At 71.6% G+C, this 56,900-nt stretch carries 53 protein-coding genes (1 of these 53 running past the window's edge); 24 read left to right on the forward strand and 29 right to left on the reverse strand.

Translation table 11 applies throughout. The features are described from left to right. Positions 1 to 139 precede the first annotated feature (139 nt). Complete coding sequence (locus ACWF62_RS17070; protein ID WP_452630701.1) at positions 140 to 475, forward strand: hypothetical protein; 336 nt, start codon at positions 140 to 142, stop codon at positions 473 to 475. A gap of 31 nt (positions 476 to 506) precedes the next feature. Here ACWF62_RS17070 and ACWF62_RS17075 read toward each other — a convergent pair whose 3' ends face one another. Continuing rightward, positions 507 to 1,700, reverse strand: coding sequence for an MFS transporter (locus ACWF62_RS17075; RefSeq protein ID WP_452630702.1), 1,194 nt, complete (start codon positions 1,698 to 1,700; stop codon positions 507 to 509). Positions 1,701 to 1,843: 143 nt separating this feature from the next. Between ACWF62_RS17075 and ACWF62_RS17080 the strand changes: the two genes are divergently transcribed. Then, positions 1,844 to 3,250 (forward strand): aminotransferase-like domain-containing protein, encoded by a 1,407-nt coding sequence (locus tag ACWF62_RS17080; RefSeq protein WP_452630703.1) that lies wholly within the window; start codon positions 1,844 to 1,846, stop codon positions 3,248 to 3,250. Positions 3,251 to 3,299: 49 nt separating this feature from the next. Then, positions 3,300 to 4,274 carry a DMT family transporter gene (locus tag ACWF62_RS17085; RefSeq protein WP_452630704.1) on the forward strand — a complete coding sequence of 325 codons (975 nt, stop codon included), beginning with the start codon at positions 3,300 to 3,302 and terminating at the stop codon, positions 4,272 to 4,274. 170 nt (positions 4,275 to 4,444) lie between these two features. On the opposite strand, the gene ACWF62_RS17090 is transcribed toward ACWF62_RS17085, so the two are convergent. The 4 genes from ACWF62_RS17090 to ACWF62_RS17105 all read right to left on the reverse strand — a co-directional run bounded on the left by ACWF62_RS17090 (position 4,445) and on the right by ACWF62_RS17105 (position 9,135). Beyond that, positions 4,445 to 5,572, reverse strand: coding sequence for a dihydrolipoamide acetyltransferase family protein (locus tag ACWF62_RS17090; RefSeq protein ID WP_452630705.1), 1,128 nt, complete (start codon positions 5,570 to 5,572; stop codon positions 4,445 to 4,447). A gap of 9 nt (positions 5,573 to 5,581) precedes the next feature. After that, positions 5,582 to 6,562 carry an alpha-ketoacid dehydrogenase subunit beta gene (locus ACWF62_RS17095; protein ID WP_452630706.1) on the reverse strand — a complete coding sequence of 327 codons (981 nt, stop codon included), beginning with the start codon at positions 6,560 to 6,562 and terminating at the stop codon, positions 5,582 to 5,584. After that, positions 6,559 to 7,644, reverse strand: coding sequence for a pyruvate dehydrogenase (acetyl-transferring) E1 component subunit alpha (pdhA, locus tag ACWF62_RS17100; protein ID WP_452630707.1), 1,086 nt, complete (start codon positions 7,642 to 7,644; stop codon positions 6,559 to 6,561). Before pdhA ends, ACWF62_RS17095 begins: the two co-directional genes overlap by 4 nt. Positions 7,645 to 7,749: 105 nt before the next feature. Continuing rightward, a complete protein-coding gene (locus ACWF62_RS17105) occupies positions 7,750 to 9,135 on the reverse strand; it encodes a cytochrome P450 (protein ID WP_452630708.1) in 1,386 nt (461 codons plus the stop codon). A 236-nt stretch (positions 9,136 to 9,371) separates the two neighbouring features. Between ACWF62_RS17105 and ACWF62_RS17110 the strand changes: the two genes are divergently transcribed. Further along, a complete protein-coding gene (locus ACWF62_RS17110; protein WP_452630709.1) occupies positions 9,372 to 10,403 on the forward strand; it encodes a phosphotransferase family protein in 1,032 nt (343 codons plus the stop codon). Between the two features lie 346 nt (positions 10,404 to 10,749). Here the strand turns inward: ACWF62_RS17110 and ACWF62_RS17115 are convergent, their stop codons facing one another. Next, positions 10,750 to 11,583 (reverse strand): shikimate 5-dehydrogenase, encoded by an 834-nt coding sequence (locus tag ACWF62_RS17115; protein WP_452630710.1) that lies wholly within the window; start codon positions 11,581 to 11,583, stop codon positions 10,750 to 10,752. Positions 11,584 to 11,941: 358 nt separating this feature from the next. Here ACWF62_RS17115 and ACWF62_RS17120 point away from each other — a divergent pair, with 358 nt between their 5' ends. The 8 genes from ACWF62_RS17120 (at position 11,942) to yhjD (ending at position 20,302) form a co-directional block, all read left to right on the forward strand. Continuing rightward, entirely contained in the window at positions 11,942 to 13,165 is a 1,224-nt protein-coding gene (locus tag ACWF62_RS17120) for an NADP-dependent isocitrate dehydrogenase (protein WP_378506845.1), read from the forward strand. A 107-nt stretch (positions 13,166 to 13,272) separates the two neighbouring features. Beyond that, positions 13,273 to 15,036: a molybdopterin-dependent oxidoreductase gene (locus ACWF62_RS17125; protein WP_378506846.1), complete on the forward strand. Its 1,764-nt coding sequence runs from the start codon at positions 13,273 to 13,275 to the stop codon at positions 15,034 to 15,036. Between the two features lie 143 nt (positions 15,037 to 15,179). Continuing rightward, positions 15,180 to 16,322, forward strand: a complete 1,143-nt coding sequence (locus ACWF62_RS17130; RefSeq protein WP_378507035.1) for an MFS transporter — start codon at positions 15,180 to 15,182, stop codon at positions 16,320 to 16,322. 34 nt (positions 16,323 to 16,356) lie between these two features. Beyond that, on the forward strand, positions 16,357 to 17,160 hold the full coding sequence (locus ACWF62_RS17135) for an exodeoxyribonuclease III (protein ID WP_378506847.1): 804 nt from the start codon (positions 16,357 to 16,359) through the stop codon (positions 17,158 to 17,160). Continuing rightward, positions 17,157 to 17,672: a ribonuclease domain-containing protein gene (locus ACWF62_RS17140; protein WP_378506848.1), complete on the forward strand. Its 516-nt coding sequence runs from the start codon at positions 17,157 to 17,159 to the stop codon at positions 17,670 to 17,672. The genes ACWF62_RS17135 and ACWF62_RS17140 overlap by 4 nt, the downstream gene beginning before the upstream one ends. Continuing rightward, a complete protein-coding gene (locus ACWF62_RS17145; protein ID WP_452630711.1) occupies positions 17,672 to 18,127 on the forward strand; it encodes a barstar family protein in 456 nt (151 codons plus the stop codon). Before ACWF62_RS17140 ends, ACWF62_RS17145 begins: the two co-directional genes overlap by 1 nt. Positions 18,128 to 18,201: 74 nt before the next feature. Then, entirely contained in the window at positions 18,202 to 19,233 is a 1,032-nt protein-coding gene (gene trpS, locus ACWF62_RS17150; RefSeq protein ID WP_378506850.1) for a tryptophan--tRNA ligase, read from the forward strand. 37 nt (positions 19,234 to 19,270) lie between these two features. Further along, positions 19,271 to 20,302 (forward strand): inner membrane protein YhjD, encoded by a 1,032-nt coding sequence (gene yhjD, locus ACWF62_RS17155; RefSeq protein WP_452630712.1) that lies wholly within the window; start codon positions 19,271 to 19,273, stop codon positions 20,300 to 20,302. A gap of 10 nt (positions 20,303 to 20,312) precedes the next feature. Here the strand turns inward: yhjD and ACWF62_RS17160 are convergent, their stop codons facing one another. The 9 genes from ACWF62_RS17160 to sdhC form a co-directional block, all read right to left on the reverse strand. Further along, positions 20,313 to 21,647, reverse strand: a complete 1,335-nt coding sequence (locus tag ACWF62_RS17160) for a D-alanyl-D-alanine carboxypeptidase family protein (RefSeq protein WP_452630736.1) — start codon at positions 21,645 to 21,647, stop codon at positions 20,313 to 20,315. Positions 21,648 to 21,700: 53 nt separating this feature from the next. After that, on the reverse strand, positions 21,701 to 22,687 hold the full coding sequence (locus ACWF62_RS17165) for a hypothetical protein (protein ID WP_452630713.1): 987 nt from the start codon (positions 22,685 to 22,687) through the stop codon (positions 21,701 to 21,703). After that, the gene (locus ACWF62_RS17170) at positions 22,684 to 23,202 is read right to left on the reverse strand and encodes a M48 family metalloprotease (RefSeq protein WP_378570043.1); all 519 of its coding nucleotides are present in this window, start codon (positions 23,200 to 23,202) and stop codon (positions 22,684 to 22,686) included. The genes ACWF62_RS17165 and ACWF62_RS17170 overlap by 4 nt, the downstream gene beginning before the upstream one ends. Before the next feature lie 14 nt (positions 23,203 to 23,216). Next, the gene (locus tag ACWF62_RS17175) at positions 23,217 to 24,221 is read right to left on the reverse strand and encodes a hypothetical protein (RefSeq protein ID WP_452630714.1); all 1,005 of its coding nucleotides are present in this window, start codon (positions 24,219 to 24,221) and stop codon (positions 23,217 to 23,219) included. 58 nt (positions 24,222 to 24,279) lie between these two features. After that, on the reverse strand, positions 24,280 to 24,699 hold the full coding sequence (locus ACWF62_RS17180; protein ID WP_452630715.1) for a helix-turn-helix domain-containing protein: 420 nt from the start codon (positions 24,697 to 24,699) through the stop codon (positions 24,280 to 24,282). 210 nt (positions 24,700 to 24,909) lie between these two features. Beyond that, on the reverse strand, positions 24,910 to 25,683 hold the full coding sequence (locus ACWF62_RS17185) for a succinate dehydrogenase iron-sulfur subunit (protein WP_378506855.1): 774 nt from the start codon (positions 25,681 to 25,683) through the stop codon (positions 24,910 to 24,912). After that, positions 25,683 to 27,434, reverse strand: coding sequence for a succinate dehydrogenase flavoprotein subunit (sdhA, locus tag ACWF62_RS17190; RefSeq protein ID WP_378506856.1), 1,752 nt, complete (start codon positions 27,432 to 27,434; stop codon positions 25,683 to 25,685). Before sdhA ends, ACWF62_RS17185 begins: the two co-directional genes overlap by 1 nt. A 6-nt stretch (positions 27,435 to 27,440) precedes the next feature. Beyond that, the gene (locus ACWF62_RS17195; protein WP_378506857.1) at positions 27,441 to 27,884 is read right to left on the reverse strand and encodes a succinate dehydrogenase hydrophobic membrane anchor subunit; all 444 of its coding nucleotides are present in this window, start codon (positions 27,882 to 27,884) and stop codon (positions 27,441 to 27,443) included. A 63-nt stretch (positions 27,885 to 27,947) separates the two neighbouring features. Beyond that, positions 27,948 to 28,352: a succinate dehydrogenase, cytochrome b556 subunit gene (gene sdhC, locus ACWF62_RS17200; RefSeq protein ID WP_378506858.1), complete on the reverse strand. Its 405-nt coding sequence runs from the start codon at positions 28,350 to 28,352 to the stop codon at positions 27,948 to 27,950. Between the two features lie 269 nt (positions 28,353 to 28,621). Here sdhC and ACWF62_RS17205 point away from each other — a divergent pair, with 269 nt between their 5' ends. Genes ACWF62_RS17205 through ACWF62_RS17215 form a run of 3 tightly spaced genes read left to right on the forward strand, consistent with a single transcriptional unit; the run spans position 28,622 to position 31,494 of the window. After that, positions 28,622 to 29,041 carry a cytidine deaminase gene (locus ACWF62_RS17205; protein ID WP_452630716.1) on the forward strand — a complete coding sequence of 140 codons (420 nt, stop codon included), beginning with the start codon at positions 28,622 to 28,624 and terminating at the stop codon, positions 29,039 to 29,041. Between the two features lie 14 nt (positions 29,042 to 29,055). Continuing rightward, positions 29,056 to 30,369, forward strand: a complete 1,314-nt coding sequence (locus ACWF62_RS17210) for a thymidine phosphorylase (protein ID WP_452630737.1) — start codon at positions 29,056 to 29,058, stop codon at positions 30,367 to 30,369. A 9-nt stretch (positions 30,370 to 30,378) separates the two neighbouring features. Next, on the forward strand, positions 30,379 to 31,494 hold the full coding sequence (locus ACWF62_RS17215) for an adenosine deaminase (RefSeq protein WP_452630717.1): 1,116 nt from the start codon (positions 30,379 to 30,381) through the stop codon (positions 31,492 to 31,494). Between the two features lie 18 nt (positions 31,495 to 31,512). On the opposite strand, the gene ACWF62_RS17220 is transcribed toward ACWF62_RS17215, so the two are convergent. From ACWF62_RS17220 to ACWF62_RS17240, 5 genes are read right to left on the reverse strand one after another with little or no spacing between them, the layout of a single operon-like run. Beyond that, the gene (locus tag ACWF62_RS17220; RefSeq protein ID WP_452630718.1) at positions 31,513 to 32,781 is read right to left on the reverse strand and encodes a primosomal protein; all 1,269 of its coding nucleotides are present in this window, start codon (positions 32,779 to 32,781) and stop codon (positions 31,513 to 31,515) included. Positions 32,782 to 32,791: 10 nt separating this feature from the next. After that, complete coding sequence (locus tag ACWF62_RS17225) at positions 32,792 to 33,103, reverse strand: hypothetical protein (RefSeq protein ID WP_452630719.1); 312 nt, start codon at positions 33,101 to 33,103, stop codon at positions 32,792 to 32,794. Beyond that, a complete protein-coding gene (locus tag ACWF62_RS17230) occupies positions 33,100 to 33,540 on the reverse strand; it encodes a hypothetical protein (RefSeq protein ID WP_452630720.1) in 441 nt (146 codons plus the stop codon). The genes ACWF62_RS17225 and ACWF62_RS17230 overlap by 4 nt, the downstream gene beginning before the upstream one ends. Further along, the gene (locus tag ACWF62_RS17235) at positions 33,537 to 34,700 is read right to left on the reverse strand and encodes a C40 family peptidase (protein WP_452630721.1); all 1,164 of its coding nucleotides are present in this window, start codon (positions 34,698 to 34,700) and stop codon (positions 33,537 to 33,539) included. The genes ACWF62_RS17230 and ACWF62_RS17235 overlap by 4 nt, the downstream gene beginning before the upstream one ends. Positions 34,701 to 34,702: 2 nt before the next feature. Beyond that, positions 34,703 to 35,026: a type VII secretion target gene (locus ACWF62_RS17240; RefSeq protein WP_452630722.1), complete on the reverse strand. Its 324-nt coding sequence runs from the start codon at positions 35,024 to 35,026 to the stop codon at positions 34,703 to 34,705. Positions 35,027 to 35,195: 169 nt separating this feature from the next. Here ACWF62_RS17240 and upp point away from each other — a divergent pair, with 169 nt between their 5' ends. Next, complete coding sequence (upp, locus tag ACWF62_RS17245) at positions 35,196 to 35,825, forward strand: uracil phosphoribosyltransferase (protein ID WP_452630723.1); 630 nt, start codon at positions 35,196 to 35,198, stop codon at positions 35,823 to 35,825. A 27-nt stretch (positions 35,826 to 35,852) separates the two neighbouring features. On the opposite strand, the gene ACWF62_RS17250 is transcribed toward upp, so the two are convergent. After that, positions 35,853 to 37,463 (reverse strand): phospho-sugar mutase, encoded by a 1,611-nt coding sequence (locus tag ACWF62_RS17250; protein ID WP_452630724.1) that lies wholly within the window; start codon positions 37,461 to 37,463, stop codon positions 35,853 to 35,855. Next, positions 37,460 to 38,245: a purine-nucleoside phosphorylase gene (locus ACWF62_RS17255; protein ID WP_452630726.1), complete on the reverse strand. Its 786-nt coding sequence runs from the start codon at positions 38,243 to 38,245 to the stop codon at positions 37,460 to 37,462. Before ACWF62_RS17255 ends, ACWF62_RS17250 begins: the two co-directional genes overlap by 4 nt. Before the next feature lie 54 nt (positions 38,246 to 38,299). Between ACWF62_RS17255 and ACWF62_RS17260 the strand changes: the two genes are divergently transcribed. The 3 genes from ACWF62_RS17260 to ACWF62_RS17270 all read left to right on the forward strand — a co-directional run bounded on the left by ACWF62_RS17260 (position 38,300) and on the right by ACWF62_RS17270 (position 41,436). Beyond that, entirely contained in the window at positions 38,300 to 38,998 is a 699-nt protein-coding gene (locus ACWF62_RS17260; protein WP_378506870.1) for an enoyl-CoA hydratase/isomerase family protein, read from the forward strand. A gap of 93 nt (positions 38,999 to 39,091) precedes the next feature. Next, a complete protein-coding gene (locus ACWF62_RS17265; protein WP_452630727.1) occupies positions 39,092 to 40,270 on the forward strand; it encodes a M20 family metallopeptidase in 1,179 nt (392 codons plus the stop codon). Next, positions 40,267 to 41,436: a M20 family metallopeptidase gene (locus tag ACWF62_RS17270; RefSeq protein WP_378506872.1), complete on the forward strand. Its 1,170-nt coding sequence runs from the start codon at positions 40,267 to 40,269 to the stop codon at positions 41,434 to 41,436. The genes ACWF62_RS17265 and ACWF62_RS17270 overlap by 4 nt, the downstream gene beginning before the upstream one ends. A 161-nt stretch (positions 41,437 to 41,597) precedes the next feature. On the opposite strand, the gene ACWF62_RS17275 is transcribed toward ACWF62_RS17270, so the two are convergent. Next, positions 41,598 to 42,074 carry a gamma-glutamylcyclotransferase gene (locus tag ACWF62_RS17275; RefSeq protein ID WP_378506873.1) on the reverse strand — a complete coding sequence of 159 codons (477 nt, stop codon included), beginning with the start codon at positions 42,072 to 42,074 and terminating at the stop codon, positions 41,598 to 41,600. A 161-nt stretch (positions 42,075 to 42,235) separates the two neighbouring features. On the opposite strand from ACWF62_RS17275, the gene ACWF62_RS17280 reads away from it, so the two are divergent. Both ACWF62_RS17280 and ACWF62_RS17285 read left to right on the forward strand, forming a co-directional pair. Then, complete coding sequence (locus ACWF62_RS17280) at positions 42,236 to 43,639, forward strand: NAD(P)H-quinone dehydrogenase (protein WP_378506874.1); 1,404 nt, start codon at positions 42,236 to 42,238, stop codon at positions 43,637 to 43,639. A gap of 188 nt (positions 43,640 to 43,827) precedes the next feature. Then, entirely contained in the window at positions 43,828 to 44,967 is a 1,140-nt protein-coding gene (locus ACWF62_RS17285) for an aminotransferase-like domain-containing protein (RefSeq protein ID WP_378507039.1), read from the forward strand. 79 nt (positions 44,968 to 45,046) lie between these two features. Here ACWF62_RS17285 and glpK read toward each other — a convergent pair whose 3' ends face one another. Then, positions 45,047 to 46,498 (reverse strand): glycerol kinase GlpK, encoded by a 1,452-nt coding sequence (glpK, locus tag ACWF62_RS17290; RefSeq protein WP_452630738.1) that lies wholly within the window; start codon positions 46,496 to 46,498, stop codon positions 45,047 to 45,049. 95 nt (positions 46,499 to 46,593) lie between these two features. Between glpK and ACWF62_RS17295 the strand changes: the two genes are divergently transcribed. Then, positions 46,594 to 48,360 carry a glycerol-3-phosphate dehydrogenase/oxidase gene (locus ACWF62_RS17295; protein WP_378570031.1) on the forward strand — a complete coding sequence of 589 codons (1,767 nt, stop codon included), beginning with the start codon at positions 46,594 to 46,596 and terminating at the stop codon, positions 48,358 to 48,360. Between the two features lie 3 nt (positions 48,361 to 48,363). On the opposite strand, the gene ACWF62_RS17300 is transcribed toward ACWF62_RS17295, so the two are convergent. Together ACWF62_RS17300 and ACWF62_RS17305 are read right to left on the reverse strand one after the other, a co-directional pair. After that, on the reverse strand, positions 48,364 to 48,858 hold the full coding sequence (locus tag ACWF62_RS17300) for a hypothetical protein (protein WP_378506876.1): 495 nt from the start codon (positions 48,856 to 48,858) through the stop codon (positions 48,364 to 48,366). A gap of 28 nt (positions 48,859 to 48,886) precedes the next feature. Next, entirely contained in the window at positions 48,887 to 49,519 is a 633-nt protein-coding gene (locus ACWF62_RS17305) for a TetR/AcrR family transcriptional regulator (RefSeq protein WP_452630728.1), read from the reverse strand. A 90-nt stretch (positions 49,520 to 49,609) separates the two neighbouring features. Here ACWF62_RS17305 and ACWF62_RS17310 point away from each other — a divergent pair, with 90 nt between their 5' ends. Then, positions 49,610 to 50,377, forward strand: a complete 768-nt coding sequence (locus ACWF62_RS17310) for an SDR family NAD(P)-dependent oxidoreductase (protein ID WP_378506878.1) — start codon at positions 49,610 to 49,612, stop codon at positions 50,375 to 50,377. A gap of 29 nt (positions 50,378 to 50,406) precedes the next feature. Here the strand turns inward: ACWF62_RS17310 and ACWF62_RS17315 are convergent, their stop codons facing one another. Then, the gene (locus ACWF62_RS17315; RefSeq protein WP_452630729.1) at positions 50,407 to 51,057 is read right to left on the reverse strand and encodes a hypothetical protein; all 651 of its coding nucleotides are present in this window, start codon (positions 51,055 to 51,057) and stop codon (positions 50,407 to 50,409) included. 112 nt (positions 51,058 to 51,169) lie between these two features. Between ACWF62_RS17315 and ACWF62_RS17320 the strand changes: the two genes are divergently transcribed. Further along, positions 51,170 to 51,610 (forward strand): iron chaperone, encoded by a 441-nt coding sequence (locus tag ACWF62_RS17320; RefSeq protein WP_378570033.1) that lies wholly within the window; start codon positions 51,170 to 51,172, stop codon positions 51,608 to 51,610. Between the two features lie 74 nt (positions 51,611 to 51,684). Here the strand turns inward: ACWF62_RS17320 and ACWF62_RS17325 are convergent, their stop codons facing one another. Then, entirely contained in the window at positions 51,685 to 56,334 is a 4,650-nt protein-coding gene (locus ACWF62_RS17325) for an ATP-dependent helicase (RefSeq protein ID WP_452630730.1), read from the reverse strand. A gap of 63 nt (positions 56,335 to 56,397) precedes the next feature. Continuing rightward, positions 56,398 to 56,900, reverse strand: the 3' portion of a protein-coding gene (locus tag ACWF62_RS17330; RefSeq protein ID WP_378506882.1) for a VOC family protein. The gene runs 289 nt beyond the window's last position; the window shows 503 of its 792 coding nt (coding positions 290–792); its start codon lies off the right edge, out of view; it ends in the stop codon at positions 56,398 to 56,400.

Here is a 56,900-nt window from a genome sequence, read left to right on the forward strand (position 1 = left end):
GAATGAGGGCTTCTTGGGCCAGCGCCGATGTTCGGGGGGTTTGGAGCGGGCCGCCGGGCAGGGAGGTTCGTCGATGTGGCACCGTCACCGTCTACGCCGAGCATCGATCGTCGCCGGAGCTGGCGCTGCGCTGCTCCTGGTGGCACACCCCGCGGCCGCCGCACCGACCGACACGGTCTTCGCCATTCCCGGTTCCGGTTTCGGCGTCGGTGTGACCGGACTCCCGAGCGCGGGCACCTACTACCTGACTGCCACTACCGACACGGACGCTCCGGGAGTGACCCGATTTGGGCCGTACACCGATGTCTTCGTCCATTGGTGGAACATCTCCACCGGTGCAGCGGGCGTCGCATACCTCCGTGACGGCGCAGAGGTCGAGACCGGTTCCGGGACGGTGGTCGCCCTGGCCACCCTGCCCGATGGATATGGGCTACTCGCGAGCACGCCCGGCGCCGGCGCCTGGACGGTCCCCTGACCGCGCCAACACCGTCACCTAGCGCCGCGAGTCACAGCTCGTCAGCTGCTGCGGTCGGTCGGACCTGGTCCGCGAACCGGCACGCGACCAGGACGAACACCAGGGGGACGCAGAGGGTCAACGTCAGCGGGATCGCCTCGGTGAGCCAGCCGAGCAGCGCCGGCCCGGCCAGCAGGCCCAGGTAGCCCATGCCGACGACCCGCGACATGTTCACCCCCGGCGCCCCCGCGTGCAGATTGCCCGCCGCGGTGAAGATCTGCGGAATGCACCCCGACAGGCCGAGGCCGAACACCGCCCAGCCGGCCAGCGTCAGCCACACCCAACCCGAGCCGATCACCGCCGTCAGCCCGACCGCCGCGATCAGGGTGCCGTACCGGACCACGGCGACCGGGCCGAGGGCGGCGGCAACCCGATCCGCGGTGAGCCTGCCGACGGTCATCATTACCGCGAACGCGCCGAACGCGAGCGCCGCGGTCGCGTCCGACGTGCCGAGATGCTCCTTCACCTGCAGGGTGCTCCAGTCGTTGGCCGCCCCCTCGGCGAGGAACAGCGCGAACGCGATGGTGCCGAGGGCGAGGACGCGCCGGGTCGCGGCCCGGGTCGGCGGCCGCCGCCCGGTGCCGGTCTCCGGAGCTTCGGGCGGGTGCGGTTCGTGGGGGAGCAGCGCGGGCAGGCAGCCGAGGATCGTCGCGGCGCCGAGCGCCCCGGCACCGGCCAGCGCGGTCGGCGGGGCCAGGCCCGCGGCAAGGGTCGCGGCGCCCAGCACCGACCCGACCACCCCACCGAGCGAGAACAACGCGTGGAACGCCGACATGATCGGCCTGCCGTAGGCCCGTTCGACGTGCACGGCCTGCGAGTTCATCGACACGTCCAGCGCGCCGTTGCCGAGCCCGAACACGGCCAACGCCACCGCAAGGCCCGTCGCGTCCGACGCCAGCCCCGGCCCGATCGCGCCGACGGACAGCAGCAGTCCGGCCGCGCCGATCATCCGGCGGCTGCCCCACCGGTCGGCGAGCGGTCCCGCGATCTGCATGCCGACCAGCGCGCCCCCGGCCAGCACCAGCAGCAGCCAGCCCAGCGTCGCGTGGCTGACGCCGGTGCGGTCGGAGATCGGCGGGATGTGCACGACCCAGGCGGCGAGCAGGAAGCCGTTGACGGCGAACACGCCGAACACGGCGGCGCGGGCGGAACGGAGCCGGGCGGGGTCGAGCGTCGCGAGGGTCATCGGCACCCATTGTGGCTGGCCGCGGCGATCACCGGATCGGAGAACGGTGCTCACGCGTCGGTGCCGTCCCGGTCCCGACCGGGTCGACCCGCAGCTGCGCGTTGCTGCCTGCCCCCTACCGCTATCGACGTAGAGTCGGGTTTGTGAGTAGCGCTGATCGGATCGTGACGGATCTCCGTGCCTGGATCGCGTCCGCCGCGCCCGGCGCGCAGCTGCCGTCCAGTCGGGAGCTGGCCGGCCGGTACGGCGCCAGCCCGGTGACGGTGCAGAAGGCGATGCGGACCCTGATCGGGCTGGGGCTGGTCGAGAGCCGCCCCGGGGCGGGCAGCTTCGTCCTGGGGCACCGCACGCCGCGGGCCCTGGATTTCGGCTGGCAGACCAGCGCCCTGCGTTCGGCCGCGGCGAGCGTGCCCAGCCTCGCCGCGCCGCTGCGCGAGCCGGCGATCGACGCGATCGAGCTGCATTCGGGCTATCCGGCTCGCGAGCTCCTTCCGGAGCGGATCGTCCGATCGGCGCTCGCGCGCGCGGCCCGGGGGGAGACGGCGGTGACGCGGTCGCCCGCGCAGGGCCTGCCCGAACTGCAGGCCTGGTTCGCCAGCGAGTTGGCGTCCCGGACCCCGGCCGGGGTGACGGCGGTTGCGCCCCGCGACGTGCTCGTGGTTCCCGGCACCCAGAGCGGGCTGACCTCGGTGTTCCGGTCGGTCGCCGGGCCCGGACTGCCGGTGCTGATGGAGTCCCCGACCTACTGGGGGGCGATCCTCGCCGCGGCGCAGGCCGGGGTCCAGATCGTCCCGGTCGCTGGCGATGCCGACGGTCCGGACCCCGACGACGTCGCCCGCGCGTTCGCCGAGACCGGCGCTCGCCTGTTCTACGCGCAGCCGACCTTCGCCAATCCGACGGGCGCGCAGTGGTCGTCGACCAGGCGCGAACGGGTGCTGGCGGTGGTGCGCGAGCACGGCGCGTTCCTGGTCGAGGACGACTGGGCGTGTGACTTCGCGATCGACGGGGAGACCGTGCCGATGGCCGCCTACGACGACACCGGCCACGTCGTCTACATCCGGTCCCTGACCAAGAGCGTCTCCCCGGCGGTGCGGGTCGGCGCGGTAATCGCGCGCGGGCCGGTCCGGGAGCGGATGGTGGCGGACCGGGGCGCCGAGTCGATGTACGTCAGCGGTGTCCTGCAGTCCGCGGCGCTGGAAGTCGTGCTGGCGCCCGCCTGGCGAACGCACCTGCGGAGCCTGCGGGGGCAGCTGCGCGAGCGGCGCGACCTCCTTGCCCGAAGCGTGGCCGAGCACCTGCCGCAGGCGACCCTGGACCGCCTGCCGCGCGGCGGGCTGAACCTGTGGCTGCGGCTGCCCGACGAGGTCGACGCGGAGCGCCTGGTGCGGGACTGCGAGCAGGACGGCGTGCTCATCGCGGCGGGCGCCGAGTGGTTTCCCGCGGATCCGTCGGGTCCGTTCGTCCGGCTGAACTTCGCCGGTCCGGATCCGTCGCGGTTCCCGGACGCGGCCCGGATCATCGGGCGCGCGGTGGGGACGCAGCTGCGCTGACCGGACGCGGGCGCGGCGCCAGCAGGCAACCGCGGTGCTATCGTCAAACATGAATGACCTAAGTAGCGCTATCGGTCGGGCGCGAGCACTGGTATCGAGTGGTTCCGGGCTTGGCTGGGGCCTGCTCGGGGTGACGGCGTTCTCCTTCACGGTGCCGCTGACCCGGGTCGCCGTCGACAGCGGTCACCTGTCGCCGATGTTCGTCGGCGCGGGCCGCGCGGTGATCGCCGCGACGCTGGCGGCCCTGGCGCTGTGGTTCACGCGGCAGCGGTGGCCCAGCGGGAGGCAGTGGCTGCAGGTGGGTGTGGTGGCGGGCGGCACGGTCGTCGGGTTCCCGCTGCTGACCTCCTATGCGCTCACCGAGGTACCGGCCAGCCACGGCGCGGTCGTGATCGCGCTGCTGCCCGCGGCGACGGCGGTGGTTGCCGTGGTGCGGACCCGCGAACGGCCCGGCCGCGGCTTCTGGCTTGCCGCCGCGGCCGGCGCGGTCGCGGCCGTCGGCTTCGCCGCGGCGCAGGGCGGCGGCCGCACCGGACTCCGCTGGCCGGACCTGCTGCTGTTCGCCGCGGTGATCGTCTGCGCGATCGGCTACGCGGAGGGCGGCGTGCTCGCCCGCACCCTCGGCTCGTGGCAGACGATCTCCTGGGCGCTGGTGCTCGCCTCGCCGCTGATGGTCGTCCTCGCGGGTGTCGCCGTCGCCGAGCAGCCGCAGGCCGGCACCCCGATCGAGTGGGCGGCGTTCGCCTACCTCGCGGCCGTCAGCGCGTTTCTCGGCTTCTTCGCCTGGTATCGAGGGCTCGCGATCGGGCCGATGGCCCAGGTCAGCCAGGTGCAGCTGGCCCAGCCGGTGATGAGCATCTGCTGGGCGGGGCTCCTACTCGGCGAGCAGGTCACCGGGGGCACCGTCCTCGGCGGCCTCGCCGTCATCGCCTGCGCCCTCCTCGCGGTGCGTACCCGCGGCGCGCGCACCCCCGCCCACGTCCCGCGCGCCCGGGCGTCCGCACCCAAGGAGATGTCCCGATGATCGGGCTAGGGCATGTCTCCCAATCCCCATTTCGGCGCCCCTGGCGTCCAATCGCCGCCCGGCGGCGTTGTCGTCGGGCGGCGATACAACAGCGGTATCGGCTTCTCCTCCGCCTACCCGGACGACGATTGTCCGGCCAGGTGCATCCGAGAGGGATTAGGAGACACGCACTAGGCGCGGGCGAGGAGGGTCAGGGGATCGGTGAGGAGGGCGGCCACGTCGGCGAGGAACCGGGACCCCTGCGCCCCGTCGACGACGCGGTGGTCGATCGACAACCCGAGCGTCGTCACCCACCGGGGGACCACATCGTCGTCGACCACCCACGGCCTGCGTGCGATCGCGCCGAGGCACAGGATCGCCGCCTCTCCGGGCGTCAGGATCGGGGTGCCCGCGTCGACGCCGAACACGCCGACGTTGGTGATCGTGATCGTGCCGCCGGTCAGGTCGGCGGGCGTCGCGGTGCCCGCGCGGGCGACGGCAACCCGGTCGTCGATCGCGCGGGTCAACTCGACCAGACTCATCGCCTGCGCATCGCGGACCGTCGGAACCAGCAGACCCCGCTCGGTGTCCGTCGCGATCCCGAGGTGCACCCGGCTGTCGACGACGATCTCCTGCCGCTCCTCGTCCCAACTCGAGTTCAGGTCCGGGTGGGTGCGCAGCGACACCAGCATCGCCCTCGCCACCAGCGGGAGCGGGGTCGGGGTGAGGTCGGCAAACTGCGGCAGCACGCGGAGCCGATCCAGCAGCTGCACCGTCGCGGTCACGTCGCACGTCGCGAACACCGTCACGTGCGGCGCGGTGAACGCGCTGCGCACCATCGCGGCGGCGGTCCGCTTCCGGATGCCGCGGATCGGCACCCGCGTCTGCGTCCCCGGTGCCTGGTTCCCTAATGTCACATCGGGGGTCGTGACGTGAGCCGATGTGACATTAGGGAACCTCGGGGTGGGCGCGCGGCGGGCCCGCCGCCTGCTCGGCGCGGGCGCGCTGGGGCCGTACCCGACGAGGACCGAATCACGCTGGGCCGCGGCGGCATCGGTGGTGGTTGCCGGGTCGTGGCCGATCGTCTCGATCCGGATCAGCGGGGCCCCCACCGGAACGGTGTCCCCTGGCGCCGCGAGCAGCGCGCGGACGGTGCCCGCAAACGGGGAGGGCAGCTCGACGGCCGCCTTCGCGGTCTCCACCTCGGCGAGCACCTGATTCAGTGCAACGGTGTCCCCGACGGACACCGACCAGGACAGCAGGTCCGCCTCGGTCAGGCCCTCCCCGAGGTCGGGCAGTCGGAACTCGTTCTCGGTCACGGCGGCACCTCACGCGGCGAGGACGCGGTCGACGGCGTCGAGAATGCGGTCGGGGTCGGGCAGGAAATGCGTCTCCAGGCGCGCGGGCGGGTACGGCGTCGCGAACCCGCCGACCCGCAGGACCGGCGACTCCAGCCGGTGGAAGCAGCGTTCGCTGATCCGCGCGGCGATCTCGGCGCCGAGACCGGCGAACACCGGGGCCTCGTGCACGACCACCAGTCGCCCGGTGCGCCGGACCGACGCCTCGACGGTGTCGAAGTCGATCGGCGACAGCGAGCGCAGGTCGACCACCTCCAGCGAATTCCCTTCCCGCTCGGCCACATCCGCGGCGGCGATGGCGGTCGCGACCATCGGCCCGTACGCGACGAGGGTGGCGTCGGTGCCCGATCGGGCGACCCGCGCCCGATACAGGTCGGTGGCCGCCGCCGCGTCGGGGTCCACCTCGCCGCGATCCCAGTACCGGCGTTTCGGTTCGAAGAACACCACCGGGTCGTCGTCGGCGACGGCCTGCTGGATCATCGTGAACGCATCGGCCGGGGTGGCGGGGCTGACGACGCGCAGGCCCGCGGTGTGTGCGAAGTACACCTCCGGTGACTCCGAATGATGTTCCACCGCACCGATACCGCCGCCGAACGGGATCCGGATCGTGAGCGGTGCCCGGACCAGGCCCTCGGTGCGGTAGTGGATCTTCGCGACCTGCGAGACGATCTGGTCGAAGGCGGGGTACACGAACCCGTCGAACTGGATCTCGCACACCGGCCGGTAGCCGCGCAGGGCGAGACCGAATGCGGTGCCGATGATGCCGGACTCGGCGAGCGGGGTGTCGATGACGCGGGCGTCACCGAAGTCCTTCTGCAGGGTGTCGGTGACGCGGAAGACGCCGCCGAGCGCGCCGATGTCCTCGCCGAGCAGCACCACCTTCGGGTCGTGTTCGAGGGCCCGCCGCAGACCGGCGTTGATCGCGCCTGCCAGGGTCATCGTGGCGGTCATGACGGCACCTCCTCCAGCGTCCGCAGGTAGTCGGCGTACCGGCCGCGTTCCTCCTCGAGCAGGGGATGGGGGCCGGTGTAGACGTGGTCGAACAGGGTCATCGGGTCGGGGTCGGCCAGCGCGAGTGCACCGGCCCGGAAGGCCGCGGCCACCTCGTCCGCCTTCGCCCGGACCCGGGTGTCGAGCGCGTCGTCCCAGGCGTCCTCGCGGTCGAGGAGTCGGCGGACGCGGTCGATCGGGTCGCGGGCCTGCCAGGGGGCGAGGTCGGCCGCGCCGCGGTAGCGGGTCGGGTCGTCGGAGGTGGTGTGCGGGCCGAGCCGGCACGTCAACGCCTCGACGAAGCTCGGGCCGCTGCCCTCCCTGGCCCGTGCCGCGGCGGTTCGGGTGACGGCCAGCACCGCGAGCACGTCGTTGCCGTCCACCCGGACCGACGGAATGCCGTACCCGGTTGCCCGCTGCGCCAGCGGGACCGGGCTCTGCAGGGTCACCGGTTCGCTGATCGCCCACTGGTTGTTCTGGCAGAAGAACACCACCCCGGCGTGGTAGGACGACGCAAACCCGAGCGCCTCCGCCAGGTCGCCCTGGCTGGTGGCGCCGTCCCCGAAGTAGGCGACGGTCGCGATCTCGGCGCCGTCGAGGTGCGCCCCGATCGCGTAGCCGGTGGCGTGCAGCCCCTGCGCGCCGACGACGATCGCCGGGTTCGTCAGCGCCAACTCGTTCGGATCCCAACAGGACAGCGCGACCCCGCGCCACAGCCGCGGCCACTGGGCCGGGTCGACGCCGCGGCAGTAGGCCACCCCGTGCTCGCGGTAGCTGGTGAACACATAGTCGTCGGCGGCGAGCGCGTGCGCGGACCCGACCTGCGCGGCCTCCTGTCCGAGGCACGGCGCCCAGATCCCCAGCTGCCCCTGACGCTGCAGCGCGGTGGCCTCGGTATCGACGCGCCGCACCACCACCATGTCCTCGTACAGTGCGCGCAGCCGTTGCGCGTCGACGTCGGCGACGACGTCCGCGTACCGGGCGCCGTGCACCCGCCTGCCGTCCGGTTGGACGAGCTGGACCGGGTAATCCCTGTCGGTCACCGGGACCTCCTCGTGCCAGCGCCGAAGAGGTCCTCGTGAGACCACGTCCGGCGCGCTGAGCCCTCACCTCCCAGCATCCCCCTTTGCCCGCCGGACGCAACCAGGTCAGCGGCGGCGCAGCCCGAGGCGCAGGTTCGCGGGCTTGAGGGTGAACTCCTCGGCGACCTGGAGCCGGTATCCGGGGTCGGGTTCGAGGCCGAAGCGGTGCAGGATCATCGCCAGCGTGAGCACCGTCTCGTGCAGCGCCAGCTGCCGTCCGATGCACTGCCGCAGGCCGGTCCCGAACGGCTTGTAGACGCCGGGCGGGCGGGTGCGGGCCCGTTCGGGGAGGAAGCGGTCCGGGTCGAACGCGAGGGGGTCGCCGCCCCACAGCGGGTCGCGGTGCACCGCAAGGGTCAGGGCGACCATCGGCTGCCCGGCCCGGACCAGGTAGCGGCCGCCGAGCAGGGTGTCGTGCAGCGGTTCGCGGAGGAACCCCGGCCCGATCGGCCACAGCCGCAGCGTCTCGTCGACGACGCGACGCAGGTAGCGGAGCTTGTGGACGTCGGCGAAGGCCGGGTCCGGTTCGGTGCCCGCGGGCCACAGCGCCTCGATCTCGGTGCGGACCCGGTCGGCGACGTCGGGGTGGGTGGCCAGCAGGTGCAGCGCGAACGACATCGTGCCGGAGGTGGTCTCGTGCCCGGCGGCGAGGAACGTGAAGACCTGGTTGCGAATGTTCTCGTCGTCGAGGTACTCGCCGGTCTCCGGGTCGGCGGTGGTCAGCATCAGGGCCAGCAGGTCGTCGTCGGGTGCGGCGTCCGGGTGCGCCCGCCGGTCCCGGATGACGTCGTCGACGACCTCCTGGGTGTACGCCACGTCGGCATCGACCCGCGCGATCGCGCGGTGGTGGACGAGCTGGTCGAGCCAGCGCACCGGGATCCGGTACCCGGCCCGCCCCATGTAGGCGAACACCCGCAGCGTCGCGGCGGCGTACGGGTCCGGCTCGGCGGAGTCGAAGCAGTGGAAGTCGCGACCGAACCCGATCCGGCCGATCGTCTGCAGCGTCAGCTTGCTGGTGTCGGTGTGCACGTCCACCGGCCCGGACCGGGACACCCTGTCCCAGTGGGTGATCAGGCCGCGGCTGGTCTCGACCATGGTGTCGTGGTAGTTCTTCATCGCCGACAGTGAGAATGCGGGCTGCAGGATGTTGTGCGCGCGCGACCAGTTCGGCTCGGTGGTGTACGCGGAGAACAGGGCGTCGCCGGTGATCTCGCGGGCGAAGGCGGTGCTGAACGCGATCCGTTTGCCGAACCGCGCGTCGTCGCACAGGTCCGCGTACAGGTCGGGACCGGACACCACGGTGAGATGCTCGCGGAACACCTGGACGTCGAAGATCGGCCCCAGCGTCGCGGCCTGCTCGGCCATGTGCTGGACGGGGCGGTGCGGGTCGGCCGTCAGCATGTCGCCGAGCAGCGGCAGCCGTCGCGGCGGGTGCGGAAGGGTGGTGGTCATCGGGATGCCCTCGCTTCCATCCCCCCGAGGGTGGAATGTGCCGCCGCCATTCTCCCGCATCCGGGCGGCACTGTCTGCTGCCGTTTCGTGATGTGCCGGTTCCACTTCGGCGAACCGGGCGTCGTCGCCGAGGTCGCTCCCGAACGGCGCGACGGCACTAGCATCGTGTCGGATGGGCAGCACCCGTCGATCCGCCCCGACCGGGGCGGGCGGGCGATCAGTGAGGGGAGCGGTCGATGGGCGACGTCGTTGGCTTGGACGAGCGGGCGGTCTCCGCCTGGATCGCGGATCTCGGGGTCGGCGCGCTGGCGCCGCTGACGTTCACCCGGATCGGCAACGGGCAGTCCAACCTCACCTACCGGGTGACCGACTCGGGCGGCTCGAGTTGGGTGCTGCGCAGGCCCCCGCTCGGGCACCTGCTGGCGTCCGCGCACGACGTCGCCCGCGAGTACCGCATCCTCTCGGCGCTGCAGGGTACCGGCGTTCCGGTGCCGAAAGCGCTTGCCCTGACCGAAGATCCGGCGGTCACCGACGCGCCGCTGATGCTGATGAGTCACGTCGACGGGATCGTCGTCGACAGCATCGGGGTGGCCAAGGAGCTCACCCCGGAGCGCCGCCGAGCCACCGGGCTGTCGATGCCGAGCGCGTTGGCGAGCATCCACCGGGTCGACCTGGAATTGGCCGGGCTCGACGATCTGGCGAGCCGGTCACCGTTCGCGGAGCGGCAGATTCGGCGGTGGTCCGGGCAGTGGGACAAGTCCCGGACCAGGGACGTGCCCGCCGTCGACGACCTGACCGCGCTGCTTGCCCGGACCGCGCCGGAGCAAACCGAAACCACCCTCGTGCACGGCGATTTCCACCTGAGCAACGTCATCACCGCCCGGGACGACGGCCGGGTCGTCGCGGTGCTGGACTGGGAACTGTGCACGCTCGGCGACCCGCTCGCGGACGTCGGGGCGCTGCTGGCGTACTGGTCAGAGGCGGGCGACCACGTGCAGGGTCCGTTCGTCGCGTCCTCCGCGGAGGGCTTCCCGACCCGCGACGAACTCGCGGACGCGTACTTCGCGGACACCGGCCGGGACCGGTCCGCGGTCGGCTACTGGCACGCGCTGGCGCTGTGGAAGCTGGCGATCATCGCGGAGGGGGTGCTGCGCCGAACCCTCGACGACCCGCGCAATGCCGCGGCGACCGGCGGGCCGTCGACCCGGATCATCGACGACATCGTCGCGCGGGCACAGGAGGTTGCCGCGGCGGCTGGCCTGCGCTGACTCCCCGGCGGGGCAATGGTTGTCCGATCGTGATCGCACATGTCTTGAAAAATTCACTTTCGAAACCTGGGACAGCGGGGCGCCGGCCGTGCACACTGGGTCGCGGCCGGATCCGGCCGACACGACACCGAAGGGGTACATCATGGAGAAGATCCTCGAACTGCTCACCGGCCTGCTCGGCAGCTTCTCGGCCGACGCCGAGACCCCCACCACGCCCGAGGTCCCCGCCGACCCGGCCGTCTAGGTTTCGACCCGCGGTCCCGAGGGGTCGCCCCCATCTCGACTTCCGTCCGCCCCGCTCATCCGAGCCGGGCGGACGGCGTCGTTCCGGCCCCGCCCCGCTCGATCACGTTCGTCGGGAGAACTCCGACGCCCGGCGGATCTGGTCGGGGGTCGGGGTCACGCCGGTGTACAGCACGAACTGGGCGGCGGCCTGCAGCGCGCTCACCTCGTCCCCGGTGATGACCGCCGTGCCCGCGGCCCTGGCCGCCCGGACCAGCGGCGTGTCCGCGGGCATCGCCACGACGTCGAACACGGTGTCGGCGGCCCGCACGGCGTCCAGGTCGAAGGGGCAGGCCTCCGCGCCGGGACCGCCCGCCATGCCGATCGGGGTGGCATTGACCAGCAGTCCCGCCCGTTGCCCGTCCGGTGCGGGGTGCCATTCGAACCCGTACTGCCGGGCAAGCGCCCGCCCGGTGGTCTCGTTCCTGGCCAGCACCGTCACCGCCCGGAACCCGCAGGCGCGCAGGGCCGCGACGACGGCCTTGGCCATGCCGCCGCTGCCCGCGACGACGGCCGGGGTCGCGGGGTCGACCCCACGGTCGGTGAGCAGGGTGACCACCGCCTCGTAGTCGGTGTTGTGGGCGTGCAGTACGCCGGACTCGTTGACGATCGTGTTCACCGACGCGATCGCCGCCGCGGACGGGTGCAGCACGTCGACGTGCTCGAGGCAGGCCTCCTTGAACGGCATCGACACCCCGCAGCCGCGGATCCCGAGCGCCCGGATCCCGGCGATCGCGGACGGCAGGTCGGTGGTGGTGAACGCCTTGTACAGGTAGTCGAGGCCGAGCTCCTCGTAGAGGTGATTGTGGAACCGGGTCCCGAGGTTCGACGGCCGTCCGGACAGCGACATGCACAGCGTCGTATCCCTGGTGATGGTGTCCCTGCTGATCCGGCGCACCCGACCACGGTATCCGGGGCGGCGACCGCAGGCACGGAGGTGACTCGCCTCACATCCGGACGTAGAGTCTGGGGGCGTCGTCGTCGACGCCGGTGCGGCGTCGGGCGCGGTGGGGTCGCGGGCCGCGCCGCTGGTGGGGGTCTGAACTGGGAGAAGTTACCGATTGGTAGGGGGTGGGCCCGTGGGGTCGGCCGTTGTGCGAAACGCCGCTAGCAGTACGCTTGTCTTGTTTGGTGCGGCAGCCCGGTGCTCGCGCGCCACGTATAGGTTTATCGATTGAGTCGTTCGCCGACCGCTCACGAAGCGGTCGACAGACCGTGTGACCAGGGGAAACTTCCTAGGAGGACGCGAAGTACACATGTCCAAGATCAAGGTTGAGGGCACCGTCGTCGAACTCGACGGCGACGAGATGACCCGCATTATCTGGCAGTTCATCAAAGACAAGCTGGTTCATCCGTACCTGGATGTGAACCTCGAGTACTACGACCTCGGCATCGAGTACCGCGACAAGACCGACGACCAGGTCACCATCGACGCCGCGAACGCCATCAAGAAGCACGGCGTCGGCGTCAAGTGCGCGACCATCACCCCGGACGAGGCCCGGGTCGAGGAGTTCGGCCTCAAGAAGATGTGGCGTTCGCCGAACGGCACCATCCGCAACATCCTCGGCGGCACCATCTTCCGCGCGCCGATCCTGATCTCCAACGTGCCGCGCCTGGTTCCGGGCTGGACCAAGCCGGTCATCGTTGGACGTCACGCGTTCGGCGACCAGTACCGCGCCACCGACTTCAAGGCGCCCGGCGCGGGCACCGTCACCATCACGTACACCCCGGACGACGGCTCCGAGCCGATCCAGCACGAGGTGTGCAAGCTGCCCGAGGACGGCGGCGTCGTGATGGGCATGTACAACTACAAGAAGTCCATCCAGGACTTCGCGCGGGCGTCGCTGGCCTACGGCCTGCAGCAGAACTACCCGGTCTACCTGTCGACCAAGAACACGATCCTCAAGGCCTACGACGGCATGTTCAAGGACGAGTTCCAGCGGATCTACGAGGAAGAGTTCAAGGCCGAGTTTGACGCCGCGGGCCTGACCTACGAGCACCGCCTGATCGACGACATGGTCGCCTCCTCGCTGAAGTGGGAGGGCGGCTACGTCTGGGCCTGCAAGAACTACGACGGCGACGTCCAGTCCGACACCGTCGCGCAGGGCTACGGCTCGCTGGGCCTGATGACCTCGGTGCTGATGACCCCGGACGGCAAGACCGTCGAGGCGGAGGCCGCGCACGGCACCGTCACCCGGCACTACCGCCAGCACCAGCAGGGCAAGCCGACGTCGACCAACCCGATCGCGTCGATCTTCGCCTGGACCCGGGGCCTCGAGCACCGCGGCAAGCTGGACGGCACCCCCGACGTCATCGGCTTCGCGCAGCAGCTTGAGGACGTCGTCATCAAGACCGTCGAGGGCGGCCAGATGACCAAGGACCTCGCGCTGCTCGTCGGCGGGGACCAGGGCTACCTGACCACCGAGGAGTTCCTCGGCGCGCTGGACGAGAACCTGCAGAAGGCGTACGCGGCCAAGTAGTCCGCGCGCCCGTTCGTCACGAAGGGCCACCCCCGCGATCGTCGATCGCTGGGGTGGCCCTTCGGCGTACCCTGCGGGGCCGACTGCGCGGTGTTACCTTGCGACGCATGACACTTCACGGTGCGGAAGGTCGGGACGGGGACAACGGAACCGGTCCGGACCTGCGCCGAGGAGTGCGGCGCAGCGGCGAGGACCGGGTCGACATCGCCACCTGGTCGGGATCCGTCCCACCCTCGCCCGCGCTGGCGCCCCGGGTGCGGATCGGACGGGACCGGTGGCTGAACCTGCTGTGGCTCATCCCGATCGGCTTCGTCCTGCTCATCGCCGCCGTCGCCGCCGCGCAGGGCCTGCGCGGCAACCCCTCGGTCCAGGCGTTCATGGAACGCAACCCCGGTGTGGTGGATCCCGGGGTCGGTCCGGGGATTCCCGCGTGGGTCGGCTGGCAGCACTTCTTCAACCTGTTCCTGATGACGTTCATCATCCGGTCGGGCATTCAGATCATCACCGACCATCCGCGGCTGTACTGGACCCGGCACTGCACGCCGGGCCGGGAGTGGTTCCGGATCCAGAAGCCCGTCCCGGACGATCCGCTGTGGACGGCGAAGCAGGACTCGGTGTCGCTGCCCGGCCAGGTCGGGCTGCCCGGGGTTCGGCATTCCATCGGCTTCGCCCGCTGGTGGCATCTCGGGATCGACGTCCTGTGGCTGGTCAACGGCCTGGTGTTCTACATTCTGCTGTTCGCCACCGGCCACTGGCGTCGTCTCGTCCCGACCAGCTGGGACGTCTTCCCCAACTCCGTGACCGTGCTCATCGAGTACCTGTCCCTCGACTGGCCGACCGAGAACGGCTGGGTCGCCTACAACAGCCTGCAACAGCTGACCTACTTCGTGACCGTCTTCGTGGTCGGGCCCGCGGCGCTGCTCACCGGCCTGGGCATGTCGCCCGCCCTGTCCACCCGGTTCCGTGCGCTCAGCCGGGTGCTGAGCATCCAGGTCGCGCGGTCGCTGCACTTCCTGGTGCTGGTGTGGTTCCTGCTGTTCATCGTCATCCACGTCGCCCTCGTATTCACCACCGGCCTGTTGCGGAACCTCAACCACATGTACGCCGGACGGGACGCGAACACCTGGGTCGGCTTCGCGGTGTTCGCGGCGTCGATGGTCGTGGTGATCGTCGGCTGGGTGGCCGCGACCCCGGTGACCTTCCGGTATCCGCGGCTGATCCAGCGGGTCGGTGCGGCGCTGCTCGGCCCCGCCGAGCGGCTGTTCGAACACGTCGACACGAAGCCCGGCGAGTACACCGAGGCGGACATCTCGCCGTACCTGTGGCACAACGGGCGCTACCCCGAGAACGACACCTACCGTGCCCTGCAGGACAGCGACTTCGCCGACTACCGGTTGCGGATCGGCGGCGAGGTGGACAACCCGGTGGACCTGAGCCTGACCGAGGTGCGCGCCCTGCCGCACCACGAGCAGATCACCCAGCACTTCTGCATCCAGGGCTGGTCCGGTGTCGCGAAATGGGGCGGGGTGTCGATGACGACGGTGATGGAGCTGGTCAAGCCGAGCCCGGAGGTCCGGTGGGTGGTCTTCTACTCGCTCGGGGAGGGCGCAGACGGCGGCACCTACTACGACGCGCACCCGATCGAGCAGATGGGCTACCACCTGACGATGCTCGCCTACGACATGAACGACGCGCCGCTCAGCTACGGGCACGGCGCCCCGATCCGGCTGCGCAACGAGGTGCAGCTCGGGTTCAAGCACGTCAAGTGGATCGGGGCGATCGAGTTCGTCTCCGACTTCGAGTCGATCGGTCGCGGCTTCGGCGGCTACAACGAGGACCACGAATTCTTCGGGTACCGGCAGTCCCTGTGACGGCCCGGTGAGCGAACTCACCCGCCCTCGGTTGGGGTCCGCGCGGCCCCCACGCGGACAATCGGTCGGTGGTTTCGACACTCACCCCTTCCGGACCGTCCCGCGCCGGCGGTGCGCCCCGTGACCGCCGTCGGCTCCTCGCGATGCTCGCGTTGGCGCTGGGCGGATTCGGGATCGGCACGACCGAGTTCGTCGCGATGGGCCTGCTGCCGGAGATGTCGACCGGGCTGGGCATCAGCGAACCGACCGCCGGGCACGTCATCTCCGCGTACGCGCTCGGGGTGGTCGTCGGCGCCCCGACGATCGCGGCGCTGACCGCGCGGATGCCGCGCCGCACCCTGCTGATCGTGCTGATGGTCGCGTTCACGGTCGGCAACGCGGCATCGGTGTTCGCGCCGAGCTACGCGACGCTGATGGCGGCGCGGTTCGTCGCGGGCCTGCCGCACGGCGCGTACTTCGGCGTCGCGGCGCTGGTCGCCGCGCATCTCGCCGAACCGGGGCGCCGCGCGAAGGCGGTCGCGACGGTGATGCTCGGCCTGTCGGTCGCCAACGTCGTCGGGGTTCCCGCCGCCGCCTGGCTCGGCCAGCACCTCGGGTGGCGCTCCGCGTTCGCGCTCGTCGCGGTGATCGGGGTGATCACCGTCGGGTCGCTGCTGCGCTGGATCCCCCGGCTCGGGGACATGCCGACCACGAACCCGGTCACCGAACTCGGTGCGCTCGGCCGGGTGCAGGTGTGGCTGACGCTGATCATGGGCATGGTCGGTTTCGGCGGCATGTTCGCCGTCTACTCCTACATCAGCACCACGCTGACCGACGTGTCCGGGATGGCCCGCTCCCTGGTGCCGCTGGCGCTGATGCTGTACGGCCTGGGCATGGTTGCGGGCAACCTGCTCGGCGGGTATCTCGCCGATCGGGCACTGATGACCGGGCTGGCCGCGACGATGGTCGCGCTGGCGGTGATCCTCGCGGTGTTCGTCGCCGCCGCGCACACCCCGGTGACCGCGCTGCTGTTCGTGTTCCTGATCGGGCTGGCCGGCTCCGCGATGGTGCCCGCGCTGCAGACCCGGCTGATGGACGTCGCCGCCGACGCGCAGACCCTCGCCGCCGCGCTGAACCATGCCGCGCTCAACGTCGCGAACGCGTTCGGCGCCTGGATTGGTGGCGTGGTGATCGCCGCGGGCTTCGGGTACACCGCGCCGGCGGCGGTCGGCGCACTGCTCGCCGTCGCGGGGTTGCTGGTGCTCGCCTGCGCGGTCCTGCTCGAGCGCAGGCGCGGCCACGCCTGATCGCCGCGGACCCCATCCGATACGGTTTCCCCTCGTGCCGCACATCATTTCCACCGTCAACGTCAACGGCGTCCGGGCCGCCGCGAAGAAGGGTCTGCTGGAGTGGCTCGCCGCCACCGACGCGGACGTGGTCTGCCTGCAGGAGACCCGCGCCGACGACACGCAGCTGCGCGCCACCCTCGCCCCGGCACTCGACGCGGGCTGGCACCTGGCGACGGCGGAGTCCGCGATCAAGGGCCGCAACGGCGTCGCGGTGCTCTCCCGCAGGCAGGCGGACGCCGTCCGGATCGGGCACGGCGACGACGAGTTCACCGCGGCAGGCCGCTATCTGGAGGCCGACTTCGACGAGCTGACCGTCGCCAGCCTGTACCTGCCGTCCGGGGAGGTCGGCACCGAGCGGCAGGACGAGAAGGAACGGTTCCTCGCCTCGTTCGGCGCGCACCTGGCCGCGACCGCCGCGTCGGCCGCCGGGGCGGGCCGGGACGTCGTCGTGTGCGGCGACTGGAACATCGCGCACACCGAACTGGACCTGAAGAACCACAAGGGCAACGTCAAGAACTCCGGGTTCCTGCCGCACGAGCGGGAGTGGATGAGCACGGTGTTCGGCGAGCACGGCTGGGTGGACGTGGTGCGCGGGCTGCACCCCGACCTCGCCGGGCCGTACAGCTGGTGGTCGTACCGCGGCAAGGCGTTCGACAACGACTCCGGCTGGCGGATCGACTACCAGGCCGCGACCGCTGGCCTCGCCGAGCGGGCGAAGGAGGCCGTCGTCGAACGCGCCGCGTCCTACGACCAGCGCTGGTCCGACCACGCGCCGGTCACGGTGCGGTACCGGTGACCCGGTTCGGGGCGCGGGCCCGCGCCGTCCTTGGCACCGTCGTCGCGATCGTCGCGGTGGTGGCCGGGTTCCTGCTCACCGGCCCCGCCGACGACCCGGGATCCGGACCGGCGACCGGATCGTCGACCACGACAACGACCGCGACCGCACCGCGGCCGCCGGACCCGACGGGCCCGTCCCGGGCCTCCGCGGCCCCGGTGACCGCGGGCCCGCGCGGCGTCGTCCCGGTCCCGGTGCCCGACGCGGCGTGGGTGACGCTCGCCGAGATCGACGCGGGCCGCTGGCCCGGGTCGGCGGACGCGCCGGGCACGAAGGGCGGCGACCCGTGGCGGAACCGGGACGCGACGCTGCCCCGCACCGAGCCCGGCGGCGCGTCGATTCGGTACCGGGAATGGGACGTGAACCCGAAACGCCGCGGGGAAACGCGCGACGCGGAGCGGATCGTCACCGGGAGCGACACCAGCGCCTGGTACACCGGTGACCACTACACGTCGTTCGTAAGGATGCGCTAGTGACCACCCTGCACCAGTTCGTGACCGCCCAGCCGCCGATCGTCGGGCTGCTTCCCGGGGCGCCGCGCGACGCCGACAACGCCGCCTACGCGCTCACCGAGAGCGGGTACGCGGTCCGGCTGGTCCGCGGACCCAAGATGCCGACCGTCGCCGCCGTGTTCGACGAGGTCGCCGCGGCCCTGCAGTTCCCGTACTACTTCGGCGGCAACCGGGACGCCTTCGACGAATGCCTCCGGGACTGGCGGGACTGGCTCGGGGACGCGCCCGAACTGGTCGTCGTGGTGCGCGACGCGGACGCGCTGCTCGGCGAGGAGCCGCAGGAGATCGGCTGGCTGCTGTCGGCGTTCGCGGACGCGTCGATCCGGGTGGTGGCCCAGGCCGGGCCGACGCGCTCGGCGGCGGTGACGCGGCGATGGGCGGCGGCCGGGGCGCCGGTGCAGCGCATCGACGACTGACCGGCCGTGGTCGTCGGCCCGGCGGCCGCAGGGCGGACGCCGGGGCCCGGCCTCGGGCATGAAAAGATCGGGGCATGTCGAGTTCCGCATCGTCCGCCCCCACCGCACAGCCGCGGGTGCTCTCCGGCATCCAGCCGACCGCCGACTCCTTCCACCTCGGCAATTACCTTGGTGCGCTGGCCCAGTGGGTGCCGCTGCAGGACGACTTCGACGCCTTCTACTTCATCCCCGACCTGCACGCGATCACCGTGCCGCAGGACCCGAAGGAACTGCGCAAGCGGACCAAGATCGCGGCCGCGCAGCTGCTGGCGCTGGGCATCGACCCGGACCGGGCCACCCTGTTCGTGCAGAGCCAGGTGCCCGAGCACGCGCAGCTGGCGTGGGTGCTCAACTGCATCACCGGTTTCGGTGAGGCCAGCCGGATGACCCAGTTCAAGGACAAGTCCGCCAAGCAGGGCACCGAGGCCGCGACGGTCGGCCTGTTCACCTACCCGGTGCTGATGGCGGCGGACATCCTGCTGTACCGCCCGCAGCGGGTGCCGGTCGGCGAGGACCAGCGTCAGCACCTGGAGATGGCCCGCGACCTCGCGCAGCGGTTCAACACCCGTTACGGCAAGACGTTCGTGGTGCCCGAGGCGCAGATGATCAAGGGCACCTCCAAGATCTACGACCTGCAGGACCCGACGTCGAAGATGAGCAAGTCCGCGGCGTCCGAGGCGGGGCTGATCAACCTGCTCGACGACCCCAAGGTTTCCGCGAAGAAGATCAGGTCCGCGGTCACCGACAACGAGCGGGAGATCCGCTTCGACCGGGACACCAAGCCCGGCGTGTCGAACCTGCTGACCATCCAGTCCGCCCTGTCCGGCACCGGCATCGACGATCTGGTCGCCGGGTACCAGGGCAAGGGCTACGGCGACCTGAAGGCCGACACCGCCGACGTGCTGGTGGACTTCGTGACGCCGCTGCGCGCCAAGGTCGACGAGTTCCTCGCCGATCCGGCCGAGCTGGACCGCATCCTCGATGCGGGCGCCCAGCGGGCACGGGAAGTGTCGGCCCGGGTTTTGGCCACCGTGTATGACAAGGTGGGGTTCCTGCCGCAGCGGTGATCCGGTGGCGGCGAGTCAGCGACAGGGGTGAACGCCGGTGCCGGACTTCAAGGGCATGCTCGAGCGCCGACGCGCCGCCTGGCCCTGGCTCGATCACGCCCTCCGCGCCGGCGGCCGGTACCAGGAGAACCGGGGCGACTACTTCGCCGCGGGCATCACCTATTTCAGTGTCTTCGCGCTGTTCCCGATCCTCATGGTGGCGTTCGCGGTCTCCGGGTTCGTCCTTGTGCAGAACCCGGAGGTCCTCGACTCGATCCACGACGCCGTCACCAAGGCGATGCCCGGCGATCTCGGGGACCAGATCAACGCGCTGATCGACTCCGCGATCGCCGCCCGCGCCACCGTCGGTGTCCTCGGCCTGCTCACCGCCGCGTACTCGGGTCTGGGGTGGATGGCGAACGTCCGCGAGGCCCTGTCCGCGATGTGGGCGCAGCGGCACCCGTCGTCGGGTTTCGTCGCGACCAAGCTGCGGGACCTGTCGAAGCTGCTCGGCCTGTTCCTTGCGCTGGTGTTGTCGGTCGGGTTGTCGATCCTCGCGGAGGGCGGGGTGACGCGGACGGTCCTCGAGTTCCTCGGCATCGACGACATCGGCTGGGTGCAGACCCTGGTGCAGGTCGGCACGTCGCTGCTCGCGGTCCTGATGACCTGGATCCTGTTCACCTGGGTGATCGCCCGGCTGCCGAGGGAGCCGGTCACCCTGCGCAGCGCGGCGCGGGCCGCGTTGATCGCGGCGGTCGGGTTCGAGGTGTTCAAACGGGTCGGCGTGATCTATCTGCAGTCGGTGACCGGCGGCCCGGCGGGGTCGACGTTCGGCCCGATCATCGGTCTGCTGGTGTTCATCTACTTCACCGCGCGGCTGCTGCTGCTGTCCACGGCCTGGGCCGCCACCGCGCACGAGAACGAGCGGCGGGCGTTCGTGCCGCCACCGGACCCGGTCGTGATCGAGGTCGCGGCCCCGCCGGCCCCGCGGCGGGCGACCCTCACCGGGGCGGCGGTGCTGCTCGGGACCGGGGCGGCGGCCGCGCTGGGGGTCGGGGGGTGGCTGCGGCGCAGGCGCGGGGAGCGCTGACGCGGGACCGTCAGCGGCGGCGACGCTGCAGCAGGGCCGCGCCGATCAGCAGCGCCGCGATCACCACGCCGCCGCCGACGAGCACCGGGACGCGCGACGGGGCGGCGCCCGGCTCGTCGTGGTCGTCCGCGGCGGGCGGCGGCGGGGTCGCGAGCAGGATCGACGGGGCGGGGGCCGCGTCGGCGCTGCCCGGGTCGACGAGCGTGCCGACCGACGTCGACGCCGGGAGCGCGAAACCGTGGTCGAGCAGTCGGGCCGCCTGCTCCCACGGCCGGATCGGTCGCACGTCCGCGGCGAGCAGCGTCACCACCAGGCGTCGCCCGTCCCGCTCGGCGCCAGCGACGAACGTCTGCCGCGCGTCGTCGGTGTACCCGGTCTTGCCGCCGAGCGCGCCCGGGTAGTTGTAGAGCAGGCTGTTGTCGTTCGCGAGGGTGAACGGGGGATGGTCGGTCGGCACCGGGGTACTCGACGCGGGATCGCCCGCGGCGGCGGGGTCGGTGGTGGGGAGCGGGTCGTTCGGGTCCCGTGGGAAGCCGGGGAACTCGACGGACTCGGTGCGGATCAGCTCCGCGAACGTCGGATTCCGCATCGCCTCCCGATAGAGCAGCGCGAGATCATATGCGGACGTGGACATTCCCGGGCCGTCCAGGCCGGACGGGGTGGCCGCCCGGGTGTCGAACGCGCCGAGACCCTGGGCGGTCTCGTTCATCTTCCGGACCGTCTCGTCCACCCCGCCGAGCTGGCTGGCCAGCGCGTGCGCGGCGTCGTTCCCGGACGCCATCACCAGGCCCTGCATCAACTGCCGGATCGTGTAGGTGCCGCCCTTGCCGAGCCCGACGGCGCTGCCCTCGATGTTCGCGTCCTCCTCGGTGGCCGTCACGACAGTGTCGAGGTCCAGTTCGTTCAACGCGACGATTGCCAGCAGGATCTTGATCGTGCTGGCGGGCCGGTACCGGCCGTGCGGATCCTTCGCGGCGAGCACCGCACCGGAGTCGAGGTCGGCCAGCACCCACCCGGTCGCCGAGATCTCCGCGGGCAGCGGGGGAGTGCCGTCGGCGGTGACGATCCCGCAGCGGTCGAGGTCGCCGCCGCCGATCGGTCGCTGCGGCACCGGCAGCGGCGTCGGGGTCGGGTCGCCAGGGGCGGGCACCTCGGACAGGTCGATCGCGGGCGGCGGCGCCACCCGGTGCGGGCAACGGTCGGTGTCCGGGGTGGCGAACGGGGTACTGGTGACGGTCGGCGGTGGGGGCTGCGCCGCCGCGGGCGGGGGTTGCGCCGCCGCGGGCGCCCCGATCAATCCGATCGCGGTCGCGAGGACCGCGCAGCGTCGTGCCGTGGCGAGCATGTCCATCGTGCTGGCAGGGTAGCAGTCGGGTCGGAAAGCGCAGGTCGCGCGGGTCAGGCGACGGTGGCCGTCGCGCGCCGCCGGGGACGGTCGTATGCGGCGCTGACGGACAGAATCCACTGCCGGTCGGTGAGGCCGTCGGGGGTGCCGAGCCATCCCGGGTCGATCGGCTCGACCTCGACGGCGGTCCGGTGCAGCCACCGCGCGACGGACTCCGCGTGCTCCGCCGGGTCGGCCGGGGGCGGGGTGCCGCCGGGACCGAGCAGCCCGGCGCCGTCGTGCAGGTACAGGCCGTCGAGGATCTGAGAGATCCGGTCGCCCGCGGTCAGCGTCGCCGTCATCGACCGGTAGTCGCTGTCGAGCAGTTCCGGGTGGGCGGCCGTCAGCGCCGTCCACAGCCCGCGGGTACGGCGCAGATCCAGCTGGGCGCGGGCCCACGCCTCGATCATCACCGACGAGCAGCCGCCGCACACCAGGATCACCGCCAGCGACCACCATCCCGACGCGGGCGACAGGTGCTCACGCGGCTGCGCGACCAGACCGGCCACGCACACCGCGGCGACCACGACGAGGCCCGCGCAGTACAGCCCGATGGCCCGGCCGAGCACGTTCCAGCGGACGTGTCGTGCCGCGACGGCGGTGGCGATCAGCGACGCCGCAACCAGGTACGCCGACGTGCTCGGCGCGTGCTGGGCCGCCGTCAGCTCCGTCCCGGCCACCAGCACCGCGACCGCGGCACTGACGACCGCGAGCGGCCACTGCTGGCGCGTGCTCAGCGCCGTCAGCGACGCCGCCGCGATCAGCGCGGTCGTCGCGGCGAACGCGATCAAGCACAGTTCGAACACGGTCGCGGCGAGCTGCTCGCGGTGGCCGTCGAGCAGCTCCGACACCGTCGCGGTGCGCACCGTCGCCGCGGCGGTCAGTGCGATCGCCGCGATCGCGATCGACACCCGCGCCAGCGACGGGGGACGCACCGTCAGCCGCCCGATCCGCGCCCCCACCGCGGTCGAGCAGAGCAACGCGACGATCCAGGTGATCACCCGAGCGCCTCGTCGAAGCAGAGCAGCGGGCGCCAGTTGTCGTCGCGCTCGAACTGCCCGAGCCGCTGCAGCAGGCGGACCGCGAACGCCTCCGCCTCCCACTCGTGCAGCGCCTCCTGCGACAGGTCCGCGGAGCCCGCCGACCGCTGGCTGAGCATGTAGGCGATCAGATCGTCGTCCGCCGCGAGTGTCGTCTCGGCGACCGCCGCACCCGGATGGCGGAAGACGATGTGCCCGATCTCGTGGGCGAGCGTTCTGGTCACACTGGGCAGGCTACGCGCGAGCACGATCCGGTCGTGATCCGGGAACTCGCGACGCTGCCCCCAGATCCCCGGACCCAGATCCTCGAAGGCCACCTCGATCGGGCGCCTGCGGGTGGCGGCCAGCGACTGCACGATGTCCTCGACGGTGACCGCATGGGTCTGCGCCGCCATGTCGAGGACCGCGTCCACCGCCGCCAGCACCCGGCGGTGATTGCGGACCGGACGCGACCCCGGATTCCGCTGCGCCGTCATCTCTGTGGGACTGGTCACGGGAGCGGCTCCAGGAACTCGGCCCGGGCCAGGTTCAGCCGGGTGCGCGCCGCGCGGGCGCTGCGGAAACTCATGAATCCGGTCGCGCAGGCAACGAACACCACCGCGGAGATGCCCGCGGACGCGGCCCCGAGATCCCCGCCCGGCCGGGATGCCGACGCGAGCGCCGCCTCGGCCGGGGGCGCGGTCGGATCACCGAGGGTCACCGCGCCGAGTGACGCGGCACCGGGCGGCCGCTGCTCCGGCGGCGCCGCCATCGCGATCAGCGTCTCGTGTCCGGGCGCTGCCTCGCGCCGCGCCGCTGCCTCGGGCCTCGCCTCGGGGCCATCGTTCGGCGGCGGGTGCGCCTCGGACGCCGGCTGGCGGTCCTGCGCAGCGGGGGAGTCGTTCGGGGCGTCGTCAGCACCGGGAGCCGCCTCGTCCGGTGCCGGTGCCAGCACCGGTGACCCGGCCTCGGGATTCGGGTCCGGGGCGGCGACCGGAGGGGGCGACGGACGAGCGGGGTCCTCGGGGCGGTCGTTGCCGTTCGACGGGCCGTCGCCCGGCACGACCGCACCCGCGGAGGCAGTGGTCGTGGTTGTCGAGGGGGCCGTGGTCGTCGTGGGGTCCACGGTCGTGGTCGTGGGGTCGACGGTGGTGGTGGGGTCGACGGTCGTGGTCGTCGTGGGGTCGACGGTCGTGGTGGTGGGGTCGACGGTCGTCGTGGGTTCCACGGTCGTCGTCGTCGGCTTGGTGGTGGTCGGCCTTGGCTTGGTGGTGGTTGGCCTGGTGGTGGTGGGTTTCGTTCCACCGCAATGGTTGCCGTGCCGATCGTGGCATCCGCCGTGATGGCCGCCGTTGCCCGGACGGTTGTTCCCGCCGCCGTTGTTCCCGCCGCCGTGGTTGCCGCCGTTGCCGTGCCTGGCCTCGTCCTGCCCGCGGTCCTGGGTCGACTGCGGGGGCGGGCCATCGCTGTTCGCGGCGGCGGCAAGTCCGGGGAGGAACAGGAGCGAACCCAGCAAGGCGCCGGCGGTCAGGACCCGCCGGCGCCTTCCTCGCGAATGTGGGGTGCGCACTCCGCTACTCGGTGGAATCCGGCGGGGTTGCCGGCAAACCTTCACTGCGCCGCAGCTTCTCGGCCATCGCCGAGAGCAACTCCTGCGATTCGCTGGAGAGGTCGAACGCGCGCGCCGACAGCCTGCGCAGGCCGTAGCCGCGCAGCTGGGACAGCAGTTCCAGATCGTGGTCGATCCGTGCGGCGTAGATGTCGTCGAAGAAGTAGTCGGACTTGACCTTGAAGAACTGGGCAAGGGCCGCAACGGTTTCCGTCGACGGGTTGGTGCGCTGACCGTTCCGCAACTGCGAAATGTATGGCTTGGAAATGCGGTGGCCTGCGGCGTTGAGCGCCTCGGCGACCTCGGTGTTCGTGTGTGGCTTGCGGCCCGGTGGATGTACCGTGTCGAACAGTTTGTTCAACCGCGATGCGAAATCTGACTCCATTGCCGTAGGTCCCGATCCCTTCGTCTGATGCCCCGTGAATTGGGGTCTCGCGCAATGCTGCGACCACATGGTAACGGATTGGTTGCGGACGTTACAGGTGTTTCTGAAGTGAAATATAGATTTCACGTTTCCGCTGGTGGAACGCAGGAAAAGGCGCGGACCCGGAGGGGTCCGCGCCTTAGCTGGGATCCTGCGAAGGACCGCGAGCGATCAGCGGGCGAAGAGCAGGGCGCGCTTGACTTCCTGGATCGCCTTCGTCACCTGAATGCCGCGGGGGCACGCGTCGGTGCAGTTGAAGGTGGTGCGGCAGCGCCACACGCCTTCCTTGTCGTTCAGGATGTCGAGGCGCTCGGCGGCACCCTCGTCACGGCTGTCGAAGATGAACCGGTGTGCGTTCACGATCGCGGCCGGGCCGAAGTAGCTGCCGTCGCTCCAGTACACCGGGCACGACGTGGTGCAGCAGGCGCACAGGATGCACTTGGTGGTGTCGTCGAACCGGGCGCGGTCGGCCTGCGACTGGATCCGCTCGCGGGTCGGCTCGTTGCCCGAGGTCATCAGGAACGGCTTCACGGCACGGAACGCGTCGAAGAACGGCTCCATGTCGACGACGAGGTCCTTCTCGACCGGCAGGCCCTTGATCGGCTCGATCGTGATGGTCAGCGCCTTGCCGTCCTTCGGCAGCAGGTCGCGCATCAGCACCTTGCAGGCGAGCCGGTTGACGCCGTTGATGCGCATCGCGTCGCTGCCGCACACGCCGTGCGCGCAGGACCGGCGGAACGTCAGCGTCCCGTCGAGATAGCCCTTCACGTACAGCAGCAGGTTCAGCAGGCGGTCGGTCGGCAGGCACGGAACCTGGAACGACTCCCAGTGCTGGCCGTTGCCGTCCTCCGGGTTGAACCGGGCGATCTTGAGGGTGACCAGGACGGCACCTTCGGGCACGGGCGGCAGCGCGGGTGCGTCCTTGTCTACAACGGGTGCGGACATCAGTACTTACGCTCCATCGGCTCGTAGCGGGTCTGGACAACCGGCTTGTAGTCCAGACGGATCTCGGAGATCAGGTCCTTGCCGACCTTGTACGCCATCGTGTGCTGCATGTACTCGGCGTCGTTGCGATCCGGGTAGTCCTCGCGGGCGTGGCCGCCGCGCGACTCCTTGCGGTTGAGCGCACCGACGACGGTGACCTCGGCCATCTCGAGCAGGAAGCCGAGCTCGACGGCCTCGAGCAGGTCGCTGTTGTAGCGCTTGCCCTTGTCCTGCACGGTGATGTGGTTGTAGCGCTCCTTGAGGGCGTGAATGTCCTTGAGCGCCTGCGTCAGGGTCTCCTCGGTACGGAACACCGACGCATTGTTGTCCATCGACTGCTGCAGTTCGCGGCGGATGTCCGCGACCCGCTCGTGGCCGTGGTCGGACAGGATGACCGCGAGCCACTCCTCGACCATCTTCGCCGGCTCCTCCGGGAGCGGGACGAAGTCGGTGGCGAGGGCGTGCTCGGCGGCGGCGATGCCCGCGCGGCGACCGAACACGTTGATGTCGAGCAGCGAGTTGGTGCCCAGACGGTTCGCGCCGTGCACCGAGACGCACGCACACTCGCCAGCGGCGTACAGGCCGGGGACGTGATCGGTGTTGTTGCGCAGCACCTCACCGTTGATCTTGGTGGGGATGCCGCCCATCACGTAGTGGCAGGTCGGGTACACCGGCACCAGTTCGGTGACCGGGTCGACACCGAGGTAGGTGCGGGAGAACTCGGTGATGTCGGGGAGCTTCTCCTCGAGCACCTCCTCGCCGAGGTGGGTCACGTCGATGTAGACGTAGTCCTTGTTCGGTCCGGCGCCGCGACCCTCGAGCACCTCAAGCACCATCGAGCGGGCGACGATGTCGCGCGGCGCGAGGTCCTTGATGGTGGGGGCGTAGCGCTCCATGAAGCGCTCGCCGTCGACGTTGCGGAGGATGCCGCCCTCGCCGCGGACGGCCTCGGAGATGAGGATGCCGAGGCCGGCCAGTCCCGTCGGATGGAACTGGTGGAACTCCATGTCCTCGAGCGGCAGGCCCTTGCGGAAGATGATGCCCATGCCGTCACCGGTGAGGGTGTGCGCATTGGACGTCGTCTTGTACATCCGGCCGGAGCCGCCGGTGGCGAACACGATCGACTTCGCGTGGAAGACGTGGATCTCGCCGGTGGACAGCTCGTACGCGACGACGCCGGTCGCGACCGGGCCGTCCTCGGTCTCGGTGAGCGCGATGTCGAGGGCGTAGAACTCGTTGAAGAACTCGACGTCATGCTTGACGCAGTTTTGGTAGAGCGTCTGCAGGATCATGTGGCCGGTGCGGTCGGCGGCGTAGCAGGCCCGGCGGACCGGGGCCTTGCCGTGGTCACGGGTGTGGCCACCGAAACGGCGCTGGTCGATCTTGCCCTCGGGGGTCCGGTTGAACGGCAGACCCATCTTCTCCAGGTCGAGCACCGCGTCAATGGCCTCCTTGGCCATGATCTCGACGGCGTCCTGGTCGGCGAGGTAGTCGCCGCCCTTGACGGTGTCGAAGGTGTGCCACTCCCAGTTGTCCTCTTCCACGTTCGCCAGCGCGGCACACATGCCGCCCTGCGCCGCACCGGTGTGGGAGCGGGTGGGGTAGAGCTTGGTGAGGACCGCGGTGCGGGTGCGCGGACCCGACTCGATGGCCGCGCGCATGCCCGCGCCGCCTGCGCCGACGATGACCACGTCGTAACGATGTTCCAACATGAAGAATTAGCTCCCCGGGACGAAGGTCGGGTCGAAGGTGAAGATGACGTACGTGCCGGTGACCATGATCAGGATCATCGCGATCGCGAGGATCGTGTTCAGCCAGAAGCGCGTCTTGTCATTGCGCGAGTAGTCCGCGATCACGGTGCGCAGGCCGTTGCCGCCGTGCAGCTGGGCGAGCCACAGCATCGACAGATCCCAGATCTGCCAGAACGGGCTGGACCAGCGGCCCGCGACGAACGCGAAGTTGATGCGGTGCACACCGTCGTCCATCATCAGCATGATGAACAGGTGGCCAAGCACCAGGATGACCAGCGCGAGGCCGGACAGTCGCATGAACAACCAGGCGTAGAGCTCGAAGTTGTTCTTGGCCTGACGGCGCGGCGAGCGCGGCGCGTCCAGGCTGGCGGGGCGGTCGAACGACGTCCCGATAGTCTTCGCTTCGCTCATGTCAGTGCCTCAAATGTCGTCGCTTCGCTCATGTCAGTGCGAGGGGTCGTCGCTTCGCTCATGTCAGTGCCCCGCAAACATGTTGTAGAAGATGCGTCCGGCGGCCGGAATCATCACGACGAACCAGATCGCGAGGATGACCCAGAGCATCACGCGCTGGTACTGGGGGCCCTTCGACCAGAAGTCCACCAGCATCACGCGGATGCCGTTGAGCGCGTGGTAGAGGACCATCGCCACCAGGGCGAGCTCCATGAGACCCACGAGCGGGTTCTTGTAGGTCTCGATGACCCGGTCGTAGGTGTCCGCGTTGACCCGCACGAGTGCGGTGTCGAGCACGTGGACGAAGAGAAAGAAGAATGTCGCGACGCCGGTGATCCGGTGTAGAACCCAAGACCACATTCCGGGGTCGCCCCGGTATAGCGACCGCGTGCGCTCCTGTGCCGGAGCGGCTTCAGTCGTGCTACTCATCGAGTGCTGTGCCTCCAACGTCTTTGATGGACGCGTCGCACCGGAATTTCGGCTGTTTGTGGGGACCACCCGTGGAGTCTTCAGCCTATGGCGCGACGAGAACCTGAACCGACTCCCTGCACTGTAATCCTCCCGTGAAGTGGGAACTAATTTGGCGGGCGGTTCGTACGACCCCGACCGCGGCGACTTAGGTTTGCCTTTCCAATGATTCGGGGTGTCGCGGCGAGCCGCGGTGCGATCCCGTCCGCGCCGTGACAGGATGGGGAGCCGTGGCCGAGATTGATTGGAAAATGTTGCGGGACAACGCAGATGGGGTCCGGGTTGGGGCGTATGCGCCGTACTCGCACTACCCGGTGGGTGCGGCAGCTCTGGTCGACGACGGCCGGATCGTCGTCGGATGCAATGTGGAAAATGTCTCATACGGACTGAGCCTCTGCGCCGAATGCGGACTCGTCGGTAACTTGCACGCGACCGGTGGTGGGCGGCTGGTCGCGTTCACCTGCCGGGACGCAAACTCCCAGGTCCTGACGCCGTGCGGGCGGTGCAGGCAACTGCTGCACGAGCACGGCGGCCCCGGCCTGTTGGTGGACGGCGAGGCCGGGCCGGTGTCGTTGTCATCGTTGCTGCCTGCGGCTTTCGGGCCTGCCGATCTCGCGCGGGTGCACGGCGCCGACGGCGGTCCGCGATGACCGCGCGGTCCGGGATGATCGACGCGGTCTCGGTCATCACCACCAAACGGGACGGGCACCCGCTCACCGACGACCAGATCGTGTGGGTCGTCGACGCCTTCACCCGCGGCGACGTCGCCGACGAGCAGATGGCGGCGCTGGCAATGGCCGTCGTCCTCCGTGGGCTGGACCGGCGGGAGACGGCGACGTGGACCCGCGCGATGATCGGGTCCGGCAGGCGGATGGACCTGTCGTCGCTGCCGCGGCCGACCGTCGACAAGCACTCCACCGGCGGGGTGGGGGACAAGCTCACCCTGCCGCTCGCGCCGCTGGTCGCCGCGTGCGGTGCCGCGGTCCCGCAGCTGTCCGGGCGCGGACTCGGCCACACCGGCGGCACCCTCGACAAGCTCGAATCGATCCCCGGCTGGCGCGCCGATCTGGGCGCCGCCGAGATGCTCCGGGCGCTGGCGGATCCGCAGGTGGGGGCGGTGGTCTGCGCTGCGGGCGCGGATCTCGCCCCGGCGGACCGCAGGCTGTACGCGCTGCGCGACGTCACCGGCACCGTCGAATCCGTTCCCCTGATCGCAAGTTCGATCATGAGCAAGAAGATCGCGGAGGGCTCACAGGCGCTGGTTCTCGATGTGAAGGTCGGGTCGGGGGCATTCATGAAGACGGTCGCGCAGGCGCGGGAATTGGCAACGGCGATGGTCGAACTCGGCGAGGACGCCGGGGTGCACACCGTCGCCCTGCTGACGTCGATGGACACCCCGCTCGGGTACACCGCGGGCAACGCGCTTGAGGTCGAGGAGGCGATCGCGGTGCTCGCGGGCGGCGGCCCCGCGGACGTGGTTGACCTGACGGTCACCCTGGCCAGGGAGATGCTCGCCGCGGTCGGCCTGGACGCCGTCGACCCGGCGGACGTGCTGCGCAGCGGCCGCGCGATGGACCGGTGGCGTGCCATGGTGGCGGCGCAGGGCGGCGATCCCGCCGCACCGCTGCCCGTCGCGGCGGAACGAGAAGTGTTGTACGCCGACAGTTCCGGGGTGCTCACCCGACTCGATGCGCTGGCGGTCGGGACCGCGGCCTGGCGTCTCGGCGCCGGACGGGAACGGCAGGGGCAGGCCGTGCAGGCGGGCGCAGGCGTGCAGTGGCACGCCAGGCCCGGTGACGTGGTCACCGCGGGAGCGCCGCTGCTCACCCTGCACACCGACACCCCCGATCGGATCGCGGCCGCCCGCGCGGCGCTCGACGGGGCTTGGGAGATCGGCGATCCGCCACCCGACGAGCCCCTCGTGATCGACCGCATCGGACCGGCACGTCGGCCCCGCACGTCGGGGTCGGGGCGCTAGCGTCGGTCCATGAGTACGCCACCCCCGCTGCCCGGACCGGCACCGCTCGACCTCGCCGCGGTCCGGACCGCGCCGAAAGCACTGCTGCACGACCATCTCGACGGCGGACTTCGGCCGGCGACCGTCCTCGAACTCGCGCAGCACTGCGGGTACGACCGGTTGCCCGCCGACGACGCCGACACGCTCGCGGCCTGGTTCGCCTCGGCGGCGAGCAGCGGATCGCTGGAGCGGTACCTCGAGACGTTCGCCCACACCGTCGCCGTGATGCAGACCCCGGAGGGGCTGCAGCGGGTGGCCCGCGAATGCGTCGCCGACCTCGCCGCCGACGGCGTCGTGTACGCGGAGGTCCGGTTCGCGCCCGAACAGCACCTCGAGCGGGGCCTGACGCTCGACGAGGTTGTCCACCACACCCTGCTCGGCTTCGAGGACGGGATGGCGCAGGCCGCCGACGGCGGGCACCGGATCCGCGTCGGGTGCCTGCTCACCGCGATGCGGCACGCCGCCCGCTCCAGGGAGATCGCGGACCTCGCCGTCCGGTTCCGCGACCGCGGCGTCGTCGGGTTCGACATCGCGGGCGCGGAGGCAGGGCATCCGCCGAGCAGGCACCTCGACGCCTTCGAACACATGCGGGCGAACAACGCGCACTTCACGATTCACGCGGGGGAGGCCTTCGGGTTGCCGTCCATCCACGAGGCGATCGCGTTCTGCGGCGCGGACCGGTTGGGGCACGGCGTGCGGATCACCGACGACATCACCGTCGGCGGCGACGGCGACGTCCGGCTCGGTCGGCTCGCCAACTATGTGCGGGACAAGCGGATTCCGCTGGAACTGTGCCCGAGTTCGAACGTGCAGACCGGCGCCGTCGCCAGCCTCGACCAGCACCCGTTCGACCTGCTCGCGCGGCTGCGGTTCCGGGTCACCGTCAACACCGACAACCGGTTGATGAGCGCGACCAGCATGAGCCGGGAAATGGTCGTGCTCGCCGACACCTTCGGCTACGGGTGGGGCGACCTCGAACGGTTCACGATCAACGCGATGAAGTCCGCGTTCATCCCGTTCCCGGAGCGGCTGGCGGTGATCGACGAGGTGATCAAGCCCGCCTACGCCCGGCTCCGCGGGGAGTGACCCGAGCAGGGGTCCGCGTCACTCGACCCGCAGCCGGGCCTCGAACTCCTGCTCGAGTTGCCGCCACGCCTGCGCCTCCGCGGTGAACGGTGCGCTCGGTGCCAGCCGGGTGGGATCCGGGTTGAGGGTGTACGAGACGTACCACCCGAGCGGGGTCGACGGCGCCAGCGCCCGCTCGGTGGAGTCGTCGTCGGCGAACGCCGCCGCGTCGGTGAACAGCTCCACCGCGAGGTCGAGCTGGTCGGCGTCCACCGCGCGGGGGCCCGCCGCGAGATCCTCGGCGATCCCCGACAGGACGTACACGTTCTCCTCGGTCACCTCGATCACCAGCGACCCGTCGACGGCGGCGGTCGACACCTCGGTGTAGGTGCTGACGTGGGCGAGGTCGTGCTCGTGGTTGTCGGCGAGGTACCGCGCCAGCGCCCGCTCGGAGGTGAACACCAGGATCCGGCCGGACCGGCCGAGGAAGACCGGCTCGTCGTCGAGGTAGCAGCGCAGCGTGAAGTAGGTCGCCGCGGCGGTGATGATCTTGATCGGGTCGATCCCGACCGACGTCCAGAACGTCTCCTCGTCGGCGGCGTCGGCGGTCGGGTCGTCCTGGTGGTCGTCGATGTCGAGGATCGTGTACTCGAGATCGTCGTCGTCCTCGCCCTCGTCGGCGGCATCGTCGGCGTCGACGACGTTCTCCTCGGCGGCGACGATCTCGGCCTCCGCCTCCTCGACCGCGGCGGCATCGACCGTGGGGGAGGTGGTGACCGCGTCGATCGCGTCGATCACGTCGTCCCAGCCCGCGGCGATCGCCGCGCCGATCTGATCCCAGCGCTCCTCGCCGTCCCGGCCCACGAACGCGGCCGGGCCCGCCGCGACCGAGCCGAGCACCGGGTGCGCGCCGAAGTAGCGGGTGACGACGTCGAGGTCGCAGACCTCGCCGATCGAGCGGGCCATCTCGAACGTGTCCTCAAGCTCCCCGAGGGTGTCGGCGTCCGGGTCGCCGGCAACGAGTTCGGGGACGCCGATCAGGTCGAAGACATGCGAGTCGTCGGGCTCAAACTCCGCCGCGGACAGCGCGGCGACGATCGGCCAGGACGGGTGCTCGGCCAGGTCGTGTTCGGCGCGTCCCCGGACGAAGGCGGCCAATTCGGCGGCCGAGCCGAACCCGTACAGATCCTCCCCGTGGCCGAGGAACGCCTCCCATTCGTCGTCCCCCTCCCGCCAGCGGGGAGCCCACAGGGTGACGAGGTCGCCGTCGGTCAGACCGAGTTGGATCGGGACGATGTCTCCAGCCATGGCGCGAAGCCTAATCGGTGAACCGGCGTGCAAGCGATGCCAGGACCTGTTCGCGTTGGGCTGCGACCAGTTCCGCCGCCCGGGCCGCGGTCTCCACCACCGCCCGCCCCAGGTCACCGGCGTCCACGCCGCCCAACGCCGCCGGCAGCCACAGCCCGCACATGCCGCCGTGCTCGTCCGCCTCCACGCTCACCAGGCCGGACGGATGCGTGACCCGGGCCCGCGCCGTCGTCAGCTGGTGCAGCGCCTCCTCGAGGTCCGCGAGCCGCGTCCCCGCCCGGGTGACCACCGCGCCCATCGGGCGCCCGCTCGCGCCGCTCACAGCGGTCGCAGCCAGGTCGGCGGCACGGGCCCGTCGGCCGCGTCGCGGTCCTGCACGGACGCCATTGCGTCCCGGGTCGGCAGCCCGAGCCGGTCGAGGATGTCCGGCGGGACCCCGGCCGCCGCGAGGTCGTCGCGGCGGCGGGCCTTCGCCTCCGCCGCCGCCGACCGGCACATCTCGAGGATCGCGGCTGCCAGTTCGCCTCCGCCGTAGCGCAATTCCCGCTGGTCGATGCGCAGGTCGAGCGGCTGCCCGCGGTCGGTCGCCGTGACCGTGACGGTGCCGCGCCGGTTCGACGCGGACGCGACCGCGACGTCGTCGGGTGCCGGTGCCGGTGCGGCCTGCTCGCCGCCCGGCGTGCGGTCGTCGGTGGGCGGGGCAGCGGGGGCGCCGAGCACGCCGTCGACCGGGACGCCCGGCCCGAACGGGGTGCTCACGCGGTCGGCCGGTAGAAGCCGTGGAAGCTCATCCCGATGTTGTCGGTGCGGACGGAGCTGACCTGGACCGGGTCGCCCGCCTCGACCATCTGACCATTCCCGATCACCATCGCGACGTGGCCGTCCCAGACGGCCAGGTCACCGGGCCGCAGATCGGACGGGTCCACCGCGGAGCCGACGGACTGCTCCTGCGCGAGCCGCGGAATGTCCACCCCGGCCTCGCCGTACGCCCACTGCGTCAGGCCCGAACAGTCCAGCCCCTGACCCGGTGTGGTGCCGCCCCACGAGTACGGCACCCCCTGCTGGCTCAGCGCGTTGCGGACCGCGTCCGCCGCCTCGCGGTTCGGTGCCATCGCGGTGCTGCCGTCGGGCAGGAACACCTCGACGCCGCTGCTGCCCAGCGGGTCGGAACTGCTGCCGCCCCGCACGCCGGCCGCCTGCGGCTGCGCGCCGCCGCGGCCGGCCCCCAACGCGCCCGCGAAGTCCGAATATCCGGGGTTCGACGGCGATCCCGCGGCCGCGGCATCGGCGAACCCGCGTGCGAACCCGCCGAACGCGTCGCCGCGCTGCTGCAGCCCGGCCAGCGGCACCGCCGGGCCGGACGAGGCGGGCCGCACCACGGCCTCCGCGGTCCCCGCATTGGCCGGGGCGACCCCCGGATCCGGAGCCGTCAACCGCGTCATCGCGGCCGTGTGCACAGCGAGCTCGGAGCGGACCCGGGCCACCACCGCCAACCCCCGGGAGAGGTGGTCGATCGCGGCCGCGACGATCATGAGCTGCCCCGCCGGGGTCGTCACCGCCGGGCCAGCCGCGACGGCGGTCGACACGAACGACGCCGCGATGCCCTGCAACTCGGCGAGGCCGGCGCCCACGTCCCCGGACGCCGCGGTCAGCACCGTCGCGATCTCCGTGCCCCGCTCGGAGAGCTGCACCTGCTGGATCTGCGCCTGCCCGCCCTTCGAGGCCGCCGCATCGGCGGCGCTGCCCGACCAGGCCCCGCCGAGCTCGGCGAGGCCGAGTTTGCCGATGGCGTAGGCGGAGTCGAGGGCGGCGGACGCGATCGTCAACGCCTCCGGCGGGCCGTTGGGCGGCACCACGCCGGTGCCGAACGTGTCCAGCAGGTCCGTCAACGGCCGGGTCAGCAGGTCGAGTCCGATCACCGTCACACCCCCAGCCCGGTGCCGGTGGCGGCGAGGCCGCCCGCGGCCCCCGCGTCGGCCTCGTCGTAGGCGGCCGCCGACGACGCCGCGGCGGCACCCATGCTGTCCAGGGTGTCGGCCAGGGAGCCGAGGGCGGCGGTGTGTGCGGCGTGCGCGGCGGCGAACGCGGCAAGGAAGTCACCGCCGATCAGACCGAACACCGGTGTCAACACCCCGGGGCCGACCGCGGCCGCCCCCACCGCCGCCTGGCGAACCCCGGCCGCCATCGTCGTTGCCGTCGCGCCGAACGCGCGGATGCCGTCGGTTGCCGCTGCGAACTCGGTCATGGCCCGATCCCCCCGTTTCTCGTCGCGGCCACCCCGGTCCCGTCCCACCCGGGGCCGCCGCACCCGACCCGTCACGACATTGGACGCATCGGTTCCCGATCCGGTTCCCGGCGGAGGCGATGCCGCCGATGGCGCGACGGCCCGGGGCCGACTGCCTATCCTGAAGCGCATGGACACGCAGGTGGTCGACCATCCACTGGCCGCGGCACGTCTGACCACGATGCGCGACGAACGCAGCAGCAACCTGGCGTTCCGCGCTGCGCTGCGCGAGCTGACCCAGATGCTGATCTACGAGGCCATCCGCGGCGCCGCCGTCGAGGAGTTCGACATCGCCACCCCGGTCGCCCCGGCCCGCGGCGTCCGCCTCGCCCACCCGCCGCTGCTCGTGCCGGTCCTGCGCGCCGGGCTCGGCATGGTCGAGCAGGCCAGTCTGACCATCCCACAGTCCCAGGTCGGGTTCGTCGGCGTGGCGCGCGACGAGCAGACCCACAGCCCGATCGCGTACCTGGAATCGCTGCCCGCCGACCTCTCCGGCATCCCCGTCTACGTGCTCGACCCGATGCTCGCGACCGGCGGGTCGATGGTGCACACCCTGGAACTGCTCGCCGACCGCGGTGCCACCGACATCACCGCGGTCTGCGTGGTTGCCGCGCCGCAGGGTGTTGCTGCACTGGAGAACTCGGGCCTGCCCGTCCGCCTCGTCACCGCGAGCATCGACGACGGCCTGAACGCGGACGCCTACATCGTTCCCGGCCTCGGCGACGCGGGCGACCGCCAGTTCGGCCCCCGCAACATCTGAGCCGCGCCCCGCGCCCGTGCGCGATTTTTACCCCGATCGGGGGAAAAATCGCGCACAGTCGCGGAGCGACCTGGCGGCGGCCGCGCGGGCGCGGGGCAGGTCGGCGGGCCCGTCGACCGGCTCGACGACCTCGAGATAGCACTTGAGCTTCGGTTCGGTCCCGGACGGCCGCACCACCACCCGGAGGCGCTCGCCGGTCAGGATCACGGCGTCGGTGGCCGCCTGGCCGCGGCGGTGCAGCAGGTCCTCCGCGACCACCGGCGCGCCCGCGACCTCGGTGGGGAGATCGGTGCGGAACCGCGCCATGATCGCGGCCACCTCCTCGACCCGCGCGACCCGGCGAGACACCTGGCTGGTGGCATGCACGCCGAACTCGACGGCGAGGTCGTCCAGCGCGTCCTGCAGGGTCCGGCCCGCCGCCTTCAGGGTCGCGGCCAGCCCCGCGGCGACGACCGCGGCGGAGATGCCGTCCTTGTCCCGCACCGCGTCCGGGTCGACGCAGTGCCCGACCGCCTCCTCGTAGGCGTACACCAGGCCGCTGCCCGCGCGGACCAGCCACTTGAAGCCGGTCAGGGTCTGCGCGAACCGGGCGCCGCGGGCGGACGCGATGCGCTCAAGCAGCTGCGAGGACACGATCGTCGTCGCCACCAGGGGATCGGCGCCGTCGGGTTGCCGCGCGAGCAGGTGCGCACCGAGTAGGGCCCCGGTCTCGTCGCCGGTGAGCATCCGCCAGCCGGTCGCCGTCGGGATCCCCACGGCGCACCGGTCCGCGTCCGGGTCGAGGGCGATCGCCAGATCCGCCTCCACCCGCGACGCGAGGTCCAGCAGGGCGTCGGTCGCGCCGGGCTCCTCGGGATTCGGGAAGGCGACGGTCGGGAAGCTCGGATCGGGAGCGAACTGGCTTGCGACGGTGTGTATCTCGGTGAACCCAGCCGCCCGAAGGGCCTCGACGGCCAACGGCCCGCCGACACCGTGCAGCGGCGTCAATGCGATCCGCAGCTCCCGCGCGGGACCGGCGGGCAGGGTCGATACCCGGGCCAGGTAGTCCCGGACCAGGGGGTGCTCCGTCGGCCGCACGGGGGTGCGCGGGACGTCGACCGCCCGCCCGATCCCGGCGATCGCGGCCTCGATCTCCCGGTCCGCGGGCGCGACCAGCTGGGCACCGCCGTCGAGGTACACCTTGTAGCCGTTGTCGCCCGCCGGGTTGTGCGAGGCGGTGATCTGCACGCCGAGCTGCGCACCGAGGGCCCGGACCGCGTAGGCGACCAGCGGGGTTGGCGTCGGGCCCGGCAGCATCACCACCGGGAATCCCGCCGCGGCAAGCACTTCCGCTGCCACGGTCGCGAAGGCCGCGCTGCCGTGGCGGGCGTCGCGACCGACCACGACGGTGGATCCGCCGAGGCATCTCGCCTGCAACCAGGCGGCGATCCCGGCGGTGGTGCGGGTGACGACGGCGACGTTCATGCCGTTCGGCCCGGCCCGGACCGGACCCCGCAGGCCCGCGGTGCCGAAGGTCAGCGGGGCGGAGAAGCGTTGCGCCAGTTCGTCTGCGGGGAGGCTGGCGAGCTCGGCGCGGTCGGCGGCGTCGGGATCGCCCGTGATCCAGGCGGCGACCCGCTCGGGCAGGTCACCGGTCACAGCGCCGTCACCAGCTCGCGCAGCAGTTCACCGATGCGACCGGCGGACGCGGCGCCAGCGGCGAGGACCTCGGCGTGGTCGAGCGGCGCGCCGGTGATACCCGCCGCGAGATTGGTGACCAGGGAGATGCCGAGCACCTCCGCGCCAGCCGCTCGGGCGGCGATCGTCTCGTGCACGGTGGACATGCCGACCAGGTCGGCGCCGAGGGTGCGGAGCATCCGGATCTCGGCGGGCGTCTCGTAGTGCGGGCCGGGCAACCCGGCGTACACGCCCTCCTCGAGGGTCGGCTCGATGGACCTGGCCAGGGACCGCAGCCGCGGCGAGTAGGCGTCGACGAGGTCGACGAATTGCGCTCCGACCAGCGGGGATCGTGCGGTCAGGTTCAGATGGTCGCCGATCAGGACGGGCTGGCCGACCCGCATGCCCGCGCGGATGCCGCCCGCCGCGTTGGTCAGGACCACCGTCGCGGTGCCCGCGGCGATCGCGGTCCGGACCGGGTGCACCACCCGGGAGAGGTCGTGGCCCTCGTAGGCGTGGGTACGGCCGAGGAGTATCAGCACCCGGGCCCCGCCGACCGGGACGGAGAGCACCGTGCCCGCGTGCCCGGCCGCCGACGGGGCGGCGAAGCCGGGGAGATCGGACATCGGCACCGCCGCGCTCGGGGTTCCGAACGCGTCGGCGGCGGCCCGCCACCCGGAACCGAGGACGATCGCGACTTCGTGCTTCGCGACGCCGGTCCGCTCACCGAGGACCCGTGCGGCCTGCTCTTCGAGGCTTCCCATGACGGCACACGCTACTCGGCGACAACGGAAGTTACCGGCAGGTAGTATTCGGGCATGCCCTATCTCGAGCGCGACGGCGACGTCCACATCCTGCACCTCGGTGACCGGGGGCAGACCGACACCGAGAACCGCTTCCACCCGGACTGGATCGACGCGTTCCACACGACCATCGACGAGGTCCTCGCCGTCGACGGCCCGGCCGCGCTGGTGGTGACCGCGACCGGCAAGTTCTTCACCAACGGCCTCGACACCGACTGGCTGTTCGCCAACCTCGGCGAGATCCACGGCTACCTCGACCGGGTCCACACCGTCTTCACCCGGCTGCTGACCCTCCCGATGGTCACCGTCGCCGCGGTCGGCGGGCACGCGTTCGGGGCGGGTGCGATGCTCGCCGCGTCCTGCGACCAGCGGGTGATGCGCGCCGACCGCGGGTTCTGGTGCCTGCCGGAGGCCAAGCTGAACATGCCGTTCACGGTCGGGATGAACGCGCTGATGACGCAGCACCTGCCGCGGCAGACGGCCGTCGAGGCGATGACCACCAGCCGCCGCTACGGCGGGCCCGACGCGCTCGCCGCGGGCATCGTCAACGAGATCGTCGATGGGGACGGGGTGCTCGCGGCCGCCGTCGCCCGCGCCGCGGCGGGCACCGCGCTGCGCGGACCGAACCTCGGCCGGATCAAGGCCGACATTCACGCCCCGATCCTGGCCGCGCTGGCCACCAGGACCGACCCGTCCAACCTCGCCTTCGGATAGGAGTCCGCAGGGCCCGGGGTGCCGCACCAGTGCGGCTGCGTCCGGGGCCGCACCAGTGCGGCTGCGGGGCAGCGTGAGTGAGACACTGGAGCCGTGACCCCGGACGTGGACGACGCGCTCACCGCCGCGCAGGCGGACCTGCTCGCGTTGTCCCATTCCCTGCACGCGGAGCCGGAGCTGGCGTTCGCCGAGCATCGCAGTGCCGCGAAGGTCGCGGACGTGTTGTCCCACCACGGGTTCGACGTCACCACGCCCTACGCGGACCTGCCGACCGCACTGTGCGCCGAGTTCGGCAGCGGGGACCTGGTCGTCGGGGTGTTCGCCGAGTACGACGCCCTGCCCGAGATCGGGCACGCCTGCGGGCACAACATCATCGCCGCGGCCGCGGTCGGGGCTGGCATCGCGCTCGCCCCGCTCGCGGACCGGCTCGGGATCACGATCCGGGTGATCGGCACCCCCGCGGAGGAGACCGGCGGCGGCAAGGTCCTGATGCTCGAACGCGGCGTCCTCGACGACCTGGCGATGGCGTTGATGGTGCACCCGGGTCCGGAGGACATCGCCGGTGCCCGGTCGCTGGCGATGGCGGACGTCGCCGTCACGTTCAGCGGTCGGGAGGCGCACGCGTCCGCCGCGCCGCAGCACGGCCGCAACGCCGCCGACGCCGCCACCGTCGCGCAGGTCGGTCTCGGGTTGCTGCGCCAGCACCTGGCGCCCGACCAGCAGCTGCACGGGATCGTCAGCGACGGGGGAGCGGCACCGAACATCGTGCCCGCCCGCACCGAGATGCTGTACTACCTGCGTGCGGACACCTCGCGGTCGCTCGCCGAACTCACCGAGCGGGCCTTCGCGTGTTTCCAGGCGGGCGCGCTCGCGGCGGGCTGCACACACGACATTCGCACGGTGTCACCGAATTACGCGGAACTTCGCCCGGACCCCTGGCTGGTCGGGGCGTACCGGGAACTGATCGAGACGATGGGCCGCAGTCCGCTGCCCCCCGACCGGGAAGGAACGCGCCCGTTGGGCAGCACCGACATGGGAAACGTGACGCAGGTGATTCCGGGGATCCACCCGGTGATCGGGATCGAGTCGAACGGTGCGGTGACGCATCAGCCGGAGTTCGCCGCCGCGTGTGTGACCGCCTCCGCGGATCGGGCGGTGCTCGACGGTGCCCGGGCGCTGGCCGGGACCGCGCTCGCGGCCGCCGGTGACCGGGCGCAGCGGGACCGACTGCTCGCCGCGGTGCAGCGGCGCGCGGCGGGAGCGGCGTCGTGAGCAGCTGGATCGACCGCTGGGTCGACGCGCACACGACCGACCTGTCGGCCTGGCGCAGGCACATCCACGCCAACCCCGAGCTGGCCAGGCAGGAGTTCGCCACCACCGAGTTCGTGGCCCGCAAGCTGACCGCGGCCGGCCTCGAACCGCGAATCCTGCCCGGCGGCACCGGTCTCACCTGCGATATCGGCCCGGACGGCCCGCGGGTGGCGCTGCGCGCCGACATGGATGCGCTGCCCCTGCAGGAGGACACCGGTGCCGCCTATTCGTCCACCGTTCCCGGCATCTCCCACGCGTGCGGACACGATGCGCACACCACCATCCTGCTCGGTGCCGGGCTGGCGTTGACGCAGTCCCCGGAGCCGCTTCCGTACGGTGTCCGGCTGGTGTTCCAGCCCGCCGAGGAGGTGATGCCGGGCGGCGCGCTCGACGTCGTCGCCAGCGGCGCGATGAAGGATGTGTCGAGAATCTTTGCGCTGCACTGCGACCCGCGCCTTGCCGCGGGCCGGGTCGGGGTGCGTCTCGGCGCGATCACCTCCGCGGCGGACACCGTTGAGCTGCTGCTCGACTCGCCGGGCGGGCACACCTCCCGCCCGCACCTGACCACCGATCTGGTGTACGCCCTCGGCACCGTCATCACCGGACTGCCCGGCATGCTGAGCCGGCGCGTCGACCCGCGGACCGGAACGGTCATGGTGTGGGGCGCCGTCAACGCCGGGCAGGCGCCGAACGCGATCCCGCAGTCCGGACGCCTGGTCGGCACGGTGCGCACCGGCAACCACGACACCTGGTTGCTGCTCGAACCGCTAGTCCGGGAGATCGTGGACGGCCTGCTCGCCCCGACCGGCGTCCGGTACGAGCTGAACTACCGGCGGGGGGTGCCGCCCGTCGTCAACGACGAGGTCTCCACCCGGATGCTTGAGCACGCCATCTCCCAGTTGGGTCCCGACGCGCTGTCGGACACTCCGCAATCCGGTGGGGGCGAGGACTTCTCGTGGTACCTCGAGGAGGTTCCCGGCGCGATGGCGCGGCTCGGGGTGTGGTCCGGGGTCGGCCCGCAACTCGACATCCATCAGCCGACCTTCGACCTCGACGAGCGGGCCCTCGGGGTGGGGGTGCGGGTGCTCGCGAACCTCGCGGTCGCTGGCGAGCCGACGCTGCCCTAGGGCATGTCTCCCAATCCCCCATTTCGGCGCCCCTGGCGTCCAATCGCCGCCCAGCGGCGTTGTCGTCGGCGCCGATACAACAGCGGTATCGGCTTCTCCTCCGCCTTGCCGGACGACAATTGTCCGGCCAGGTGCATCCGAGAGGGATTAGGAGACACGCCCTAGCCCCCGTAGCCGGGGGTGCCCGGGCCGACGTTGCGGCTGTTGCGGGTCCGCAGTTCGCGGACGTACTCGGCGGGGGCGCCCGCGATCTCCGCCGCGTCGGCCATCACGCCGAGGTAGCGGGCGGACGGCAGGCCGCCCTCGTAGGCGTCGAGCACGTACAGCCAGGCGAGCGCCGACTCGCCGGTATCCGTGTCGACGCGGAGCCGGATCTTGCGGTGCATGCCGAACTCGGATCCCTCCCAGCGGTCCAGGCTTGCCTCGTCCTCGTCCGGCACGTCGTAGAGCACGACGAACACCCGCGAGTCGGGGTCCTCAACCACCGTCGCGAGCGCACCCTCCCAGCCGATGTCGCCGCCGCTGAACGTCAGCCGCCAGCCGTTCAGCCAGCCGGTACCCGCCATCGGCGAATGCGGGCAGCGCTGGAGCATCTGCTCCGGGTGCATGTTGGATCCGTACGCGGCGTAAATCGGCACGCGGAAAGCGTAGACCGTGCGCGAACCGACCTCGAACCGTACACAGCACAATCGGCCCCGTTCGGCGCATCGGCGGCTCGTCGGCGTGCGCGTGCACGGTCCGGTGGAATAGCGTGGATGCACCGAGAACTGTGCACACGCTGCCGAAACATGGAGGACGCATGACCCGGATCGTGATCATTGGCGGCGGGCCCGCCGGCTACGAGGCGGCCCTGGTCGCGGCGCAGCACGGGGCGACGGTCGCCCTGGTCGATTCGGACGGCGTCGGCGGCGCGTGCGTGCTGTGGGACTGCGTTCCGTCGAAGACGTTCATCGCGTCCACCGGCGTCCGGACCGACATGCGTCGCGCCACCGACCTGGGGATCGCCCTCGACCCGTCGCAGGCGACGATCGCGCTTCCACAGATCCATGCCAGGGTGAAGAGCCTTGCGCAGGCGCAGTCCGCGGACATTCGGGACAAGCTGCGGACCGCGGGCGTGGAACTGCTCGCGGGCACCGCCGAACTGATCGACCCGGTGATCGGCATGGCCACACACCACGTCCAGGCGACCCTCGCCGACGGCGACGAGCGCGTGCTCGAGGCGGACGTCGTGCTGATCGCGACCGGTGCGTCGCCGCGGGTGCTGGCCGGCGCCGAGCCGGACGGTGACCGGATCCTGAACTGGCGTCAGCTCTACGACCTCGAGGCCCTGCCGGAGCATCTCGTCGTCGTCGGCTCCGGTGTCACCGGCGCCGAGTTCGTCTCGGCCTACACCGAGATGGGTGTGCGGGTGACGATGGTCTCGAGCCGGGACCGGGTGCTGCCGCACGAGGACGCGGACGCCGCGATGGTCCTCGAGGAGGCGCTGTCCGAACGCGGTGTCACCCTGGTCAAGCACGCGCGGGCGGACGCCGTCGAGCGCACCGGGGACGGCATCGTCGTGCGACTGTCCGACGGTCGCGCGGTCACCGGCAGCCACGCCCTGATGACGGTGGGCTCCACCCCGAACACCTCCGGTCTCGGCCTGGAGAAGGTCGGCATCGAACTCGACCGAGGCGGCTACCTGCGGGTGGATCGGGTCTCCCGCACCCGAGTCTCCGGCATCTACGCGGCCGGTGACTGCACCGGCCTGCTGCCGCTGGCGTCGGTGGCGGCGATGCAGGGCCGGATCGCGATGTACCACGCGCTCGGTGAGGGCGTGAGCCCGATCAAGCTCAAGACGGTCGCGTCGGCGGTGTTCACCAGGCCCGAGATCGCCAACGTCGGTGTCAGCCAGGCCTCGATCGACAACGGTGAGGTGCCCGCGCGCACGGTGATGCTGCCGCTGAACACCAACCCGCGGGCCAAGATGTCCAGCCTGCGACGAGGTTTCGTGAAGATCTTCTGCCGCCCCGCGACCGGCGTGGTGATCGGTGGTGTGGTGGTCGCGCCGACCGCCTCCGAGCTGATCCTGCCGATCGCGATCGCCGTGCAGAACAACCTGTCGGTGAACGATCTCGCGCAGACGTTCTCGGTGTATCCGTCGCTGTCCGGGTCGATCACCGAGGCCGCGCGGCAGCTGATGCGGCACGACGATCTGGACTGATCTGTCCGACATGTGGGATCAATGGTTCACATGTCGAACGCGGTGATGCAATAGTGGAAGGCGGCCGGCACCCCCGGCCGCCTTCCGTGCCTCCCGCCCGTGGATCCGCCGGCGACAGGTCTCTTCACGCCTTGTCCCCGCTTGCCGATTCCCCGGAGGATCCCGTGTCCCCAGTCCTCGCGCGCAGCATGGCCGCACTCCGTTCGTCCGCCATTCGTGACCTCCTCGCGGTGACCGCCCGCCCCGAGGTCATCGGCCTCGCAGGCGGCCTTCCCGACCCGAATCTCGTTCCACTCCAGAGAATTCGAGATGCCACCATGCGAGCGCTCGCGACGGCCGACGCGCTGCAGTACACCGAGACCGCGGGACTGCTCGCGCTGCGCGAGGTGATCGCACACCGTGAGTCGGCGCACCGTCCCTGCCGGGTGGACGTGGCCGACGTCGCCGTCACCCACGGCTCCCAGCAGGGGCTGAGCCTGCTCGCTCAGGTGCTCATCGATCCCGGCGCAACCGTCGTCGTCGAGGAACCTGCGTACCCCGGCGCCCTGCAGGTGCTGCGGGCGGCCCAGGCGCGGATCGTGACCGTTCCCCTGGACGAGGACGGCATGCGCGTCGATCTACTGGCCGACCTGCTCGAATCGGGGGAGCGGCCGGTGTTCGTGCACACCGTCAGTACCTTCCACAACCCGCGTGGGGTGACGCTGTCCGCGCCGCGTCGACAGGAGCTCGTGGCACTTTCCGAGCGATTCGGGTTCCACGTCGTCGAGGACGACCCGTACGGAGAGCTGTACTACACCGGTCGGCCACCGGAACCCGTTGCCGCGCTGTCGGATCGGGTGATTCGGCTGTTCAGCGTGTCGAAGATCCTCGCGCCTGCCCTTCGCGTGGGGTGGATGGTCGCCCCGCGCGAGATCCGTGCCGCAGTCGAACTCGTCAAGCAGGGCGCGGACCTGTGCGATTCCCGACTGACCCAGCAGGTGGTCGCAGAACTGCTCGCTGACGGGCCGTGGCTCGACGACCACCTCGCCTGCCTGCGGGCCGATTACGGTCGGCGCGCCGACACGCTGGGTGCTGCGGTCCGGCGCGAGTTCGGCGGCGCCGCGACACTGTCCCCGATCGGCGGCGGAATGTTCGGCTGGCTCGAATTCCACGACGGCACCGACACCGACGCCCTGCTCACGGCGGCACTCGATCGCGGAGTCGCCTTCGTCCCGGGCTCCGCCTTCGCCGTCGGGGCCGGGGATAGTGCGCGCCTGTGCTTCACGACGAACACCGCCGACCGACTGGAGGAGGCAGTCGCCCGGCTCGCGGCTGCCCATGCCTGCTGAGCGGCCTCTGCCCGGTTCCCTGACGTCACATTCGGACACTTGGCGATACCCGATGTGACATCAGGGAGCGGACCCTGGGTCAGTCGACCCAGTCGTAGGTGCGCTCGACGGCCTTGTTCCACCCCGCGTACAACCGGTCCCGCTGCTCGGCGGGCATGGTCGGGGTCCAGGTGCGGCCGATCTCCCAGTTTGCCCGGATGTCCGCCTCCGAACTCCAGAACCCGACGGCAAGACCGGCGGCGTAGGCGGCGCCGAGCGCGGTGGTCTCGTTGACGATCGGCCGGATCACCGGGACGTCGAGGATGTCCGCCTGGAACTGCATCAGCGTCTCGTTGAGCACCATGCCGCCGTCGACCTTCAGTGACGTGAGGGCGACGCCGGAGTCGGCTTCCGCGGCCTCGATCACCTCGCGGGTCTGAAAGGCGGTGGCCTCCAATGCGGCCCGAGCCAGGTGCCCCTTGTTCACGAATCGGGTTAGGCCGACGATGGCGCCGCGCGCGTCGGCACGCCAGCGTGGCGCGAATAGCCCGGAGAAGGCGGGCACGATGTAGGCGCCGCCGTTGTCCGGGACCGTGGCCGCCAGCGCCTCCACCTCGGTCGCCGAGCCGATGATGCCGAGGTTGTCCCGCAGCCACTGCACCAGCGACCCGGTGACCGCCACCGAACCCTCCAGCGCGTACACCGGCGGGGCGTCGCCGATCCGGTAGCACAGTGTCGTCAGCAGTCCGTGTCCGCTGTGCACCGGCGTCGTTCCGGTGTTGAGCAGCAGGAAGTTTCCGGTGCCGTAGGTGTTCTTCGCCTCGCCCGGGCTCAGGCACGCCTGCCCGAAGGTGGCGGCCTGCTGGTCGCCGAGGATGCCGGCGATCGGGACGCCTGCCAGGGTGCCGCGCTCCCGGCAGGTGCCGTACGACGCCGAGGAACTGCGGATCTGCGGCAGCATCGACATCGGGATCCGCAGGTCGGCGCAGATCTGTTCGTCCCAGTCGAGTGTCGTCAGGTCCATCAACATGGTCCGGGACGCGTTGGTGACGTCGGTCGCGTGCACCCCGCCGTCCGGTCCGCCGGTCAGGTTCCACAGGATCCAGCTGTCCATCGTGCCGAAGCACAGCTCGCCCGCCTCGGCGCTGGCCCGCACCCCGTCCACGTTGTCGAGGATCCAGCGCAGCTTCGGACCCGAGAAGTACGTCGACAGCGGCAGTCCGGTGACCTTCCGGTACCGGTCCGGGCCCATCCCGGCGGCGAGTCGCTCGCACAACTCGTCGGTCCGGGTGTCCTGCCACACGATCGCGTTGTGCACCGGCACGCCGGTGGCGCGGTCCCACACGACGGTGGTCTCGCGCTGGTTGGTGATGCCGACCGCGGCGATGTCGTCGCGGGTGAGGTCCTTCTTCGCGAGCGCGGCGGCGACAACCTCCCTGGTGCTGCGCCAGATCTCGGCGGCGTCGTGCTCGACCCAGCCGGCCCGCGGGAAGATCTGGCGGTGTTCCTGCTGCGCGGAGGTGACAACACGGCCGCCGTGATCGAAGATCATGCAGCGACTCGACGTGGTGCCCTGGTCGATGGCGGCGACATACACGCCTCGAAGCTACTAGCCTGGACGCTGATCCGCCGACATAAGGAGCTCGCATGGGCACGGTGCCGGAACACGATCTGCCGGGACGAGGGGGTCCGCACGCGACCGCATCGCTCGGACCCGAGCAGCGGGCGCGGGCCTGGGAGGACCTGCAGGCCGACCAGTTCGACGTGGTGGTCGTCGGTGGCGGCGTCGTCGGGGCGGGCGCGGCGCTCGACGCGGCGACCCGCGGGCTGAAGGTCGCGCTCGTCGAGGCCAGGGACTACGCGTCCGGCACGTCGTCCCGGTCGTCGAAGATGTTCCACGGCGGTCTGCGGTATCTTGAACAGCTCGAATTTGGTTTGGTCCGTGAGGCGTTGCGGGAACGCGAACTGTCGCTGACGACGCTGGCGCCGCACCTGGTGAAACCACTCGAGTTTCTGTTCCCGCTGATGCACCGGATCTGGGAGCGCCCGTACATGGCGGCCGGGATTTTCCTGTACGACCAGATGGGGGGCGCCAAGTCGGTTCCCCCGCAGAAGCATTTCACCCGGTCGGGGGCGTTGCGTCGCGCACCGGGCCTGAGGCGGAACTCCCTCGTCGGCGGCATCCGCTACTACGACACCGTCGTCGACGACGCCCGGCACACGATGACGGTCGCCCGCACGGCAGCGCACTACGGCGCGGTGGTGCGCACCTCAACTCAGGTGGTCGGGTTCCTGCGCGAGGCCGATCGGGTTTCCGGTGTGCGGGTGCGGGATTCGGAGGATGGCAGGACCGCGGAGGTGCGCGGTCACGTCGTGATCAACGCGGCCGGGGTGTGGACCGACGAGATCCAGGCCCTGTCGAATCAGCGCGGCAGGTTCCGGGTGCGCGCCAGCAAGGGCGTGCACATCGTGGTGCCGCGGGACCGGATCGTCAGCGAGGCGGCGATCATCCTGCGCACCGAGAAGTCCGTGCTGTTCGTCATCCCGTGGGGCGGGCACTGGATCATCGGCACCACCGACACCGACTGGAACCTTGACCTCGCGCACCCGGCGGCGACGAAGGCCGACATCGACTACATCCTCGGGCACGTCAACAAGGTGCTGGTCACCCCGCTCACCCACGACGACATCGACGGGGTCTACGCGGGCCTGCGCCCCCTGCTCGCCGGCGAGTCGGACGAGACGTCGAAGCTGTCGCGGGAGCATGCGGTGGCGCGGGTGGCGCCGGGGATGGTCGCGATCGCCGGCGGCAAGTACACCACCTATCGGGTGATGGCCGAGGACGCCGTCGACCTGGCCGCCGAGGACGTTCCGGCGCGGGTCGCCCCGTCGATCACCGAGAAGGTGCCGCTGCTCGGCGCCGACGGCTACTTCGCGCTCGCCAACCAGACCGTGCAGGTGGGGCAGGTCTACGGGCTGCACCCGTACCGGGTCAAGCACCTCCTCGACCGGTACGGCTCGCTGATCCATGAGGTGCTCGAACTGGGTTCGCGCACACCGGAACTGCTGCAGCCCATCACCGACGCCCCGGATTATCTCCAGGTCGAGGCGGTGTACGCGGCCAGCCGCGAGGGGGCGCTGCACCTGGAGGACATCCTCGCCCGCCGCATGCGGATCTCGATCGAGTACCCGCACCGCGGCGTCAACTGCGCGGAGCAGGTGGCGGAGCTGGTGGCGCCGGTGCTGGGGTGGGATCGGGCGGCGATCGATCGGGAGGTCGCGACCTATCGGGCACGGGTGGAGGCGGAGATCGCGTCGCAGCGGCAACCGGACGACGAGTCCGCGGACGCGTTGCGGGCCGCTGCGCCGGAGGCGCGCGCGGAGATCCTGGAGCCGGTGCCGATCGCGCGGTGACCGTCAGTGCGTGAGGATCAGCTTGATCGCGACGACCCCGACGGCGAGGACGCCGAGCACGAGCGAGGCGAGCAGGGTGTTGCGGGTGGGGCGTTCGCCGCGCAGCCGGGTGATCACGTAGGTGATGCCGGTGATGCGGGTGACGACCCAGATCTCGGCGAGCAGCAGTGCCGTGCCCAGTTCGAGCCAGCCGAGCCCACCCATGCCGACCACCACGGCGGGGATCACCCCGGACGTGAGTACCGGGACGGAGTCCCGCAACTCCTGGATCCGCTCGACCGGGGTCAGGGAGCGGCCCATCCGGGTGCTGCGGCCGACGGACTCGGCGAACGCGTGCGCGACGAACGTGGACAGCGAGGTGCCGATGACCACCAGACCCGCGTGCGTGACCGTCGTGTTGTTCAACGGGATCAGGGCGGTCAGGACCAGGATGTTCCCGTAGACGTACGCGCTGATGCGGCTGGCGTAGTCCTCGACGGGCAGCGGCGGGCGCGGCATGCCGTCCACTGTCCCACGGGCACCGCGGTCAGCCGGTGAGGCCCGCGGTGAGGGTACGGATGCAGCGGGCGGCGATGTCCGCGGGCGTCCCGGCATCCCCCGGCCCGTCCCCGGTGCCCGCCCAGGTCTGCAGCGCCAGCCGCATCGCGGTGTTGCCCGCGACCGCGGTCAGGCGCACCTCGAGCGGATCGGCGTCCGGGCCCATCAGGTCGCCGAGGATCCGCACCAGGGATTCCTCGGTGTTGTGCACGACCCGGAACCACACCGATTCGAGGGCCGCGTCCCCGGGAACCGCGCGCAGCAGGTCCCGGCCGAGGCGCAGCGAGTCCAGCTCGCCGGGGTCGGCGCGGGTCAGGGCGCGGCGCGCGGTGTCCTCGAGGGCGCGGGCGGCCGGGGTGCCGGCCGGGGTCGCGGCGAGATCGGCCAGCCAGCCGGCGACGCCGATGGTCAGCAGCGGGGTCACCGCCTCCTCCTTGGTGCGGAAGTACCGGTAGAACGTCCGCAGCCCGATCCCGGCCGCGCTGGCGATGTCCTCGGCGGTGACGCCGCTCGTGCCGCGCCGGGCGAACAGTTCGGCGGCGCGCCGCGCGATCTCGAACTGGGTCTGCGCCTTGCGGCGCTCGGTCAGGGGGCGAGGGGCTGGTGTGGTCGGGTCCGCCATGCACCCATGATGGCACGATGTGCCATTTCGGCGTAGCGTGCAGGGACCGTGTCGGACGGCGATGCGGGTGAACGCGAAGGAGTGCAGCTGATGAATCGCTTCGAGGGTCGCAGGGTGCTCGTCACCGGGGCCGGATCGGGCATCGGGCAGGCGACGGTGGCCCGCATCCTCGCCGAGGGTGGCGTGGTTGCCGCGGCGGACGTGTCCGCGGACGGTCTCGAGGTCACCCGGCAGCGCGCCGAGGACGCGGGCGCCGGGGACCGGCTGAGCACCGTCGTCGTCGATATCTCCGACGAGACGTCGGTGCGCGACAACGTCGGCGGCGCGATCGAGCGGCTCGGCGGCCTGCAGGTCCTCATCAACGCGGCAGGCATCCTGCGCTCCGCGCACACCGCCGAGATGTCGCTCGACTTCTGGAACACGATGATCGGCGTCAACCTCACCGGCACCTTCCTGGTGACGCGGCAGGCGCTGCCCGCGCTGCTCGACAACGGTCAGGGCGTGGTGGTGAACTTCAGCTCCACCTCGGCGCACTTCGCGCACCCGTACATGGCCGCCTACGCCGCGACCAAGGGCGGCATCCGCTCGTTCACCCACGCGATCGCGCTCGAATACGCCAAGCAGGGCCTGCGGGCGGTCGCCGTCGAGCCCGGCTCGATCGCGTCGGGGATGACGTCCAACCCCGGCTTCCCGGAGCAGGGCGTCGATCCGACCCTGATCGGCAAGCTGTACCCGTGGATCGGGGAGGGCTTCGCGCCGCCGGAGGACGTCGCGGGGGTGATCGCGATGCTGGCCTCCGACGACGGGCGCTTCGTCACCGGCACCGAGATCCGCATCGACGGCGGCACCCACATGTGACGGCCCGCGCTGCGGTGTCGGACCCCGGCTCAGGGGAACAGGAGCGTCTCGAGCCGGGGGTCGGCGTGCACCGCCTCGAGCCGGGACCGGTCCGCGGCGGCGACGAGGGTGTGCTCGTCGTCGATCCCCGTTGCCGCGCACCAGCTCCGGTCCCGGGGCCACCAGAAGTTCGGGGTGCGCGAGCGCACCACGCGCCCGCCCGGAACCCGGGTCGCCGCGATCACCTGGTACTCGAGGCCGTCCGGTTCCCGCACCCGCGCGCAGCCCCCGATCTCCTCGTCCAGGAAGCCCGCCCAGCCCGCCCACATCAGCCCCGACCCGGCGTCCGGGAAGTGCTCGTAGAGGGCGGGGACGAGCTCGACCGGAACCGACCCCATCTCCGGTCGGTCGTCGAAGACGCCGTCCACCACCGCGTTCGGGCCGTCGACCGCCGCGACCTGCATGAAGGTGGCGCCGGGCGACAGGGTGGTGCCGCACGCGGCGGCGATGGCGGCCCAGCTCACCGGGGTCGGCTCGGCGCCGCCGTCGAGGTAGGCCGGATGCAGGATCTGCAGCAGGGGCCCGAAGCGGTCCGCCAGCCACCCGCCGCCAGCAAGGGCGTCGGGATAGCGGTACGGGAACACCCATTCCGCCGCCGACGGGTCGGGGTCGCCGATCCACCCGATCGCGGTGTCCGTCATGGACTCAGCATGACGGATCAGGGTGTCCCGGGGTCGGTCAGGATTCGAGAAGCGGGCCGCCCCCGGCGACCGTAGGGTCGGATCGAGCGACCGAACCGAGCGAGGAGACGACATGGCACAGAACGGAAGCGGGTTCTCCGCCGAGGAGCGCGCGGCGATGAAGGAGGCCGCCGCCGAGCGGCGGGCGCAGGCCAAGGCCGACAAGTCCGCGGCGAAGCGGGAACTGAACCTGCAGGGGGTGCTCGACGCGATCGCCGCGATGGAGGACGCCGATCGTGTGCTCGCCGAACGGTTCCACGCGATCGTCACCGAGACCGCACCGGACCTCGAACCCAAGACCTGGTACGGCATGCCCGCCTACGGCAGGGACGGCACCGCGCTGTGCTTCTTCCAGGCCGCGAGCAAGTTCAAGGCCAGGTACGCGACGATCGGGTTCCAGGACACCGCGCGGCTCGACGACGGCGAGTTCTGGCCGACCTCCTTCGCGGTCGTCTCGTTCACCGACGAGGTCGCCGCCCGGGTCAAGGACCTGGTCGCCCGCGCCGTCGAGTGACCCGTCGGCTGGCGTCCCGTGTGGCACCCCCACGCCCCGGTGTCCCCGCGTCGGCGGCGTGGGGACACCGGAGGTCACCGGCCCGCGTAGGACGCCCGCTTGCGCAGTCCGCGCGGTGTCGCCGCGAACCCGGCCTCGACGAGGACGGGTGAGAGCGCGCTGCCGTGCACCGACTCGCCGTCGACCCTCTCGATGACGATCTTCTCCACCCCGCCGCGGTCGACGAGGCCCGCGAGTGCGGCCGCGGCCGCGACCAGCACGGTCGGTTCGTCGGTGAACGTGAGCAGGGTCTTGCCGCCGCGCTCCACGTACAGCGCGAGGCCGCCGTCGACGAGGACGACCATCGCGCCCGCCTTGCGTCCGGGCCGGTGCCCGCCCTCGGTGGCGGGCCACGACAACGCCGCCCCGTACGGGTTCGCCGGGTCGGTCGCCGCGAGCGTCACCGCGGCGGGCGCCGGACGGGCCGTGCCGGGGGAGTCGGCGTGCCCGCGCAGCCGATCGACGACCTCCGACGTCGAGAACTGCGCCGCGCCGAGACCCTCCACGAAATAGCCGCGGCGGGCGCGGCCACTGTCCTCGAAGCCGCGCAGCACCTTGTACATCATCGCGAACCCACCGGGAACGTCCTCCGCGACCACCGACCCGCGGGTGAGCACCCCGTACCGGTCGAGCAGCAGGTCCGCGCGGGCATGCGCGCGGAGGGTGGCGTCGGGTTCCGGGTCGGGCAGCAGCGCCCACCGCCCGCCGACCGTCGGCGGCCCGGTGCGGGACGGCACCGCGGGCCGGGGCAGCGCACGGTACGCGCGGGTCCGCGGCGCCCGCCGCGGCGTTCGATGGCTGGGCGTCGCCCGCGTCGTCCCCGACAGCAACGCCCGCAGCGGCGCGAACGAGTCGCCTGCCAGGTGCCCTGCCCACACCAGCTCCCACAGCGCAGCGACGAGGCCCGCGTCGTCGGTGGAACCGACGTGATCCGACAGCGTGCGGAAGAAGAACGCGCCACCGGTCGCGAGCGCGTCGAGGATGCCGCGGTGCAGGTCGGTGAGGTCGATGTCCTGCGGCGGCGGCAGCGTCAACGGCGCGACGTCGGCGAGATGCAGGCGGATCCAGCCGTCGCTGCCGGAAATCTGCCCGGCGCCTGACCACAGCACCTCCCCGGTCGTGGTCAGCTCGTCCAGCATCGCGGGCCGATAGTCGCGGACCCGGGACGGGAACACCAACGATTCCCAGGCCGACGCCGGAATCGGCACCCCGGCCAGCTGGTCGACGACCGCCGCGACCCCGTCGACGCCGCGCAGCCCGCCGCCGACGTGCTGCCACTCGGGCAGGAAGCGGCCCAGCGCCGCGGGTTCCACCGGTTCGACGTCGCGGCGGGCGGCGGCCAGCGAGCGCCGCCGGACCCGGCGCAGCACCTCCGCGTCGCACCATTCCGAACCCGTTGCCGCCGGCCGGAATTCGCCCTCGACCACCCGCTTCTCCTGCGCGAGTCGGAGCAGGACGTCGCGGACCACCGCGGCGCCGAGGCCGAATCGGGCGGCGGCCTCGGTGACGGTGAACGGCCCGTGCGTGCGGGCATAGCGGCCGATCAGGTCGCCGAGCGGGTCGTCGACCGCCTCGATGAACGCCGCGGGCACACCGATCGGCAGCGGCACCCCGAGCGCGTCCCGCAGCCGGGGCGCATCCTCGACGGCGACCCACCACCGCTGCCTGGCGAACGTCACCCGCATCGCACGCTTGCGGGACTCCAACCCCGCCAACCATTCCCGAGGGTCCGCCACCGTGCGGGCAACGACCTCGGAGTCGGTGAGCGGGCCGAGCAGGCGCAGCAGGTCCGCGACACCCTCCGCGTCGCGGGCGCGGCGGTCCTCGGTGAGCCGCTGCAACTCCCGCTCGGTCCGCTCGATCACCGTCTCGTCGAGCAGTTCACGCAACTCCACCCGGCCGAGCAGCTCCGCGAGCAGTGACTGGTCCAGCGACAGCGCGGCGGCGCGGCGTTCGGCCAGGGGACTGTCACCCTCGTACATGAACGCGCCGACGTAGTCGAACAGCAGGGCCGTCGCGAACGGCGACGGCGACGGCGTCTCCACCTCCACGATCCGGATCCGGCGGCGCCCCACGTCCGTCAACAGCCGCACCAGCGACGGCAAGTCGTACACGTCCTGCAGGCACTCCCGGACCGTTTCGAGGAGGATCGGGAACGTCGGGAACTTGCGTGCCACGTCGAGCAGCTGGGACGCGCGTTGCCGCTGCTGCCACAGCGGCGCCCGCCGCCCCGGGGTGCGGCGCGGCAGCAGCAGGGCGCGGGCCGCGCACTCGCGGAACCGCGACGCGAACAGCGCCGACGATCCGACCTGGTCGGTGACGACATCCTCGATCTCGTCCGCGTCGAAGACGAACAGGTCCGCGCCGGGCGGGTCGTTCTCGGTGTCCGGCAGCCGGACGATGATCCCGTCGTCGGAGGCGGTTGGCGCGGAGTCGATCCCGTACCGCTCCTGCAGGCGGGCGCCGACCGCGAGCGCCCACGGCGCGTGCACCGGCAGGCCGTAGGGGGAGTGCAGCACCAGCCGCCAGTCGCCGAGCTCGTCCCGGAACCGCTCCAGCACCAGCGTCCGGTCGCTCGGAACCTGCCCGGTCGCGGTGGCCTGCTCGTCGACCAGGGCAAGCAGATTGGTCGACGCATTGTCGTCGAGGCCCTGCTCCGCGAACCGCTGCCGCAGCTCCGCCCGGTCACCGAGCGCGGTCTCGCGCAGGAACTCGCCCAGCGCCGCACCGAGTTCCGCGGGCCTGCCCAGCCCGTCGCCGTGCCAGAACGGCAGCCGACCCGGCATCCCGTACGCGGGGGAGACGAGCACCCGGTCGTGGGTGATCTCCTCGATCCGCCAGCTGGTCGCGCCGAGCGCGAAGACATCCCCGACCCGGGACTCGTACACCATCTCCTCGTCGAGCTCGCCGACCCGGGAATGGCCAGGAGCGGAGCCTGCGGAGCGACCAGAGGGCGCAGCGCCGACCATGTAGACGGTGAACAGGCCGCGGTCCGGGATCGCGCCGCCGGAGGTGACGGCGAGGCGCTGCGATCCCGGGCGGCCGGTGAGCACGTCGGCGTCCCGGTCCCACACCAGCCGCGGCCGCAGCTCGGCGAACTCGTCGGACGGGTACCGCCCGGCGAGCAGGTCGAGGGTGGCGTCGAACGCGGAGCGGGGCAGGGTCGCGAAGCTGCCGGTCCGCCGAACCGCGGCGAACCACTCGCCCGCGTCGACCGGGTCCAGCGCGCACACCGCGACGGTGTGCTGGGCGAGAATGTCCAGCGGATTCGCAGGCACCGCAAGGGATTCGATCTTGCCGGTGGTCATCCGCTCCACCGTCACCGCGCAGTGGACCAGGTCGGTTCGGTGCTTGGGGAACAGCACACCGCGGGAGACCTCCCCGACCTGGTGCCCGGCGCGGCCGACGCGTTGCAGTCCGCTCGCCACCGACGGCGGGGCCTCCACCTGGACAACCAGGTCCACCGCTCCCATGTCGATGCCGAGTTCCAGGCTGGAGGTGGCAACCACGCAGCGCAGCCGCCCCGACTTCAGGTCGTCCTCGATCAGCGCGCGCTGGTCCTTGCTGACCGAGCCGTGGTGGGCGCGGGCGAGCAGCGGGTCGGCGCCGTGGATCACCTCCGTCGACGCCCCCAGCTGCGCAGGGGGTGCGTGCACCGACTCGGCCGGGGTGCCGAGCCGCGTGGCGTACACCTCGTTGAGCCGGGCCGTCAGCCGCTCGGCGAGCCGACGGGAATTGGCGAACACGATCGACGAGGAGTGCGCGAGCACCAGGTCGACGATCTGCTCCTCGACGTGCGGCCAGATCGAGCCCTGCCGCGGGGCGGGCGCGGACGACATCGCAGCCGGATCTGCCGCGGCGGTCCCCGGTGCTCCGCTCGGCTCGACGCCCAGTTCGGTCATGTCCTCGACCGGCACCCGCACCGTCAGGTCGAACGTCTTCGGTGCGGGCGGCGCGACGATGCGCACCGGCGCCGACCCGGCAAGAAACCGCGCCACCTCCTGGTGCGGCCGGACCGTCGCGGACAGGCCGATCCGCTGCGCTGGCCGCTCCAGCAGCAGGTCCAGCCGCTCCAACGACAGCGCCAGGTGCGCACCGCGTTTGGTGGCGGCGACGGCGTGCACCTCGTCGACGATCACCGTGTGCACGGTGGTGAGGGTCTCGCGGGCCGCGGAGGTGAGCATCAGGAACAGCGATTCGGGCGTGGTGATCAGGATGTCCGGTGGGGTGCGCAGCATGGCGCGGCGCGCGGCGGGGGTGGTGTCGCCGGAGCGGACCCCGACGCTGACCTCGGGTGGGGCCAGGTCCAGACGCCGCGCGGTTTGGGTGATGCCGACCAGCGGTGCCCGCAGGTTGCGTTCGACGTCCACCGCGAGCGCCTTGAGCGGGGAAATGTAGAGCACCGTCGTGCCGGGGGGCCGGTCCGGATCGGGCGGGCGGGAGGTGAGGCGATCCAGCGCCCACAGGAACGCGGACAGCGTCTTGCCCGAGCCGGTCGGCGCAACGACCAGGGCGTTGGCGCCGTCCGCGATTGCCTCCCACGCCCCGATCTGGGCCGCGGTCGGGGCGGGGAAGGCCCCGGTGAACCACTCCCGGGTGGCGACGGTGAACCGGCCGAGGACGGCGGCGGCGCGGTCGACCCCGCCGTGCCCGGCGTCCCCGCGCGCCTCCCGTTCGGCATCCATGCGTCCATACTGCCCCGCGGCACCGACATGCGGACGGCGGCGCCGAACCGGCGGGGCGCGGTGCTACATTCCGGCAGGCGGGTGCCCGAGGCAGATGGCGGCGCCGAACGGGTCGGTGACGACGGCGAGCGTGCCGTACGGGGTGTCCACGGCGGGCATCCGGACGGCGCCGCCGAGCGACTCGACCTGCGCGACGGTTCCCGCGACGTCGTCGACGGTGATGTACACCTGCCAGAACGATGGCACCTCCGCAGGCTGGATCTGCGCGGCGTCCATGATCCCCGAGTAGGCGGACTCGCCGACGAACACCTGGCTGTACGCCCCCGGTGTGTCCGGTCCCGCTGGCACGACCTCCTCGATCCGCGCACCGATCACCTTCGGGTAGAAGGCGATCGACTTCGCGTAGTCCTTGCTCTGCGACTCGAACCAGTACGGTGTCCCGTGCTCGCCCCACCGCGAGAACCCGGTGTGGTCCGCGGGCTGCCAGAACCCGATCGCGGCCCCGGCCGTGTCGCTCGCCGCGAGCATCGTGCCCTCGGTGCCGATGGCCATCGGCGGGAACAGCA

The organism is Rhodococcus sp. NPDC054953, from assembly GCF_053609225.1.

Bases quoted from the DNA above. Each gene is read 5' to 3' on its own strand.
- ACWF62_RS17240 (WP_452630722.1), bottom strand. From the start codon at position 35,026: ATGACCGAGTTCGCAGCGGCAACCGACGGCATCCGCGCGTTCGGCGCG.
- ACWF62_RS17285 (WP_378507039.1), top strand. From the start codon at position 43,828: ATGGCCGCACTCCGTTCGTCCGCCATTCGTGACCTCCTCGCGGTGACC.
- ACWF62_RS17125 (WP_378506846.1), top strand. From the start codon at position 13,273: ATGACACTTCACGGTGCGGAAGGTCGGGACGGGGACAACGGAACCGGT.
- ACWF62_RS17195 (WP_378506857.1), bottom strand. From the start codon at position 27,884: ATGAGCGAAGCGAAGACTATCGGGACGTCGTTCGACCGCCCCGCCAGC.
- glpK (WP_452630738.1), bottom strand. From the start codon at position 46,498: ATGATCTTCGATCACGGCGGCCGTGTTGTCACCTCCGCGCAGCAGGAA.
- ACWF62_RS17310 (WP_378506878.1), top strand. From the start codon at position 49,610: ATGAATCGCTTCGAGGGTCGCAGGGTGCTCGTCACCGGGGCCGGATCG.
- ACWF62_RS17315 (WP_452630729.1), bottom strand. From the start codon at position 51,057: ATGACGGACACCGCGATCGGGTGGATCGGCGACCCCGACCCGTCGGCG.
- ACWF62_RS17185 (WP_378506855.1), bottom strand. From the start codon at position 25,683: ATGTCCGCACCCGTTGTAGACAAGGACGCACCCGCGCTGCCGCCCGTG.
- ACWF62_RS17095 (WP_452630706.1), bottom strand. From the start codon at position 6,562: ATGACCGCCACGATGACCCTGGCAGGCGCGATCAACGCCGGTCTGCGG.
- sdhA (WP_378506856.1), bottom strand. From the start codon at position 27,434: ATGTTGGAACATCGTTACGACGTGGTCATCGTCGGCGCAGGCGGCGCG.
- ACWF62_RS17260 (WP_378506870.1), top strand. From the start codon at position 38,300: ATGCCCTATCTCGAGCGCGACGGCGACGTCCACATCCTGCACCTCGGT.
- ACWF62_RS17215 (WP_452630717.1), top strand. From the start codon at position 30,379: ATGAGTACGCCACCCCCGCTGCCCGGACCGGCACCGCTCGACCTCGCC.
- ACWF62_RS17105 (WP_452630708.1), bottom strand. From the start codon at position 9,135: ATGACCACCACCCTTCCGCACCCGCCGCGACGGCTGCCGCTGCTCGGC.
- ACWF62_RS17295 (WP_378570031.1), top strand. From the start codon at position 46,594: ATGGGCACGGTGCCGGAACACGATCTGCCGGGACGAGGGGGTCCGCAC.
- ACWF62_RS17130 (WP_378507035.1), top strand. From the start codon at position 15,180: ATGCTCGCGTTGGCGCTGGGCGGATTCGGGATCGGCACGACCGAGTTC.
- ACWF62_RS17325 (WP_452630730.1), bottom strand. From the start codon at position 56,334: ATGGATGCCGAACGGGAGGCGCGCGGGGACGCCGGGCACGGCGGGGTC.
- ACWF62_RS17305 (WP_452630728.1), bottom strand. From the start codon at position 49,519: ATGGCGGACCCGACCACACCAGCCCCTCGCCCCCTGACCGAGCGCCGC.
- ACWF62_RS17170 (WP_378570043.1), bottom strand. From the start codon at position 23,202: ATGACGGCGCAGCGGAATCCGGGGTCGCGTCCGGTCCGCAATCACCGC.
- ACWF62_RS17085 (WP_452630704.1), top strand. From the start codon at position 3,300: ATGAATGACCTAAGTAGCGCTATCGGTCGGGCGCGAGCACTGGTATCG.
- ACWF62_RS17120 (WP_378506845.1), top strand. From the start codon at position 11,942: ATGTCCAAGATCAAGGTTGAGGGCACCGTCGTCGAACTCGACGGCGAC.
- trpS (WP_378506850.1), top strand. From the start codon at position 18,202: ATGTCGAGTTCCGCATCGTCCGCCCCCACCGCACAGCCGCGGGTGCTC.
- ACWF62_RS17300 (WP_378506876.1), bottom strand. From the start codon at position 48,858: ATGCCGCGCCCGCCGCTGCCCGTCGAGGACTACGCCAGCCGCATCAGC.
- ACWF62_RS17220 (WP_452630718.1), bottom strand. From the start codon at position 32,781: ATGGCTGGAGACATCGTCCCGATCCAACTCGGTCTGACCGACGGCGAC.
- upp (WP_452630723.1), top strand. From the start codon at position 35,196: ATGGACACGCAGGTGGTCGACCATCCACTGGCCGCGGCACGTCTGACC.
- ACWF62_RS17110 (WP_452630709.1), top strand. From the start codon at position 9,372: ATGGGCGACGTCGTTGGCTTGGACGAGCGGGCGGTCTCCGCCTGGATC.
- ACWF62_RS17255 (WP_452630726.1), bottom strand. From the start codon at position 38,245: ATGGGAAGCCTCGAAGAGCAGGCCGCACGGGTCCTCGGTGAGCGGACC.
- ACWF62_RS17280 (WP_378506874.1), top strand. From the start codon at position 42,236: ATGACCCGGATCGTGATCATTGGCGGCGGGCCCGCCGGCTACGAGGCG.
- ACWF62_RS17160 (WP_452630736.1), bottom strand. From the start codon at position 21,647: ATGCTCGCCACGGCACGACGCTGCGCGGTCCTCGCGACCGCGATCGGA.
- sdhC (WP_378506858.1), bottom strand. From the start codon at position 28,352: ATGAGTAGCACGACTGAAGCCGCTCCGGCACAGGAGCGCACGCGGTCG.
- ACWF62_RS17075 (WP_452630702.1), bottom strand. From the start codon at position 1,700: ATGACCCTCGCGACGCTCGACCCCGCCCGGCTCCGTTCCGCCCGCGCC.
- ACWF62_RS17320 (WP_378570033.1), top strand. From the start codon at position 51,170: ATGGCACAGAACGGAAGCGGGTTCTCCGCCGAGGAGCGCGCGGCGATG.
- ACWF62_RS17180 (WP_452630715.1), bottom strand. From the start codon at position 24,699: ATGGAGTCAGATTTCGCATCGCGGTTGAACAAACTGTTCGACACGGTA.
- ACWF62_RS17210 (WP_452630737.1), top strand. From the start codon at position 29,056: ATGATCGACGCGGTCTCGGTCATCACCACCAAACGGGACGGGCACCCG.